The organism is Streptomyces sp. PsTaAH-124, assembly GCF_000373685.1.
Taxonomy (GTDB): domain Bacteria; phylum Actinomycetota; class Actinomycetes; order Streptomycetales; family Streptomycetaceae; genus Streptomyces; species Streptomyces andamanensis.
On the sequence record NZ_KB892207.1, the window covers coordinates 337690 to 393119 of the forward strand.

At 73.2% G+C, this 55430-nt stretch carries 57 protein-coding genes (2 of these 57 only partly in view); 24 read left to right on the top strand and 33 right to left on the bottom strand.

Features of this window, described 5'->3' with window-relative positions:
* From B086_RS0135205 to B086_RS0135215, 3 genes are all read right to left on the bottom strand, one after another.
* Positions 1–187 carry the beginning of a YigZ family protein gene (locus B086_RS0135205; protein ID WP_018571142.1) on the bottom strand. It extends 440 nt beyond the left edge of the window, so the window shows 187 of its 627 coding nt (coding positions 1–187); its start codon is at positions 185–187; the stop codon falls past the left edge of the window.
* A 90-nt stretch (positions 188–277) separates the two neighbouring features.
* Positions 278–820: a SixA phosphatase family protein gene (locus B086_RS0135210; RefSeq protein ID WP_018571143.1), complete on the bottom strand. Its 543-nt coding sequence runs from the start codon at positions 818–820 to the stop codon at positions 278–280.
* Positions 817–1548 (bottom strand): hypothetical protein, encoded by a 732-nt coding sequence (locus B086_RS0135215; RefSeq protein WP_018571144.1) that lies wholly within the window; start codon positions 1546–1548, stop codon positions 817–819. Before B086_RS0135215 ends, B086_RS0135210 begins: the two co-directional genes overlap by 4 nt.
* A 180-nt stretch (positions 1549–1728) precedes the next feature.
* Here B086_RS0135215 and B086_RS0135220 point away from each other — a divergent pair, with 180 nt between their 5' ends.
* On the top strand, positions 1729–2145 hold the full coding sequence (locus tag B086_RS0135220) for a CoA-binding protein (RefSeq protein WP_018571145.1): 417 nt from the start codon (positions 1729–1731) through the stop codon (positions 2143–2145).
* 75 nt (positions 2146–2220) lie between these two features.
* On the opposite strand, the gene B086_RS0135225 is transcribed toward B086_RS0135220, so the two are convergent.
* The 3 genes from B086_RS0135225 to B086_RS0135235 form a co-directional block, all read right to left on the bottom strand.
* Positions 2221–2775 carry a YbaK/EbsC family protein gene (locus tag B086_RS0135225; RefSeq protein WP_018571146.1) on the bottom strand — a complete coding sequence of 185 codons (555 nt, stop codon included), beginning with the start codon at positions 2773–2775 and terminating at the stop codon, positions 2221–2223.
* A gap of 42 nt (positions 2776–2817) precedes the next feature.
* Positions 2818–3393 (bottom strand): helix-turn-helix domain-containing protein, encoded by a 576-nt coding sequence (locus tag B086_RS0135230; protein ID WP_018571147.1) that lies wholly within the window; start codon positions 3391–3393, stop codon positions 2818–2820.
* 179 nt (positions 3394–3572) lie between these two features.
* The gene (locus tag B086_RS0135235; RefSeq protein WP_026253102.1) at positions 3573–4370 is read right to left on the bottom strand and encodes an acyltransferase; all 798 of its coding nucleotides are present in this window, start codon (positions 4368–4370) and stop codon (positions 3573–3575) included.
* 133 nt (positions 4371–4503) lie between these two features.
* Between B086_RS0135235 and B086_RS0135240 the strand changes: the two genes are divergently transcribed.
* Positions 4504–5061: a gamma carbonic anhydrase family protein gene (locus tag B086_RS0135240; RefSeq protein WP_018571149.1), complete on the top strand. Its 558-nt coding sequence runs from the start codon at positions 4504–4506 to the stop codon at positions 5059–5061.
* 56 nt (positions 5062–5117) lie between these two features.
* On the opposite strand, the gene B086_RS0135245 is transcribed toward B086_RS0135240, so the two are convergent.
* Positions 5118–5771: a DedA family protein gene (locus tag B086_RS0135245; protein ID WP_018571150.1), complete on the bottom strand. Its 654-nt coding sequence runs from the start codon at positions 5769–5771 to the stop codon at positions 5118–5120.
* Positions 5772–5973: 202 nt separating this feature from the next.
* The gene (locus B086_RS0135250; RefSeq protein WP_018571151.1) at positions 5974–6411 is read right to left on the bottom strand and encodes a DUF4442 domain-containing protein; all 438 of its coding nucleotides are present in this window, start codon (positions 6409–6411) and stop codon (positions 5974–5976) included.
* Between the two features lie 143 nt (positions 6412–6554).
* Here B086_RS0135250 and B086_RS0135255 point away from each other — a divergent pair, with 143 nt between their 5' ends.
* A complete protein-coding gene (locus tag B086_RS0135255) occupies positions 6555–7604 on the top strand; it encodes a hypothetical protein (RefSeq protein WP_018571152.1) in 1050 nt (349 codons plus the stop codon).
* A 50-nt stretch (positions 7605–7654) separates the two neighbouring features.
* On the opposite strand, the gene B086_RS0135260 is transcribed toward B086_RS0135255, so the two are convergent.
* A complete protein-coding gene (locus B086_RS0135260) occupies positions 7655–8500 on the bottom strand; it encodes a spermidine synthase (protein WP_026253103.1) in 846 nt (281 codons plus the stop codon).
* Positions 8501–8648: 148 nt separating this feature from the next.
* Positions 8649–9818, bottom strand: coding sequence for an elongation factor Tu (tuf, locus tag B086_RS0135265; protein ID WP_018571154.1), 1170 nt, complete (start codon positions 9816–9818; stop codon positions 8649–8651).
* Positions 9819–10160: 342 nt separating this feature from the next.
* On the opposite strand from tuf, the gene B086_RS0135270 reads away from it, so the two are divergent.
* From B086_RS0135270 to B086_RS41560, 3 genes are all read left to right on the top strand, one after another.
* Positions 10161–10940, top strand: coding sequence for a TVP38/TMEM64 family protein (locus B086_RS0135270; protein ID WP_018571155.1), 780 nt, complete (start codon positions 10161–10163; stop codon positions 10938–10940).
* A gap of 209 nt (positions 10941–11149) precedes the next feature.
* Positions 11150–12025: an undecaprenyl-diphosphate phosphatase gene (locus B086_RS0135275; RefSeq protein ID WP_018571156.1), complete on the top strand. Its 876-nt coding sequence runs from the start codon at positions 11150–11152 to the stop codon at positions 12023–12025.
* 103 nt (positions 12026–12128) lie between these two features.
* Positions 12129–12308, top strand: a complete 180-nt coding sequence (locus B086_RS41560) for a hypothetical protein (RefSeq protein WP_037874387.1) — start codon at positions 12129–12131, stop codon at positions 12306–12308.
* Positions 12309–12407: 99 nt separating this feature from the next.
* On the opposite strand, the gene B086_RS0135285 is transcribed toward B086_RS41560, so the two are convergent.
* Positions 12408–13148 carry an SDR family NAD(P)-dependent oxidoreductase gene (locus B086_RS0135285; RefSeq protein ID WP_018571158.1) on the bottom strand — a complete coding sequence of 247 codons (741 nt, stop codon included), beginning with the start codon at positions 13146–13148 and terminating at the stop codon, positions 12408–12410.
* A 68-nt stretch (positions 13149–13216) separates the two neighbouring features.
* On the bottom strand, positions 13217–13810 hold the full coding sequence (locus B086_RS41565) for a DUF4291 domain-containing protein (RefSeq protein ID WP_078531289.1): 594 nt from the start codon (positions 13808–13810) through the stop codon (positions 13217–13219).
* A 49-nt stretch (positions 13811–13859) separates the two neighbouring features.
* On the opposite strand from B086_RS41565, the gene lnt reads away from it, so the two are divergent.
* A complete protein-coding gene (lnt, locus tag B086_RS0135295; protein ID WP_018571160.1) occupies positions 13860–15440 on the top strand; it encodes an apolipoprotein N-acyltransferase in 1581 nt (526 codons plus the stop codon).
* Here lnt and B086_RS0135300 read toward each other — a convergent pair.
* Both B086_RS0135300 and B086_RS0135305 read right to left on the bottom strand, forming a co-directional pair.
* Positions 15355–16269 (bottom strand): Gfo/Idh/MocA family protein, encoded by a 915-nt coding sequence (locus B086_RS0135300; protein ID WP_018571161.1) that lies wholly within the window; start codon positions 16267–16269, stop codon positions 15355–15357. The two genes, lnt and B086_RS0135300, sit on opposite strands and share 86 nt — an antisense overlap.
* Before the next feature lie 67 nt (positions 16270–16336).
* Entirely contained in the window at positions 16337–17569 is a 1233-nt protein-coding gene (locus B086_RS0135305; protein ID WP_018571162.1) for an FAD-dependent monooxygenase, read from the bottom strand.
* Between the two features lie 113 nt (positions 17570–17682).
* On the opposite strand from B086_RS0135305, the gene B086_RS0135310 reads away from it, so the two are divergent.
* The 3 genes from B086_RS0135310 to B086_RS0135320 all read left to right on the top strand — a co-directional run bounded on the left by B086_RS0135310 (position 17683) and on the right by B086_RS0135320 (position 19629).
* The gene (locus B086_RS0135310) at positions 17683–18375 is read left to right on the top strand and encodes a TetR/AcrR family transcriptional regulator (RefSeq protein ID WP_018571163.1); all 693 of its coding nucleotides are present in this window, start codon (positions 17683–17685) and stop codon (positions 18373–18375) included.
* 19 nt (positions 18376–18394) lie between these two features.
* On the top strand, positions 18395–18910 hold the full coding sequence (locus tag B086_RS0135315; protein ID WP_018571164.1) for a DinB family protein: 516 nt from the start codon (positions 18395–18397) through the stop codon (positions 18908–18910).
* 209 nt (positions 18911–19119) lie between these two features.
* Positions 19120–19629: a hypothetical protein gene (locus B086_RS0135320; RefSeq protein WP_018571165.1), complete on the top strand. Its 510-nt coding sequence runs from the start codon at positions 19120–19122 to the stop codon at positions 19627–19629.
* Between the two features lie 76 nt (positions 19630–19705).
* Here the strand turns inward: B086_RS0135320 and B086_RS0135325 are convergent, their stop codons facing one another.
* The 7 genes from B086_RS0135325 to B086_RS0135355 form a co-directional block, all read right to left on the bottom strand.
* Entirely contained in the window at positions 19706–20233 is a 528-nt protein-coding gene (locus tag B086_RS0135325) for a tetratricopeptide repeat protein (RefSeq protein WP_018571166.1), read from the bottom strand.
* A gap of 212 nt (positions 20234–20445) precedes the next feature.
* Positions 20446–21129 (bottom strand): uracil-DNA glycosylase, encoded by a 684-nt coding sequence (gene ung, locus B086_RS0135330; protein ID WP_018571167.1) that lies wholly within the window; start codon positions 21127–21129, stop codon positions 20446–20448.
* Between the two features lie 207 nt (positions 21130–21336).
* Positions 21337–22104: an SDR family oxidoreductase gene (locus B086_RS0135335; protein WP_018571168.1), complete on the bottom strand. Its 768-nt coding sequence runs from the start codon at positions 22102–22104 to the stop codon at positions 21337–21339.
* Between the two features lie 13 nt (positions 22105–22117).
* Positions 22118–22879 (bottom strand): 3-oxoacyl-ACP reductase FabG, encoded by a 762-nt coding sequence (gene fabG / locus B086_RS0135340; RefSeq protein WP_018571169.1) that lies wholly within the window; start codon positions 22877–22879, stop codon positions 22118–22120.
* Positions 22880–23039: 160 nt separating this feature from the next.
* Complete coding sequence (locus tag B086_RS0135345) at positions 23040–23486, bottom strand: DUF3037 domain-containing protein (RefSeq protein ID WP_018571170.1); 447 nt, start codon at positions 23484–23486, stop codon at positions 23040–23042.
* On the bottom strand, positions 23483–24337 hold the full coding sequence (locus tag B086_RS0135350) for a HipA family kinase (protein WP_018571171.1): 855 nt from the start codon (positions 24335–24337) through the stop codon (positions 23483–23485). Before B086_RS0135350 ends, B086_RS0135345 begins: the two co-directional genes overlap by 4 nt.
* Before the next feature lie 118 nt (positions 24338–24455).
* The gene (locus tag B086_RS0135355; RefSeq protein WP_018571172.1) at positions 24456–25358 is read right to left on the bottom strand and encodes a LysR family transcriptional regulator; all 903 of its coding nucleotides are present in this window, start codon (positions 25356–25358) and stop codon (positions 24456–24458) included.
* Between the two features lie 73 nt (positions 25359–25431).
* On the opposite strand from B086_RS0135355, the gene B086_RS41570 reads away from it, so the two are divergent.
* On the top strand, positions 25432–26520 hold the full coding sequence (locus B086_RS41570; protein ID WP_018571173.1) for a DMT family transporter: 1089 nt from the start codon (positions 25432–25434) through the stop codon (positions 26518–26520).
* Here the strand turns inward: B086_RS41570 and B086_RS0135365 are convergent.
* Positions 26511–27842, bottom strand: coding sequence for an aminotransferase class I/II-fold pyridoxal phosphate-dependent enzyme (locus B086_RS0135365; protein WP_026253107.1), 1332 nt, complete (start codon positions 27840–27842; stop codon positions 26511–26513). The genes B086_RS41570 and B086_RS0135365 overlap by 10 nt on opposite strands.
* 35 nt (positions 27843–27877) lie before the next feature.
* Between B086_RS0135365 and B086_RS0135370 the strand changes: the two genes are divergently transcribed.
* Entirely contained in the window at positions 27878–28558 is a 681-nt protein-coding gene (locus tag B086_RS0135370) for a pyridoxamine 5'-phosphate oxidase family protein (RefSeq protein ID WP_018571175.1), read from the top strand.
* Between the two features lie 115 nt (positions 28559–28673).
* Here the strand turns inward: B086_RS0135370 and B086_RS0135375 are convergent, their stop codons facing one another.
* The 4 genes from B086_RS0135375 to B086_RS43435 form a co-directional block, all read right to left on the bottom strand.
* Entirely contained in the window at positions 28674–29624 is a 951-nt protein-coding gene (locus tag B086_RS0135375; RefSeq protein WP_018571176.1) for a DMT family transporter, read from the bottom strand.
* Positions 29625–29802: 178 nt separating this feature from the next.
* Positions 29803–30807 carry an EamA family transporter gene (locus B086_RS0135380; RefSeq protein WP_018571177.1) on the bottom strand — a complete coding sequence of 335 codons (1005 nt, stop codon included), beginning with the start codon at positions 30805–30807 and terminating at the stop codon, positions 29803–29805.
* A 118-nt stretch (positions 30808–30925) separates the two neighbouring features.
* Positions 30926–31519 carry a Clp protease N-terminal domain-containing protein gene (locus tag B086_RS0135385; protein WP_018571178.1) on the bottom strand — a complete coding sequence of 198 codons (594 nt, stop codon included), beginning with the start codon at positions 31517–31519 and terminating at the stop codon, positions 30926–30928.
* Positions 31520–31790: 271 nt separating this feature from the next.
* Positions 31791–32393 (bottom strand): PadR family transcriptional regulator, encoded by a 603-nt coding sequence (locus B086_RS43435; RefSeq protein WP_078531290.1) that lies wholly within the window; start codon positions 32391–32393, stop codon positions 31791–31793.
* A 326-nt stretch (positions 32394–32719) separates the two neighbouring features.
* Between B086_RS43435 and B086_RS0135395 the strand changes: the two genes are divergently transcribed.
* The gene (locus B086_RS0135395; protein WP_018571180.1) at positions 32720–33322 is read left to right on the top strand and encodes a DinB family protein; all 603 of its coding nucleotides are present in this window, start codon (positions 32720–32722) and stop codon (positions 33320–33322) included.
* A 1069-nt stretch (positions 33323–34391) separates the two neighbouring features.
* On the opposite strand, the gene B086_RS0135400 is transcribed toward B086_RS0135395, so the two are convergent.
* From B086_RS0135400 to B086_RS0135410, 3 genes are read right to left on the bottom strand one after another with little or no spacing between them, the layout of a single operon-like run.
* Positions 34392–35411: an ATP-binding protein gene (locus B086_RS0135400; RefSeq protein ID WP_018571181.1), complete on the bottom strand. Its 1020-nt coding sequence runs from the start codon at positions 35409–35411 to the stop codon at positions 34392–34394.
* Positions 35408–37498 carry a Mu transposase C-terminal domain-containing protein gene (locus B086_RS0135405; protein WP_018571182.1) on the bottom strand — a complete coding sequence of 697 codons (2091 nt, stop codon included), beginning with the start codon at positions 37496–37498 and terminating at the stop codon, positions 35408–35410. The genes B086_RS0135400 and B086_RS0135405 overlap by 4 nt, the downstream gene beginning before the upstream one ends.
* Positions 37486–38274 carry a TnsA-like heteromeric transposase endonuclease subunit gene (locus B086_RS0135410; protein ID WP_018571183.1) on the bottom strand — a complete coding sequence of 263 codons (789 nt, stop codon included), beginning with the start codon at positions 38272–38274 and terminating at the stop codon, positions 37486–37488. The genes B086_RS0135405 and B086_RS0135410 overlap by 13 nt, the downstream gene beginning before the upstream one ends.
* 281 nt (positions 38275–38555) lie before the next feature.
* Here B086_RS0135410 and B086_RS0135415 point away from each other — a divergent pair, with 281 nt between their 5' ends.
* The 3 genes from B086_RS0135415 to B086_RS0135425 all read left to right on the top strand — a co-directional run bounded on the left by B086_RS0135415 (position 38556) and on the right by B086_RS0135425 (position 41235).
* Positions 38556–38912: a hypothetical protein gene (locus B086_RS0135415; protein ID WP_018571184.1), complete on the top strand. Its 357-nt coding sequence runs from the start codon at positions 38556–38558 to the stop codon at positions 38910–38912.
* A gap of 360 nt (positions 38913–39272) precedes the next feature.
* Positions 39273–40202 (top strand): GNAT family N-acetyltransferase, encoded by a 930-nt coding sequence (locus B086_RS0135420; protein WP_063746847.1) that lies wholly within the window; start codon positions 39273–39275, stop codon positions 40200–40202.
* 223 nt (positions 40203–40425) lie between these two features.
* The gene (locus B086_RS0135425) at positions 40426–41235 is read left to right on the top strand and encodes a PhzF family phenazine biosynthesis protein (protein WP_018571186.1); all 810 of its coding nucleotides are present in this window, start codon (positions 40426–40428) and stop codon (positions 41233–41235) included.
* 46 nt (positions 41236–41281) lie between these two features.
* Here B086_RS0135425 and B086_RS0135430 read toward each other — a convergent pair whose 3' ends face one another.
* Both B086_RS0135430 and B086_RS0135435 read right to left on the bottom strand, forming a co-directional pair.
* Positions 41282–42082, bottom strand: coding sequence for a CPBP family intramembrane glutamic endopeptidase (locus tag B086_RS0135430; RefSeq protein ID WP_018571187.1), 801 nt, complete (start codon positions 42080–42082; stop codon positions 41282–41284).
* A gap of 212 nt (positions 42083–42294) precedes the next feature.
* The gene (locus tag B086_RS0135435) at positions 42295–43815 is read right to left on the bottom strand and encodes a glutamate-cysteine ligase family protein (protein WP_018571188.1); all 1521 of its coding nucleotides are present in this window, start codon (positions 43813–43815) and stop codon (positions 42295–42297) included.
* 565 nt (positions 43816–44380) lie between these two features.
* Here B086_RS0135435 and B086_RS0135440 point away from each other — a divergent pair.
* The 5 genes from B086_RS0135440 (at position 44381) to B086_RS0135460 (ending at position 49132) form a co-directional block, all read left to right on the top strand.
* Entirely contained in the window at positions 44381–44965 is a 585-nt protein-coding gene (locus tag B086_RS0135440) for a hypothetical protein (RefSeq protein ID WP_018571189.1), read from the top strand.
* Positions 44966–45313: 348 nt separating this feature from the next.
* The gene (locus B086_RS0135445; RefSeq protein WP_026253111.1) at positions 45314–45520 is read left to right on the top strand and encodes a DUF5999 family protein; all 207 of its coding nucleotides are present in this window, start codon (positions 45314–45316) and stop codon (positions 45518–45520) included.
* A 437-nt stretch (positions 45521–45957) separates the two neighbouring features.
* Positions 45958–46515, top strand: coding sequence for a hypothetical protein (locus B086_RS0135450; RefSeq protein WP_018571191.1), 558 nt, complete (start codon positions 45958–45960; stop codon positions 46513–46515).
* A 204-nt stretch (positions 46516–46719) separates the two neighbouring features.
* The gene (locus B086_RS0135455; protein WP_018571192.1) at positions 46720–48669 is read left to right on the top strand and encodes an APC family permease; all 1950 of its coding nucleotides are present in this window, start codon (positions 46720–46722) and stop codon (positions 48667–48669) included.
* Between the two features lie 67 nt (positions 48670–48736).
* Positions 48737–49132: a TOBE domain-containing protein gene (locus B086_RS0135460; protein WP_018571193.1), complete on the top strand. Its 396-nt coding sequence runs from the start codon at positions 48737–48739 to the stop codon at positions 49130–49132.
* Positions 49133–49163: 31 nt separating this feature from the next.
* Here B086_RS0135460 and B086_RS0135465 read toward each other — a convergent pair whose 3' ends face one another.
* Positions 49164–49628: a molybdopterin-dependent oxidoreductase gene (locus B086_RS0135465; RefSeq protein WP_018571194.1), complete on the bottom strand. Its 465-nt coding sequence runs from the start codon at positions 49626–49628 to the stop codon at positions 49164–49166.
* Between the two features lie 199 nt (positions 49629–49827).
* Here B086_RS0135465 and modA point away from each other — a divergent pair, with 199 nt between their 5' ends.
* From modA to B086_RS0135480, 3 genes are all read left to right on the top strand, one after another.
* Positions 49828–50655 carry a molybdate ABC transporter substrate-binding protein gene (modA, locus tag B086_RS0135470; RefSeq protein WP_018571195.1) on the top strand — a complete coding sequence of 276 codons (828 nt, stop codon included), beginning with the start codon at positions 49828–49830 and terminating at the stop codon, positions 50653–50655.
* Positions 50652–51497, top strand: a complete 846-nt coding sequence (modB, locus tag B086_RS0135475; protein WP_018571196.1) for a molybdate ABC transporter permease subunit — start codon at positions 50652–50654, stop codon at positions 51495–51497. The genes modA and modB overlap by 4 nt, the downstream gene beginning before the upstream one ends.
* A 91-nt stretch (positions 51498–51588) precedes the next feature.
* Positions 51589–52680, top strand: coding sequence for an ABC transporter ATP-binding protein (locus tag B086_RS0135480; RefSeq protein WP_018571197.1), 1092 nt, complete (start codon positions 51589–51591; stop codon positions 52678–52680).
* 90 nt (positions 52681–52770) lie between these two features.
* Here B086_RS0135480 and gcvP read toward each other — a convergent pair whose 3' ends face one another.
* Positions 52771–55430: the 3' portion of an aminomethyl-transferring glycine dehydrogenase gene (gene gcvP / locus B086_RS0135485; RefSeq protein ID WP_018571198.1), read on the bottom strand. It continues 226 nt past the right edge of the window; only the last 2660 of its 2886 coding nucleotides appear in the window; the start codon falls outside the window, past its right edge; it ends in the stop codon at positions 52771–52773.

Consider the following 55430-nt stretch of genomic DNA (forward strand, 5'->3'; position numbering starts at 1 on the left):
CGTCGGCCCCGATCACATAGGCCCAGCAGTTGTGCGTGGCGTCGGCGTGCTCCTTGCGGACCGCGGCGACGAACTCCTGCGCCTCCCGCTCGTCGGCGGCCGGGGCGAGCGCGCACAGGAAGCGCGAGCGGTTGATCTCGGTCTCGTGGACGCCTGCTCGGGCGACTGTGCGGTACTCGTCCTGCATCCGGCCAGCCTATGCGGACGCCGCGCGCCCCCGGCCACGGGGCGGAGCGCCGCCGGGGCCGGAGCCACCGAGGCCGGAGCGCCGCCGAGGCTAGGGCCGCGTGCCGCGAGGCACCAGCAGGGCGGTCAGCAGGGCCGCTCCGGGGGCGAGCGCGGGCCAGCCCGTGCCGTGCCAGGACAGTACGGCGATCGCGGACGTCGGGAACTTCACCCGGAGCCGGTCGAGCGTGTCGTCGAGCCCGTCCCCGGCGAGGTCGCGGACCAGGTCCTCCAAGCCCGGGTTGTGCCCGACCAGGAGCAGCGTCTCGACGTGGGGCGGCACCTCGCGCACCACCTCCAGGAGGCGGGGCGCGTCCCCCGCGTAGAGCCTCGGGTCGTAGCGGACGGGCGGCGGGGTGCCCCACTGGGCGGCGGCCAGCTCCCAGGTCCTGCGGGCGCGCAGGGCGGTGGAGCACAGGGCGAGGTCCGGCAGCGTGTCGGCCTCGGCGAGGGCGCGCCCGGCGGCCGGTGCGTCCCGGCGGCCCCGGGCGGCGAGCGGGCGCTCGTGGTCGGTGACGCCCTCGGGCCGGGCCGACTTGGCGTGCCGCAGCACCACCAGTCGGCGCAGCGGTCCGGCGGCCGGGCGGACGATCACGCGCCGCGCCCCACGTCGAGGGCGAGGTCGAGGCCGAGCAGCCGGTCGGCGTAGGCGTACGTCTCGAAGCGGGCGCCGTCGGGCAGGTCGGGGCGGGACGCGGCCCGCTCCAGCACGCCGAGCGCCGCCGGGATGTCGAGGTCGTCCTCCCAGGCGGCGCGCAGCTCGGCGCGTACGTCGTCGGGGATCGGCCGCGAGGGCCGGCGGGCCCAGTCCGCGACGGCGCCGCGCCAGCGCGCGAGGGTCGCACCGGCCTCGTCCAGCGTGTCCGCGTCCAGGCGTACGCGCCGGGCGCGGGGCTGGGCGAGGAGCGCCAGGCGCCAGGCGGCGGGGTCGCCATCGGGGGCGGGGGTGACGGGGACCGCCGCGTCCACCGGGGCGACGGCGAGCCGTACGCCGCCGGTCGCGCCGTGGTCGTCCTCGCGGGCCACATGCACCACCTGTGACTCGCCGAGGGCGGCGCCCAGGCCCCTGCTGTCCTCGAAGGGGTGGATGCCGAGGGCCGCGGCGCCCGCCCGCAGCTCCGCCTGTTCCCGGTCACCGGTCAGCAGCGCCCACACCGGTGTCCCGCCCAGCTCCAGGGCGCGGACGAGCAGGTCGGCGACGAGGAGCACGCGCAGACCGGTGGCGTCGAACCCGGACGCGTGCGCCTCGATACGGGTCAGGCCGCGGCGGGCCGGGGCGGCGTCGACGGGCTCGCCGGTTCGGGCGTCGGTGATGCGCAGCACGGGCCGAGCGTAAGGGGCCGAGGGGCCAGGTGCAGGCATGTGGCCCACATTGCGGACGGTGTGGCGGAACCCCGGCCGGGGAATCCGCGGCCCGGTCGCGGCGTTGCCGCGTCCGTGGCGTCCTCCCCGAGGCGGGAGCGGCCCCTTCCCGAGGTGTCCCGAGGTGTGAGGAGAACAGTGGTGTACGGCGATGCGGAGACGGTGCGCAGGATCCTGACCGGGCTCGGTGACACCTGGGCCGTCGTGGGCCTGTCGAACAACCGGGACCGGGCCGCGTACGGCGTCGCCGAGGTGCTGCGGCGGTTCGGCAAACGGGTGGTCCCCGTGCACCCGGCGGCGGAGACCGTGCACGGCGAGCAGGGCTACGCCCGGCTGGCGGACATTCCCTTCGACGTGGACGTCGTCGATGTGTTCGTCAACAGCCGGCTGGCCGGGCAGGTCGCCGACGAGGCGGTCGCCAAGGGCGCGCGGGCGGTGTGGTTCCAGCTCGGTGTCGTCGACGAGGACGCGTTCGCGCGCACCCGGGCCGCGGGCCTGGAGATGGTGATGGACCGCTGCCCGGCGATCGAGATCCCGCGCCTGGAGCAGGCCCGCTAGGACCGTGCGCGGGCCGGTGCCGGACTCGGCGGCCCGGCACCGGCCCGTCGCCGTCCTCGGCCTCGGCTCCGCCGGTCAGACGCCCAGGCCGTCCAGGACCACGGCCCCCGGGATCTCCGTGAACGCCTTGCCCGGCACCAGGAGCTTGCCGCGCCGCCGGCCGCTGCCGACCAGGACGTACGGCAGGTCGACGACGGCCGAGTCGACCAGCACGGGCCAGTCCTCGGGCAGGCCGAGCGGGGTGATGCCGCCGTACTCCATGCCGGTCTCGCCGGTGGCGATGTCCATCGGCGCGAAGGACGCCTTGCGCGCGTCGAGCTGACGGCGCACCACGCCGTTGACGTCGACGCGGGTGGTGGAGAGGACCACGCAGGCGGCCAGCCGCGAGGTGCCGCCGCGTTTGCCCGCGACCACGACGCAGTTCGCCGACTGTTCGAGCAGCTCGCGTCCGTAGTGCTCGACGAAGGCGGCGGTGTCGGCCCACTGCGGGTCGGTGTCGACGTGGACGATCTGGTCGGCGGGGACGCTGCCGCGCCAGTGGCGCACGGCGTCGGCGACGGGGCCGATCAGTTCGTCGAGGCAGTCGGGGGCGGGGACGGCGTGGTCGAAATCGCCGATGGGTGCGCGCATGGCGGCACGCTAGCAAGGGCGCGACACGGTCCGCCGGACGTCTCAGTGGGCGGGCGGCGGTACGGACACCACCATCACCAACTCCATGGGAACGGCACCGGTGTTGGCGTACGCGTGCGGGGCGCCCGCCTCGAACGAGGCGCTCGCGCCCGCGGGCACGCGGTACTCCGTGCCGTCCACGGTGAGCGCCAGTTCGCCCGCCGTGACATGGACCATTTCGACGGTGCCGCCGGGATGCGGATCGGAGGCGCTGGACTCCCCCGGCATCAGCCGCCACTCCCACATCTCCAGCGGGCCGGGCGCCTCGGCACCGGCGAGCAGCCGGTTGTAGCTGCCCGCCTCGGTGTGCCAGAGCCGGACCGCCTGGTCGGCGGGGACGATCCGGACCTTGGGGCCCCGCTCGTAGTCGAGCAGGGTGGTGATGCTGACCCCGATCGCGTCGGCGATCTTGACGACGGTGCCGAGGCTGGGGTTGGTGCGGGCCTGCTCGATCTGGATGAGCATGCCGCGGCTGACGCCCGCGCGGGCGGCGAGGGCGTCCAGGGTGAAGCCGCGCTCGCCGCGCCAGCGTCTGACGTTGCGCGCCAGGGACTGGGTCAGCAGTTCGAGGTCCGACACATTCCGTCCAATATGATGAATGTCAGGGTTTTCTGCACTGAACTACGGTGGAGTGCACCCGCTCGTCCGCCGAACTGTACTGCGAGGCCGCCGCGACGACACTTCCCGGCCCGTCCGGCCTCCCTCCGACGTCCGGCCGCTCCCCTCTCCTCTCCGGTGTCCGGCCTGCGCTCCGCCGGTCAGCTCTCCGCGTCCAGCCCGGCGAGCGGACCGGCCGCACCGTCCTCCGCCAGGGACGCCAGCGCCAGCAGCTGCTCCGGAGTGACGCCGTCCGGTATCGGCACGGGCGCCGGGGTGCGCAGCGGCGGCTGCCAGCCCTCGGCGGGCGTCCAGCGGCGTACGACCCGGGCGGGCGCGCCGGCCACGACCGCGTGGTCGGGCACCTCGCCGCGGACCACCGCCCCGGCGGCGACCACCACGTTCCGGCCGATCCGGGCGCCCGGCAGGACGACGGCGCCGGTGCCGATCCAGCATCCCGGGCCGATCTCCACCGGCTCCATCCGCGGCCACTGCTTGCCGATGGGCTGGTGCGGGTCGTCGTAGGAGTGGTTCGTGGAGGTGACGTAGACGTAGGGGCCGACGTAGCAGTCGCTGCCGATGGTGACCGTGGTGTCGGCGATGACATGGCTGCCGCGGCCGAGGACGACGCCGTCGCCGATGCGCAGGATCGGCTCCGGACCCAGGTCGAGGTCGGGCATCAGCCCGGCCGTCAGCGTGACCTGCTCACCGACGATGCAGTGGGCGCCGAGGTGGATCCAGGGTTCGCCGAAGACCGTGCCGAGCGGGAAGGCCAGTCTGGTACCTGTTCCCATCGCGCCGAAGCGGAGCCGGCCGGGGTGCTCCGCGGTGACGGAACCCGTGCGCTGCACCCAGGCCCAGCCCGCGTGGACGGCGCGCTGCGCGATCCGGCGCGACCAGAACGAAGACCGAGACGACCACGATGACCATGACGAGAACGTGTTCTTGCGCTGAGGCACCCGCTCACCGTACTCAGGGCGCATCGCCCGCACGCGGCCGGACACCTGTGATCTTCACCCCACCGGATGACGTACGGTGCCCGGGTACCCGGCCCCGAGGAGGCCGCGGACGGCAGCGGAAGGCGGGACGAGGATGACGCGCGAGGCGCTGGTCATGGGCATCGGCGACCGGGAGCCGCAGGTGGACGCGGAGGCGTTCGTGGCGCCTTCGGCGTCGGTGATCGGTGAGGTGGTGCTCGGCGCGGGGGCGAGTGTCTGGTACGGCGCGGTGCTGCGCGGTGACGTGGAGCGGATCGCGGTCGGCGCGGACAGCAATGTGCAGGACAACTGCACCCTGCACGCCGACCCCACCTTCCCGGTGAGCGTCGGCGCGCGCGTCTCCGTGGGGCACAACGCGGTGGTGCACGGCGCGACGGTCGAGGACGACTGCCTGATCGGGATGGGCGCGACGGTGCTGAACGGCGCGGTGATCGGCGCCGGATCGCTGGTCGCCGCGCAGGCGCTGGTGCCGCAGGGCATGCGCGTACCGCCGGGCTCGCTGGTCGCGGGCGTGCCCGCCAAGGTCAGGCGGGAGCTGACCGAGGAGGAGCGCCGGGGGATCACACTCAACGGCACGATGTACGCGGAGCTGGCGAAGGCGCACCGCGACGCCCACGCACGGCGGGAACCGGCGGGCGGCGCCGAGGGCTAGAGCCCCGGGACCCCGGAGGGGGGAGGGTGCGCGAGGAGCGGAAGGGCGGGACGGGGCTACTCGCCCGCGGCGACCGGCTCCGCCGTCTCGCTCTCCTGGTGGGCGGCCTGCGCCTTCTTGGCCTTGCGCTTGACCACCAGGAAGGAGACGAGGCCGATGAGCACGGCCGCCACCAGACCGAGCCAGGAGAACTTCTTCAGCCAGGACTCGGCGACGACACCGACGTAGTAGATGACGGCCGTCGTGCCGCCCGCCCAGCAGATGCCGCCGAGCACGTTGGCGATCAGGAACTTCCAGTACGGCATGTGCAGCACACCGGCGAGCGGCCCGGCGAAGATGCGCAGCAGGGCGACGAAGCGGCCGAAGAAAACGGCCCACATGCCCCACTTCTGGAAGGAGCGTTCGGCGGTGGCGACATGGCCCTCGCTGAAGTGTCTCGGGAACTTCCTCCCGAGCCAGGCGAGCAGCGGTCTGCCGCCCTTGCGGCCGATGGCGTAGCCGATGGAGTCGCCCACGACCGCGCCCGCGGTGGCGCACGCGCCGAGCACGATGGGGTTGATGCCCGAGTTCTGCGAGGACAGCAGCGCGGCGGAGACCAGGACGATCTCGCCGGGCAGCGGAATGCCCAGGCTCTCCAGGCCGATGACCAGCGCCACCACGGCGTAGACGGCGGCCGCAGGCACCGTGTCGAGCCAATCCTGGACGTGCACCGCCGGATCCTCCCCGTTTCGTGTCACGCGCGCAGCGCGTCACGTGCGTTCCCGAAGGGCGCCCCCCGAACGCGCGCCCCTCAAGAAGCGTACCGGGTCGGGCGGCGCTTCCGGCGTGCGCGCGAAAGCGCCCCGGCCGCCGGGCGTGACATCGCCCGCCGGGGCGGGCGCCGGCGGGCGGTGCCGCCCCGGTCGGCGGCGGTCAGCTGTTGGGGCGGAGCGTCCAGACCACGGTCATCTCGGTGGTGACGGCGCCGTCCTCGCGCTGGATCTCGACGGCCACCGGGAACTCGGGGCGCTTGCCCTCGTCGAGTTCGGCGACGACCTCGGCGATCGGGCGGCCGAGGGTCGCGGTGGCCTTGACCGGCCCGAGGGCGATCTTCTTGAAGGCGATCCGCGCGTCCACCGGCAGCGGCACCGCGCGGGAGAGCTGATCGCCGAAGGCGGCGAGGACGATGGCGCCGCTGGCCGACTCGCCGAGCGTGAACATCGCCCCGGCGTGCGGCCCGCCGACGTGGTTGCGGTACTCCTCCTGGTCCGGCAGGGCGAGGACGGCCCGCTCCGGAGTGGTCTCCAGGTACTCGAGGTTCAGGGTGCGAACCATCGGCACCGTGGCGGCGAGCAGTTCGCCGATGGACATCTGATCTGCGCTCATGCCCGAAGGTTACTCACGAGTAGCGCACTCTGGCCAGAGCGGGAGCCTCCTCGTCGTCCCCTTTCTGGTACGTCCCTGACAAGGGCCGGTGACCGAATCGTGTCCCCGGCGCCCTAGGGTTACTGCTCATGTGGCCAGGACAGCAGCCGCCCGGGGGCGAGCAGAACCCGCAGGACCCGCAGAGCAACCCGTACCAGCAGCCGGGGTACCAGCAGCCGAATCCGTATCAGCAGCCGGGCTACCAGCAGCCCAACCCCTACGCGCAGCAGCAGCCGCCTCCGCAGCAGCCGCAGTGGGGCGCCCCGGTGCCGCCGCAGCCGCCGGTCGGCGGCGGCGGGAACGGCGGCGGTGGCGGGAACCGGACGAAGGTCGTCGCCATCGTCGCGGCGGCGGCCGTCGTGGTGGCCGCCGGTGTGACCGGGTTCCTGGTCCTCGGGGGCAAGAAGGACGACAAGGCGGACGGCGGGTCCACCGACCAGAAGGCGAGCCCCTCGGTCTCCGCCCCGGCCTCCTCCGCCGCCCGGAACGACCCCTCCGTCGCCCCCTCGGAGGACAACCCCCGGGGCAACGAGACCGAGAAGCCGCAGGTCGCCGGCTGGAAGGTGGTCGTCAACCCGAAGTGGGGCGTCGCCTTCGACGTGCCCGCCGACTGGGAGGTCAAGGCCCCCGGTGTCGGCGTCGGGTTCGAGGACCACAAGACCGGCAAGCTGCTCGCGGTGATGTCGGGTGTCGCCCAGGACAAGTCCAAGTGGTGCACGTCCGACGACGACAAGGACGGGCGCACCGAGGACACCTCCCTGGCCACGGCGGGCGTCAAGGGCGCCGACGGTGCGAAGAACACCGACGAGGTCGCCGTGAACACCGTGCCCTGGTGGGTCTACGGCGGCTTCACCCAGCCCGACAAGAAGAGCCTCACCTTCGACAAGAAGGCCAAGCCCTTCAGGACCACCTCGGGCATCCAGGGCAGCATCGCCTGGGCGCGGTCGACGAAGACGCCGATGAAGGGCAAGTGCGCGACCGACGGGAAGGCGCTCACCTTCGGCTTCAAGAACTCCAACGGCGACTTCGTGTCCTGGAACTTCTACGGGGTCAAGGGTGTCAAGGACGAGGTGCCCGAGGCGACCGTCATGAAGGTCCTCGCCACGGTCCGCCTGCACGGAACGCCCACCGGCGGCTGAGCACCCACGGCACCGCCGCGGCCACCGGGCCGTCAGCCGATACCGGGCCGTCAGCCGATGCCGAAGGTCCCGCCCGGGGGCTCGGGGGACGCCACGGCGTCCTCGTCGCGCACCGGGCGGGCCACGCCCGTGAACCTCCGCAGCGCGGCGCCGTGTTCCACCCGGGCGGGGAAGGTGTCCGAGGCGGTGCGCCGGGCCAGGGCGGCCGTGTCGAGCGGGCGGTGCGCGGCGGCGAGCACCGCGTTGCCGAAGCGGCGGCCCCGCAGCACCGCGGGCTCGGCGATGAGCACCGTCTCCTCGAACACCTCGGCGAGCGTGGCGAGCTGGGAGCGCAGGAACGTGAACGGCGCGGCGTCGGCGAGGTTGACGACGTGGACGCCGCCCGGCCGCAGCACCCGCTCCGCCGCCCGCGCGCAGCCGAGGGAGGTGAGGTGCGCCGGGACCCGGGAGCCGCCGAAGACGTCCGCGACCAGCACGTCCGCCGAGTCCGCCGGGGCACTCTCCAGCCAGGCGCGGGCGTCGGCCGCGTGCAGCGTGATGCCGGATCCCGCGGGCAGCGGAAGGCATTCGGCGACCAGTTCCAGCAGCCCCCGGTCGGCCTCGACGACGTCCTGGCGCGAGCCAGGCCGGGTCGCGGCCACGTAGCGGGGCAGCGTGAACGCGCCGCCGCCCAGGTGCAGCACGTCCAGCGGCCGGCCCTCGTCGGCCACCGTGTCCAGTACGTGCCCGATCCTGCGCGTGTACTCGAACTCCAGGTGAGCGGGCGCGTCCAGGTCGACGTACGACTGCGGCGCCCCGTCCACCGTCAGCAGCCACGCGCGCTCGCGGTCGACGTCGGGCATCAGCTTGGCGGTCCCGTGGTCGACGGCACGGCTCACGGGTATGGGCTCGGTCACTCCCCCATTGTGCCGGGACGGGCGGCGGACCTGGCACCGGGCCGGGACGGCAGGCGCCGCGCGGGCAGAGGCGGCAGCCGGTGGGAGCGGGGCGGCCCGCTCCCGCTCCCACGCCGCTGCCGCCCCGCTCACAGAACCGCGCGCGGCCTCACTCCACGGAGATCACCGTCCCGGCCCCCACGGTCCGGCCGCCCTCCCGGACAGCGAAGCCGAGACCCGGCTCCAGCGGCACCTCGCGCCCCAGCTCCACGGTCATGGTGACCGTGTCCCCGGGCCGCGCGAGCGCCGTCTCGCCGAGGTCGACGTCACCGACCACGTCCGCGGTGCGGATGTAGAACTGCGGCCGGTAGCCGGTGGCCACCGGTGTCGTCCGGCCGCCCTCGCGCCCCGACAGCACGTACACCCGCGCGGTGAACCGCCGTCGCGGCGTCACGCTGCCGGGGGCGGCCACGACGTGCCCGCGGCGGACCGCGTCGCGCGGGACACCGCGCAGCAGCAGCGCCACGTTGTCCCCGGCCTGCGCCTCCTGCATGGGCTTGCCGAAGGTCTCCAGGCCGGTGACCACCGTCCCGGTCGCGGCGCCCAGCACCTCGACCCGGTCGCCGACCCGGACCGTGCCGCGCTCGACGGCACCGGTGACGACGGTCCCGCGGCCGGTGATGGTGAGCACGTTCTCCACCGGCAGCAGGAACGGCGCGTCCAGGTACCGCTCGGGCATCGGCACATAGGTGTCGACCGCGTCGAGCAGCGCCTCGACCGACGCCGTCCAGCGGGGGTCGCCCTCCAGTGCCTTGAGTCCGGAGACCCGGACGACCGGTACCGCGTCACCGGCGTAGCCCTGACGGGTGAGCAGGTCGCGGACCTCGAGCTCGACCAGGTCGGTCAGCTCGTCGTCGCCCGCGTCGGCCTTGTTGAGCGCGACGACGATGTGGTCGACGCCCACCTGCCGGGCGAGCAGCACGTGTTCGGCGGTCTGCGGCATGATCCCGTCGAGCGCGGAGACGACGAGGATCGCCCCGTCGAGCTGCGCGGCCCCGGTGACCATGTTCTTGACGTAGTCGGCGTGGCCGGGCATGTCGACGTGCGCGTAGTGCCGGGTGTCGGTCTCGTACTCGACGTGCGCGATGTTGATGGTGATGCCGCGGGCGGCCTCCTCGGGCGCCCGGTCGATGCGGTCGAAGGGCACGAACGTGCCGCCGCCGCGCTCGGCCAGGACCTTGGTGATGGCGGCCGTCAACGTGGTCTTGCCGTGGTCGACATGGCCCATCGTGCCGATGTTCAGATGCGGTTTGGTGCGGACGTACGCCGTCTTGGACATGGGTGTACCTCGAAGCCGGTGAGAAGTGTGACGGGACCCCGGGAGAGCGCCGACCCTCCCCCTGCGGGGTCCGCCGGACGATCCGGGGAGGGTCAGCTTCGGGCGCCGTCGACCGCGGCCGTGAGGATCCGGACGGCAGCCTTCGGAGCATCCGCGACCGCGGATGCTGCGAGGAGGAAGGCGTGCCGGAACATGCTCCGATCATCGCCGGACGACCGGCGCGCGTCGAATGGTTTTCGCCCTCGCGGCGGCACCCGGACGCCCGTTCGCGGACCGGCGTCTGTGACGTGGGTGAGACGAACCGTACGGCGATCAGACACACCCGTCGGTTAATGTCACCGGATGCTCGATGCCACCAACCGCTCTGGGGGCACCGCCACGGCCTCTCCCCGGGCCACCGCCGCGGAGCCGGGCGCCGCCGTGCTCACGGCCGCGCCGGTCTCCCTCACCGCGTCCGCCCGCTGCGCGCGGGTGCTGCTGTCGCCGTGGGCGCGGCTGTCCCTGCTGCTGGCGCTGCTCGCGGCGGCCGGGACCTGCGTCCTGCTCTTCCAGCCGCAGAGACTGCTGGCGCACGGCTGGCCGCCGCAGCTCGGGGGGTTCGCGGCCGTGCTCCTGTTCGCGGCGGCGTACGGCGTGTGCACGGTGGCGTTCGTGCCGCGCCCGCTGCTGAACCTCGCCGCCGGCGCGCTGTTCGGCTCGGGCGCGGGACTGGCGGCGGCGCTCGCCGGTACGGTCCTGGGCGCCCAGATCGCCTTCGGGCTCGGCCGGGTGCTCGGGCAGGACGCGCTTCGGCCGCTGCTGCGCGGCCGGTTGCTGCGGGCGGCGGACGGGCAGCTGAGCCGGCACGGGTTCCGCTCGATGCTGGCCGCCCGGCTGTTCCCCGGGGTGCCGTTCTGGGCCGCCAACTACTGCGCCGCCGTCTCCCGCATGGGCTGGCCCGCGTTCCTGCTGGCCACGGCGGTCGGCTCGGTCCCGAACACCGCTGCCTACGCGGTCGCGGGCGCCCGTGCCGCCACCCCCACCTCCCCGGCCTTCCTGGTCGCGATGGCCTGCATCGCGGTACCGGCCCTGGCGGGCGCGGTGGTCGCCTGGCGCAAGCGGCATCATCTGCGCGCGCGTTGAGGCCGGGATCCGCGCGCGCCGAGGCCGGAGCGAGGCGCCGAGTCGAACAGGTGCACACCTCTTCGTAAACGACTGGTAAAGCCCCGGTGGGTTTTCCGTCATGTCGGACCGCTACGCTGCCCCTCGGCACCCCAGGCCCTGCCCGCGGCACACGGCGGCCCGGTGCGCCCGTCGCCCCTGCCCGCCCGGCGCTTGGACTCCGTACCCCCATGTCTTGGTTCGCATCGCTCGTCCTCGGACTCGTCCAGGGGCTGACCGAGTTCCTCCCCGTCTCCTCCAGCGCCCATCTGCGGCTGACGGCGGCCTTCTCGGGCTGGGACGACCCCGGCGCCGCCTTCACGGCGATCACCCAGATCGGCACGGAGGCGGCCGTGCTGATCTACTTCCGCAAGGACATCGGGCGGATCGTCGCCGCCTGGTCCCGCTCGCTCCTCGACCGGTCGATGCGCGCGGACCCCGACGCCCGCATGGGCTGGCTGGTCATCGTCGGCTCCGTCCCGATCGGGGTGCTCGGGCTGACGCTCAAGGACCAGATCGAGGGGCCGTTCCGCGATCTGCGGGTCACGGCGACGATGCTCGTCGTGGTCGGTGTGATCATCGGCATCGCCGACCGGACGGCGGCGCGCGACGAGAAGGGCGGCCGGCACCGGGCGCCCCAGCAGCGCAAGTCCCTGCGCGACCTGGGCGTCAAGGACGGTCTGATCTACGGCTGTTGCCAGGCGATGGCGCTGATCCCGGGCGTCTCCCGCTCCGGCGCCACCATCAGCGGCGGCCTCTTCATGGGCTACCGGCGCGAGGCGGCGGCCCGTTACTCCTTCCTGCTGGCCATTCCGGCCGTACTGGCCTCCGGCGTCTTCGAGTTGAAGGACGCGATGGAGACCGGCCATGTGGCCTGGGGACCGACGCTGTTCGCGACGGTGATCGCGTTCGTGTCGGGGTACGCGGTCATCGCCTGGTTCATGAAGTACATCTCGACGAAGAGCTTCATGCCGTTCGTCTGGTACCGGGTGGTGCTGGGCCTGGTCATCATCGGCCTGGTCACGGCAGGCGTACTCAGCCCGCACGCGGCCGAGTCGGCGGAGTGAGCGGCCCGCGGACGCGGAACGGCCTCGCACAGGTGACCGACTCCCTACGGTTCCTGTAGCCGTCCGGTAGCGCTGTGTCAGTGCTTGCCCCTAGGCTTGGGGCATGTCCCCCGATTCCATGGCCCTTGGTTCCGTGCGGTCCGCCGCCGAGCTGAACGAGCAGATCCGGGCGCTCTGGCTGCGTGCGGGCGGGTCCCTGTCGGCCCAGGAGCGCGCGGAGTACGAACTGCTGGTGGTCGAGTGGGCCGCCGCCATCCGGGGCCGGGTGATCAAAGCGGCCTGACCGGCCCGGCCACCCGCCGCGCACACCGGCCGCGCCGCCCCACGGGCACAGCGGCCCCACGCCCCGCGCATCTCCCGGACCGCCCCGCCCCGGCCCGGTTCAGCGCCCGCCGGACACCCGCAGCACCGCTCCCGACGCGTAGGAGGCGTCCGGTGACATCAGCCACGCGACGGCGGCGGCGATCTCCTCGGCGCGCCCCGGGCGGCGCAGCGGGATCGCGCCGGAGGCACGGCGGGCCCGGTCCGGGTCGCCCATCGCCGCGTGCATCTCGGTGTCGATCATGCCGGGCGCGACCGCGTTGACGCGGATGCCGTCCGGGCCGAGTTCCTTGGCGAGCCCCAGGGTCAGCGCGTCGACGGCGGCCTTCGTCGCCGCGTAGTGCACGTACTCGCCGGGACTGCCGAGCGTGGCGGCGGCGGACGACACATTCACGATCACACCGCTTCCGCGCGGGGTCATCAGCTGGGCCGCGCGGCGCGAGCACAGCAGCGTGCCCGTGAGGTTGACGTCCACGACCCGGCGCAGGTCGGCCGGGTCCGCGTCGGCGAGGCGGCCCAGCGGCCCGGTCACACCGGCGTTGTTCACCAGCCCCGTCACCGGCCCGAGCCGCTCCTCCGCCACGGCGAACAGCCGCTCGACGTCGGCCTCCACGGAGGTGTCCACCCGCACGGCGACGCTGCGCGCCCCGGCCTCCAGCACCTCGTCGGCGACGGCCTCGGCGGCGCCGGTGTCACGGACGTAGCCGATCACCACGTCATGCCCGTCGCCGGCCAGCCGCCGGCAGACCGCGGCGCCGATGCCGCGGCTGCCCCCGGTGACGACCGTCACGAGTCGCTTCATGCCGACCTCCGGTTCCCTTCCGATCCGCTCACGCCGACCGTGCCGGAGCCGGCCCGCCTGTGATCATTCTAGGCCCGCAGGTGCGCGAGCACCTCGTCGTCCACCGGGTACGGCCGCTCCTCGGGCAGCAGGGCCCGCGCCCGCTCCGGCTCACCCGACCGGACCAACGCGTGAATCTCGGCCGCGAGCGGGGTGACGTCCTCGACCCCGGCGATCCACTCGTCCGCGTACCGGACCGCGGCCTCACCGACGAGCCCGAGTTGCAGGGAGCGGTACGGCAGCGGAGCGAGCCGCAGGTCACGCTCCGGGTCCCACTGCACGCGCGCGGGTGCCTGCCGCAGCCTCGCCCGCCAGGAGGCACGGTCACCGTGCAGGGACGGCACGTGGTGCGAGAGGCAGGCGTGCCGCAGGGCCCACTCGAACCCGCCGCGGTCGATCTCGACGGCCAGGACGGTCTCCTGCCCTTCCCTGGCCCCCCAGCCGCAGCGGTACATCATCCAGAGGAACGACGGCTTGATCCAGGTCATCCGGTCCCGCTTCCAGGTGGCGGGGAAGCGGCCGTCGCGGGCGGCCGCCTCGTCCGCTGTGTCCCTGGCTGTCCGGTCCGTCCTCCCGGCCGGTGGCCTGGGCGTCGGGCGGTGGGGCGCGCACACTGGATCCATCCGTGGATCACCGGGTGACCGGGGCCGTCGACGGGTAGGAGGGCGCCCTATGGAGAGATTCGGACGCTGGCTCGACTCGCCCTGGCGGCGCGGGGTGCTCGCCGTGCTCGCGGGGGCGCTGCCGATGTTCGCCTTCCCGGCGCCCGCGCTGTGGTGGTTCGCCTACGGCGCGCTGGTGCCGTGGATCCTGCTGGTGCGGTCCGCGCCGACCGCGCGGCGTGCCGTCTACGACGGCTGGTGCGGCGGGCTGGGCTACATGCTGGCCGTGCACCACTGGCTGCTGCCCAGCCTGCATGTGTTCACCGTGGTGCTCGCGGCGCTGCTGGGTGTGCTGTGGGTGCCCTGGGGGTGGCTGGTGCGGCGGTTCCTGGCCGGACGGCCCTCCGCCGGGCGGGCCGCGGCGGCGCTCGTGGTGCTGCCCTCGGGCTGGCTGGCCGCGGAGCTCGTACGGTCCTGGCAGGGCCTCGGCGGGCCCTGGGGGATGCTGGGCGCCAGCCAGTGGCAGGTGGCGCCCGCGCTGCGTCTGGCGTCGGTGGGCGGGGTGTGGCTGCTCAGCTTCCTGGTGGTGGCCGTCAATGTGGCCCTCGCCCTGCTCGTGGCGGCCCGCGGCGTGCGGGTGCCCGCGGTGGCCGGGCTCGCCGCGACCGCCGCGGTGACCTCCGCCGCGTGGGTGTGGGCGCCGCGCCCCGCCGTCGACGGCCAGGTCCGCGTCGCGGTGGTGCAGCCGGGCGTGGTCGACGGCGCCGACAGCGGGGAGCGGCGCTTCGACCGGGAGGAGCAGCTGACCCGCGGTCTCGCGGGGCACGGTGTGGACCTGGTCGTCTGGGGCGAGAGCAGCGTCGGCTTCGACCTGGCCGACCGGCCCGATCTGGCCCGGCGGATCGCGGCCCTCTCCCGGGAGGTCGGCGCCGACGTCCTGGTCAATGTGGATGCCCGGCGCTCCGACCGGCCCGGGATCTACAAGAGTTCCGTGCTCGTCGGACCGCAGGGCCCGACCGGCGAGCGGTACGACAAGATGCGGCTGGTCCCGTTCGGCGAGTACATCCCGGCCCGTTCACTGCTCGGCTGGGCGACCTCCGTCGGCAAGGCCGCGGGCGAGAACCGCAGGCGGGGCACCGAGCAGGTGGTCATGGACGTCGGGCACGGGCTGCGGATCGGCCCGCTGATCTGCTTCGAGACCGCGTTCCCGGACATGAGCCGCCATCTGGCGCGGGACGGCGCCGGGGTGCTGCTCGCCCAGTCGTCGACCGCGACCTTCCAGCACAGCTGGGCGCCCGAGCAGCACGCCTCGCTCGGCGCGCTGCGGGCCGCCGAGACCGGACGGCCCATGGTGCACGCCACCCTGACCGGCGTGTCCGCCGTCTACGGCCCGGACGGGCGGCGGATCGGCCCCTGGCTGGGCACCGGCGACAGCACCGCACGGGTGTACGAGGTACCGGTCGCGCACGGTGTCACCCCGTACGTCCGCCTCGGCGACTGGCCGGTGCACGCGGCGCTGCTGGTGCTGGCCGCGGTGGGGGCGCACGAGGGCGTGCGGGAGGTGCTCAGGCGGCGGCGCCGGAGCGCTCCAGCACCGTCCGCACCACACGCTCGCACAGGTCGTGGGTCTCCAGCGCGTCCCGGGCGCTGAGCACCCGCCCCTCGCGCACGGCGTCGAGGAAGGCCAGCACGGCCTGCTCGATGCCGCGCTGGCGGGCGACGGGCACCCAGTCGCCGCGCCGCCGCAGGGTCGGCTGGCCCTTGTGGTCGACGATCTCGGAGAGGTTGGCCACCTGCCGCTTGGTGTCCTGCCCGGAGACCTCCAGGATCTCCTCGGCGGAGCCGCTGAGCCGGTTCATCACACCGAGCGCGGTGAAGCCGTCCCCGGCCAGTTGCAGCACCACGTGCTCCAGCAGCCCGTCCCGCATCCGGCCGCGCACGGTGATGTCGTCGACCGGGCCCGGCACCAGGAACCGCAGGGTGTCCACGACGTGGATGAAGTCGTCGAGGACCATCGTGCGGGGCTCCTCGGGCAGCCCGACCCGGTTCTTCTGGAGCAGGATCAGCTCGCGCGGGTGCTCGGCGCACTGCGCGTACCCGGGGGCGTACCGCCGGTTGAAGCCGACCATGAGCCCGACGCCGCGCTCCTCGGCGAGCGCCACCAGGCGGGCGGAGTCGGCGAGTTCGTAGGCGAGCGGCTTGTCGACGTACGTGGGGACACCGGCCTCCAGGAGCCGGGTGACGATCTCGGGGTGGACGGCGGTGGGCGCGTGCACGAAGGCCGCGTCGAGATCCTGTGCGAGCAGGGAGCCGAGGTCGGCGTGGCGGCGCTCGGCGGGCAGGTGCAGGCTGTCGCCGACCCGGTGCAGGGTGGCGGGCGTCCGGGTCTGGATGTGCAGGTCGACGCCGGGCTGCGCGCCGAGGACCGGCAGGTACGCCTTCTGCGCGATGTCGCCCAGTCCGATGCAGCCGACCTTCACGTGCGCTCCTTCGTCGTCGCTCGACCGGCTGCCGGGTGCGTCGCCGTCCGGCGCCGTCCGTTCGCGTTCAGCCGTGTTCGTTCCTTCGGGCGGCGGGTGTCCGCCCCGCCCGCACCGCAGCATACGGCGGCTGCGGAGGGCGCCAGTCGGCGACGCCGTCGAAGCCGCGCAGCAGCGCTCCCGGCACGGTCCTGGAGACGGCGGTGACCAGGGCGTCGCGCAGGGCGGCACCGGCGCGGCTGCCCGTCATGTTCACGCGGGCGACCCGGACGGCCCGGCGGGTGAGGGCGGTCGCCCGGGGCAGCCGGGCCGCGGTGTAGGCGGCCAGGTCACCGAAGTGGTGGGCGAGGACCACGGCGTCCTCGACGGCCAGGTTGCCGCCCTGGCCGAGGGTGGGCGGCATGGCGTGCGCGGCGTCGCCGAGCAGAGCGGTCCGGCCGCGGTGGTAGGCGGGCGGCGGCGGTGCGAGGTGGTGCACGTCGTGGCGGAGCACGTCCTCGGGACGGGCGGCGGCGAGGACGGCGGGGACCGGGTGGTGCCAGTGGCCGAAGCGGCGCAGGAGTTCGGCGCGTTCGTCGTCGGCGTGCTGCCCGGCGGGCGTCCGCGCCGCGGCGTACGCGTACACCCGGCCGTCCTTGAGCGGGTGGGTGCCCCACAGGCAGCCGCGGCCCCAGGTCTCGTGCGAGGGGAACACGGCGCCCGGTACCGGGATCATGACGCGCCAGGTCGTGAACCCGGAGTGGACGGGCCCGGGGTGGTCCGGGAACAGGGTCCGCCGGGACGCGGAGTGGATGCCGTCGGCGGCGACCACCAGGTCGGCCTCCAGTTCGCCGTCGGGTGTGGTCACCCGGGCCGGCCGGTGCGCGTCCCCGGGGTCGGCGAGGCGGGCGTCCACGGAGGTGCGGACGGTGCCGGGCGGCAGCAGCGAGGCCAGCACCTCGACCAGCGTGGCCCGGGGCAGCAGCACGATGGGGCCGCCGAAGCGTGCGGCCGCCGCCGCGGCGTCGGTGCGGGTCAGCCAGTGGCCGCCGGGTGTGCGCAGCCCGCCGCCGCCCTGCCAGGCCGCCAGATCGCGGATCCGGTCGCCGACGCCGAGGACGTCCAGGGCGCGCAGGGCGTTCGGGGAGAGGGAGATGGCCGCGCCGACCGGCTCCAGGGAGGGGGCGCGCTCCAGCACGGTGACCCGGCGGCCGGACAGGTGCAGGGCCGCGGCGGCGGCCAGCCCTCCGATGCCGCCGCCGATGACGACGACGGCCGGGGGCCGGCCCGCGGACGGGTTCGGGGCTCCGGGCTGGGACATGGCTGCCTCCCGCACGATCGAGACTACATCTGTAGTGATACCTGGCCACCCCGACCGTACTACGGATGTAGTGAGACGCACTACGGGCGTAGTCGGCCGGTAGGTTGATCTCCATGTCCGCTCCCGACGCACCCGCCCCGCCCGCCGACAGCGCCGAGAAGCCCGAGAGGCCCGAGAGTCCCGACAACGCTGGCCCCGCCGTCCCCGCCACCCGCGCCGACCGCGTGGCCGACGCCGCCCTCGCGCTGCTCGCCGAGCGCGGGACGCGCGGGCTGACGCACCGGGCCGTCGACGAGGCGGCCGGGCTCCCCCAGGGATCGACGTCGAACATCGCGCGCACCCGGCAGGCGCTGCTGGAACTGGCCGTACGGCGGCTGGCCGACCGGGAGGCCCGGGTCCTGGCGCTGCACGAGATGCCGGATCCGCGGACCGGCGGCCTCGACTCGCTGGTGGACGGCCTGGCGCTCGCCACCCATCGCGCGCTCACCGGCAACCGCAGACTGACCCTCGCCCGCTACGAACTGGCGCTGGAGGCGACCCGCCGCCCGGAGCTGCGCGCCCCCTTCGACGCGGCGGGCGCCCGCTTCCGTGACCAGCTCACCGCGCTGGTCACGGCGATGGGCTCCACGGACCCCGAGCGGCATGTGCTGTCCCTGGTCGCCTGGGCGGACGGGCTGATGTTCTCGTGCGTGGCCGGGACCTTCCACGCGCGGCCCCCGGAACTCGACGACGTACGGACCGGCCTGCGGGAACTGCTGGGCGGCATGCTCGGAGGCGGGGGGAAAACACCTGGTGCGAGGGTCTGACCTGCGCGAGGATCGGCGCATGACGACGACCGAACGCCGCGAGCCCGCCCAGAACGCCGACGAGCGCACCATGCTGGACGGCTGGCTGGACTACCACCGGCAGACACTGGCGTGGAAGTGCGAGGGCCTGACCGACGAGCAGTTGCGCACCGCGTCCGCGGAGCCCTCCGGGCTGACCCTGCTGGGGCTGGTGCGGCACATGGCGGAGGTGGAGCGCGGCTGGTTCCGCCGGGTGATGGCGGGCGAGGACGCGCCGCCGATCCACTACGACGACCAGGACCCGGACGGCGACTTCCGCGTCACCACCGCCGACACCTGGGCCGACGCCCACGCCACCTGGCAGGCGGAGATCGACGCCGCGCGCCGCATCGCCGCCGGCCTGAGCCTCGACGACCTCTCCGAGGGCCGCCACAGGTCCAGCCCCGACCCGTTCAACCTGCGCTGGATCTACACGCACATGATCGAGGAGTACGCCCGCCACAACGGCCACGCCGACCTGCTCCGCGAGCGCATCGACGGCGCGACCGGAGACTGAGCCCGGCGCCGGGGCGCCGCGTCGCGCGGCAGCGCCGTACGGCGTGGCGGGCGCGGGGTCCCGCCCCGGCCGTCGCCCGGTGCGGCCCGCGCCACGGCGTCACCCGCGCGCACCGCGGCCACTCCCCGAGGGGTGGGACATCACCCGTGCGGGGCATCCTGCGGCCGTCCGCAGGTCATACGGGCCGCCGGGGCAGCAGAGTGGCGCGGGTGCATCGAACGACGACCGCCGCAACGCTCCTGATCACCCTGGCCGTCTCGGCCCTCACCGGCTGCGTCACGGTCCAGCGGCCACCTTCCGGTGTCCCGGCGACGGCCTCCGCGGCCGGACCGGCCCCGCGGCCGGAGGGCGGCACCGGACAGCGCGCCGTCCAGGCACCCGCCCGGGAGGCCCTGGAACGCGCCGGATCCTCCGACGGCCCCACGGCACCGGACGCCCGCCCGCGCACGCACACCCCGGCGGCGCCGCCCGCGACACCCGCCGTGGGCGGGCCCACGGCGCGGGACCAGCACCCGGCGCCGCGCTCCCCTGCCCCCGGCGCCCCCGGCCAGAAACCCGCGCCCCGGCCGCCGCATCCGCCCGCGCCCCGGCACACGACGCCCGCCGCCCGGCACGCCGCACCGGCGAACCCGGGCATCTGCGCCCTCGGCAAGGAGTACGGCCACTGGCGTCCGGGCAGTCCGGAGGCGAAGATCTGCGGCCAGACCTACGGCCGTTGAGCGGCCCGGACCCGGTCCCGCACCCCGTGTCCGTGTCCGCCCCGCCCGCGCTGCCGCGGCGCCCGGCCGCCCGCCGCTACGACCGCTGGCGGGGCGGTCCGCCCGGGTCCTCACCCGGTCCGGCCGGGCCGTCCTCGCCCAGCCGCAGCCCCAGGTGGTGGATGGCCGCGCGGACGCCGTCGCCGTAGCTGTCCTCGGCGAGGGAGGCGGCCGTGCCGCGGGCGCGGCGCAGATGGCTGCGGGCGGCCTCGCTGCGGCCGAGCTTCACATAGTCGGCGGCCAGATTCAGGTGCAGGCACGGATACAGGGCCCGGACGGCGGGGGCGCCCTCGTGCCCCGGGCGGTGCTCGCCCGTGAGTTCCTCGGCGGCGGACAGCGCCCTGAGGTCCCAGGCCAGTTCGTCCGAAGGGTCGTCCTGGGTGTCGGCCAGGTAGTGGGCCAGGGTGCAGCGGTGCAGCGGGTCGCCGTCCTCGCCCAGCTCGTGCCAGAGCGCGAGGAAGCGCACGCGGGCCTCCTCGCGGTCACCGGCGTGGTGCAGGATGACGCTCTGACCGATCCGCGTCAGCACGGCGTCGCCCGCCGTCTGCTCCTGCCGCTCCGTCACGGCGCCTCCAGCCCTGCCAGCCTTGTGCCCGACCCGGCCTTGTGCCCGACCCGACTCCCCCGACGCTAACCGCACCCACCGGCAATCCGGCTCAGGCAGCCCCGGGCGGGACACGACACAGGACGCACGGCGCCGTGACGACGGGTCGGCCGGGAAGGTGGCGCGCCCCTGACCGCCGCGCCACCCGGTCCCCCGGCTTCCGGTCTTCGGGCTCAGCCCAGGTTCGGGATCTGCCAGTCGATCGGCTGGTGTCCCTGCGCCGCGACCGCCTCGTCGATCTGGGTGAACGGACGGGAGCCGAAGAACTTCTTCGCGGACAGCGGCGAGGGGTGCGCGCCCTTGACCACCACGTGCCGGGTCTCGTCGATCAGGGGCAGCTTCTTCTGCGCGTAGTTGCCCCACAGCACGAAGACGGCCGGGTCGGGACGGTCGGCCACCGCGCGGATCACCGCGTCGGTGAACTTCTCCCAGCCGCGTCCCTTGTGAGAGTTGGCCTCACCGGAGCGGACCGTGAGCACCGCGTTCAGCAGCAGCACACCCTGCCGGGCCCACGGCATCAGATAGCCGTTGTCCGGGATCTCGGTGCCCAGCTCCTCGCGCATCTCCTTGTAGATGTTCCGCAGGGACGGCGGGACCTTGACACCCGGGCGCACCGAGAAGCACAGGCCGTGGCCCTGTCCCTCGCCGTGGTACGGGTCCTGGCCGAGGACGAGGACCTTCACCTGGTCGTAGGGCGTGGCGTCCAGCGCGGCGAAGACCTCCTCGCGCGGCGGATACACGGGACCCTTCGCCCGCTCCTCCTCGACGAACTCGGTCAGCTCCTTGAAGTAGGGCTGCTGAAGCTCGTCGCCCAGAACCCCGCGCCAGGACTCGGGCAGCATGGCGATGTCGGTCACGTCAACGTCCTCACGATCTATGGTCACTTCCTGCCCACAGAACCTACAGGCGACCACTGACAACGCCGCACGGAGAGCCCGCCGGAGACCGACACGGGACACCACCGGCACACCGGCCGCGTGCCGGTACGCCGGTGGTGCGTGTGTACCGGTGTCCCGGTGGTGCCGGTGGTCCCGGTGGTGCCGATGTGGGTGTCCCCGGCCCGATCAGCCCACGCCCGCGTTGAGGAAGAGGCCGCCGTCGACGACGAGCGTCTGGCCGGTGACCCAGTCGGACTGCTCGGAGGTGAGGAACGCCGCCGCGCCGCCGATGTCGGTGGGCACGCCCAGCCGGCCGAGCGGGTACGCCGCGGCGGCCTCGTCCTCGCGGCCCTCGAACAGGGCCTGCGCAAACCGCGTCTTCACCACGCCCGGCGCGATGGCGTTGACCCGCACCTTCGGCGCGAACTCGTGCGCGAGCTGCTGGGTGAGGTTGATCATCGCGGCCTTGCTGATGCCGTACGCGCCGATGAACGGCGAGGGCGCGAGACCGGCGATCGAGGAGATGTTGACGATGGCGCCGCCGTTGTCCTTCTGCCAGGCGTGCCAGGTGCGCTGGGCGAAGCCGAGCGCGGAGATCACGTTGGTCTCGAAGACCTTGCGCGCCACGTTCAGGTCGAGGTCGGCGATCGGGCCGAAGACCGGGTTGGTGCCGGCGTTGTTGACCAGGTGGTCGACCCGTCCGAACACCTCCATCACCCGGTCGACGGCCACGGCCTGGTGGGCCTCGTCGTGGGCCTTGCCCGCGACGCCGATGACCCGGTCGGAGCCGAGCCGTTCGACGGCCTCCTTGAGCGCGTCCTCGTTGCGGCCGGTGATGCAGACCCGGTCGCCCCGGGCCACCAGTGCCTCGGCGACGCCGTAGCCGATGCCGCGGCTGGCGCCGGTGACGAGGGCGACCTTGCCCGACAGCGGGGGAAGTTCCTCGGAAGTCATGTGCGTGTGTCCCTCAGTTGAGCGGTCCGCCGGCGACATACAGGACCTGGCCGGAGACGAAGCCGGCGGCGTCGCCCGTGAAGAAGGCGATGGCGTTGGCGATGTCCTCCGGCTCGCCGACGCGCTGCACCGGGATCTGGGTGGCGGCGGCGGCCTTGAAGTCCTCGAAGCCCATGCCGACGCGCTCGGCGGTGGCCTTGGTCATCTCGGTGGCGATGAAGCCGGGGGCCACCGAGTTGGCGGTGATGCCGAACTTGCCCAGCTCCTTGGCCAGGGTCTTGGTGAAGCCCTGGAGGCCCGCCTTGGCGGCCGCGTAGTTGGCCTGGCCGCGGTTGCCGAGCGCGGAGGACGAGGAGAGGTTGACGATCCGGCCGAAGCCCGCGTCCACCATGTGCTTCTGGACCGCGCGGGCCATCAGGAAGGAGCCGCGCAGATGCACGCTCAGGACGGTGTCCCAGTCGGCGGCGCTCATCTTGAACAGCAGGTTGTCCCGGAGCACGCCCGCGTTGTTGACGAGGATCGTCGGCGCGCCGAGCTCCTCGACGACGCGCTCGATCGCCGCCTCGACCTGCGCCTCGTCGGAGACGTCGGCGCCGATCGCGACGGCCCGGCCGCCGGCCGCGGTGATCGTCTCCACGGTGCCCTTGCAGGCGGCCTCGTCGAGGTCGATCACGGCGACCGCGCGGCCCTCGGCGGCCAGGCGTACGGCGGTGGCGGCACCGATGCCGCGTGCGGCCCCGGTGACGACGGCGACCCGCTGGTCAGTGGTGGACATTGCTGCTTCTCCTCGCCCTTGAGAGAACCTGCCCGGACCGGGCCCGGAGCCCGGCCGGTGAATCCGGTCTGCGGTGAGCGACCGCTTAGTACCTCTGGTGGACGTGACGCTAGAAGCCCTGGCACCCGGTGTCAACGGCACGCCCGCCACGTGTGATCCATTACCTCACCAGGAGGTCGAGCAACCGTTGCGCCTCCGCGGCCGGGTCGAGGGTGAGTCCGGTGTGCACGGGGCCCGGCTGGACGATCGTGGAACGCGGCGCGACCAGCCAGCGGAAGCGCCGGCCCGCGTCGTCCCCGGCCGCCTGCCCGGCCGCCGCACCGCCCGCGCACACGCCCTCGACGGCGGCGAGCGCGGCCCGCACGCCCGCCACGTCGGCCTCCGGGTCGAGCGCCCGCAGCCGCGCCTCGTCCAGATGGGTGCGGGCGCCGACGTACGCCTTGGCCCGGCAGTAGACCAGCACTCCGGCGTTGACGCACTCGCCGCGCTCGATCCGCGGGACGATCCGCAGCAGGGCGTACTCGAAGACGTCCCGGTCACTCGTCCGGCTGCCGATGATGTGGCGCTCGCCCGCCTGTCGGCCGCCGAGGATGTGGTGGTCGCTCACTTGGTCCCCCCGTTGCCTTCGGAGTCCTGGCTGCCCTGGCTACCCGTGCCGCCCCGGGTTCCCCGGCCACCCTGACCGCCCTGACCGCCCTGATCGCCCTGGATTCCCTGGATGCGTTCGTGGATCACCGCGGCCCGCGCGAGCAGCGGCCGGGCGTAGGCGCGGCGCAGTTCAGCGGGGGTGGCGAAGCCGGGCTCGTCCGCCAGCCAGGCGTCCGGGATCTCGGCGGTCACCTCGGCGAGCAGGTCCTCGGTGATCCGCGGCGCAAGGTCCGCGGCGGCGGCCGCGACATCCGGGGCGAAGCGCGCGAGGGCGTGGTCGGAGGCGTCGTACGGGCGGGCCGCGGACGCCTCGGCGCCCGGCCAGTTGTGCTGCCAGATCATGGTGGCGCCGTGGTCGATCAGCCACAGCGCGCCGCGCCATCTGAGCAGGTTCGGGTTGCGCCAGGAGCGGTCCACGTTGTTCACCAGGGCGTCGAACCAGACGATCCGCCCGGCCTCCTCGGCGTCCACCGGGAAGGCCAGCGGGTCGAAGCCGAGGGCACCGGAGAGGAAGTCCATCCCGAGGTTGCCCCCGCCGCTGGAGCGCAGCAGCTCCTGGACCCGCTCGTCGGGTTCGCCGAGGCCGAGCACCGGATCCAGGCCGACGACCGCGAGGGACGGCACGCGGAACCCCAGCCTCCGGGCCAGTTCGCCGCAGACGACCTCGGCGACGAGCGTCTTGCGGCCCTGACCCGCGCCGCTGAACTTCAGGACGTACGTGCCGAGGTCGTCGGCCTCGACGAGCCCCGGCAGCGAACCACCCTCACGGAGCGGTGTGATGAACCGGGTCGCGTTGACTTCCTTGAGCATCGCCCCAGGCTACTGGGGGCACGCACACCTCCGGCCGCCCTGTGGACAACGCGCGCGGACACCGGCGCGGCCGGGCGGGCGGACCGGTGTCCGCGCGTCGGCCGGGCGGCCCGGCCGATCAGCCGAGCCGGTCGCCCGCGGCGCGCAGGGCCTCCACCGCCGCCCGGATCGAGGGGCGGCGGTCGGCGTCGGCCCGCCACACGGCGTAGACGTGCCGCCGCACCGCCTGCCGCACCGGAACGGCCCGCACCCCGGCGGGCAGCGGCCCCCGGCCCAGGCGCGGCGCCACGCACACCCCGAGACCGGCGGCGACCAGCGCGAGCTGGGTGGCGTGCTCCTGGGCGCGGTGCGCCACACGGGGTTCCACCCCCTTGGAGCGCAGGGTGTCGAGCAGCCACTCGTGGCAGAACTCGTCGTCGCCCCAGCTGATCCAGTCGTCGTCGGCGAAGTCCTCCAGCCCGGCGTCTGCGCGGTCCGCGTGCGGATGCGCGGCGGGCAGCGCCACGTCCACGGGGTCGTCGAGGAGCGGCGCCCGGACGAGTCCCTCGGGGACGGGCAGCGGCTTGTTGTACCAGTCGAGGACCACGGCGAGGTCGGCGTCGCCGCGCAGCACGGCCCGTACGGCGGGGGCGGGTTCCACCTCGGCGGTGGTGACACCGAGTGCCGGGTGCCGGGCGCGCAGATGGCACAGCGTCGCCGGGAACAGCCCGCGCGCGCCCGTGGGGAACGCCGCCAGCCGCAGTTCGCCGACCACCTGTCCGCGCTGGGCCTCCAGATCGGACTGGGCCAGCTCCACCTGGGAGAGGATGCGCGCCGCGTGTTCGGCGAGCAGCCGCCCGGCGTCGGTGAGGCGTACGCCCCGGCCGTTCCTGGCCAGGAGCCGCTGGCCCACCTCGCGTTCCAGCTTCGCCAACTGCTGCGAGACGGCCGAGGTCGTCACGTGCAGTCCGTCGGCCGCGCCGCTGACCGAGCCGTGCCGGGCGAGGGCGTCGAGGGTCCGCAGGCGCTCCAGGTTCAACATGTAAGCGATACTACGAGGTACAGCGCGCGAATTCTCGATTGTGCTACGAGGTTGAGCGCGGCACGCTACGAGCATGACCACCGCGCCCGCCGCCCCGCCGTCCCCGCCGTCCTCTTCCCCGAGGGCCCGCCGCCCCGCCCACTGGCGGGTCCGGTTCGCCTTCCTGGCGCTGGTCTGGGGCTTCAGCTTCCTGTTCATGAAGGTGGGCACGCGCAGCTTCGCGCCGTTCCAGGTGACGCTGGGGCGGCTGGTGTTCGGCACGGCGGTGCTGGCCGTGGCGATGGCGGTGAAGCGTGAGCGGCTGCCGCGCGGTGCGCGCACCTGGGGTCATCTGGCGGTCGCCGGGTTCTTCCTCAACGCGCTGCCGTTCTCGCTCTTCGCCTACTCGGAGCTGACCATCCCGTCCACGCTGGCGGGCATCTGCAACGCCACCTCGCCGCTGTGGGGCATGGTGCTCTCGCTGGTCGCCCTCTCCGAGGACCGCCCGACCCGGGTGCGGGTGGCGGGGCTCGGGCTCGGTTTCCTCGGGGTGCTCACGGTGCTCGGCGCCTGGCAGGGCTTCCACGGTCTGGACGCGGGCGGCACGGCGATGGCGCTGCTGGCCTCGCTGAGCTACCCGGTCGGCTGGATCTACGTCCGGCGCACACTGGCCGGCGCCCCGGACTCGCACCTGTCCCTGACCGGCGGGCAGTTGCTGCTGGCGACGGTGCAACTGGCCGTCGTCACGCCCCTGTTCACGGACATACCGGCCCAGGTGGACGTGCTGCCGCTGCTGGCGGTCGCCGCGCTGGGCGCGCTCGGCACCGGGTTCGCCATGCTCGTGCAGTACGGGCTGGTCGCCGAGGTGGGGCCCACCACGGCCCAGATGGTGACCTATTTCGTGCCGGTCATCGCGGCCGCCGCCGGGGTCGCCGTCCTCGGTGAGGAGCTGACCTGGTCGACTCCGGTCGGCGCGGTGATCGTGCTGGCGGGCGCGGCCCTGACCCAGGCCAGGCCGCGCGGCAGGACGGGGCGGTCGGCCCCCGAAGCCACGGCCACGCCCGCGCCGACACTTCCAGCCACGGCCACGGCCGCCGAGAGCCGGCGGTCCGAGGAACCGTCCGGACAGCCCGAATCGTCCGGACAGCCCTCCCGCCCCGTACCGGCGCCCGCTCAGACGTAGCTGCGCGCCGCGGCCGGTTCCAGCGCCGCCGCCACCGCGTCCGCCAGCCGCTCGGTCTCCTCCCCGCGCAGCGTCGAGACGGTGATGCGGATGCCCGGAGGCTCGCTGAGCCGGTAGCGGGCGCCGGGGGCGACGGCCCAGCCCGCGTGCAGCAGCCGGGCGACGGCACCGGTCTCGTCCGGCACCGGCACCCACACGTTCATCCCGCTGCGCCCGCGCGCGGCCACCCCGCGCTCCGCCAGCGCGCCGATCAGCCGCTCGCGCCGTTCGTCGTACCGGGCCGCCACGGCGCCGGTGTCCGGCGCGCCGTCCGTCAGCAACCGCAGCACGGCCCGCTGCACCAGCAGGCTCACCCAGCCGGGCCCGAGCCGCTGCCGTCCGCGCACCCGGTCCACGGTCACCTCGTCGCCGGTGAGCACGGCCAGGCGCAGATCGGGGCCGTACGCCTTGGCGACCGAGCGGACGAAGGCCCAGTGCCGGGTGGTCCCGGCGAGCGGGTGCAGCGGGACGTCGACGATGCCGTGGCCGTGGTCGTCCTCGATCAGCAGGGTCTCCGGGTGCTCGGCCAGGACGGCACGCAGGGCACGCGCGCGCGTGGCGCTCAGCGCGGCGCCGGTCGGGTTCTGTGCCCGGTCGGTGACGATCAGGGCGCGCGCACCGCCCGCCAGCGCCCGCCGCACGGCCTCGGGGCGCGGCCCCTCGTCGTCCACGCGGACCGGCACGGTCCGCAGTCCGAGCGCCGGTACCAGGTCGAGCGTGCGGCCCCAGCCCGGGTCCTCCACGGCGACGGTGTCCCCCGGCTTGAGATGGGCGGCGAGGACCCGTTCGACGCCGTCCAGCGAACCGGTCACCACCGCGAGGGGCCCGTCCGGCACGCCCGCGGCGTCCAGTCCGGCGCGGGCGGCGCGCGCCAGGCCCGGATCCACGGCCAGGTCGCCGTAGAGCACGGGCGCGCGGTCGGCCTCGGCCGCCGCGGCGGCGAAGGCCGGTGCCAGCGGCGGCAGCAGAGCCGGGTCCGGGTTGCCCGCGGACACGTCCCGTACGCCCTCGGGCACGTCCAGGCGGATGCGGTCGCGTCCGGTGGTGGCGGGCGCGGGCCGCACCCGGCTGCCGCGGCGCCCGGCCGTCTCGATGACCCCGCGCTCGCGCAGCACGCGGTACGCGGCCGCCACGGTGTTCGGATTGACGCCGAGCTGAGCCGCCAACTCCCGCATGGGGGGCAGCGGTTGTCCCGGCTCCAGCTCTCCCGAGCCCACCGCCCGCTCGACGCTCGACGCGATGTCCGCTGCGCGACGGCCTTCGATCCGATATTCTCCTAGCACAAAGCCAATTATGCACTAGTGCAATGGAGACCGCAATGCAGGGGACCTCGCAGCCGACACCGGCCGACACCTACCCCCGGACCGACCGCACCGTCCCCACCCGGTCCGCGCAGAAGGCCGCGTACGACAAGGAACTGGTGCACGCGATACTCGACGAGGGATACGTCTGCCACCTGGGCTTCGTCCGTGACGGAGCACCCGTGGTGCTGCCGACGCTCTACGGCCGGGTCGGCGAGCGGCTGTACGTGCACGGTTCGACCGGTTCGCGCCCGCTGCGCATGGCCGGGCAGGCCGACCCGGGCCTCGCGGTCTGCCTGACGGTGACCCATGTCGACGGCCTGGTGCTGGCCCGCTCCGCCTTCCACCACTCGGTCAACTACCGCAGTGTCGTGGTGCACGGCACCGCCCACCAGGTGACCGACCCCGAGGAGAAGCGGACGGCCCTGGACGCGCTGGTGGACCACGTGGTGCCCGGCCGGTCGGCCGACTCCCGCCCCGGCAACCCGAAGGAGCTCGCCGCCACGGCCGTGCTCCGCCTGGACCTCGCGGAGGTCTCCGCCAAGCTGCGCACCGGCGGTGTGAACGAGGAGCCCGAGGACCTCGGCCTCCCGTACTGGGCCGGGGTGGTCCCGGTCCGCACGGTGTACGGCACGCCGCTCGCCGAACCGGACCTCGCCGCCGGCATCGAGGTCCCCGGCTACCTCTCGGAGCTGTGACGACGGCGCGACGAGCGACGAGCGCCGGGAGGAAGCTCGCCCGGAAGCCCCGCCCGGGACGGCGGATCCCGGGCGGGCCTCCCCCGCTCCCGTCATACCAGGGCAGGCACTCCCGTCACACCAGGGCGGGTTCCTCCTCGGCGGTCCGTGACGCGCGGGTCTCCGCGACGGCGAGGCCGCCGACCGAGCCGAGCATCAGCGCGGTGCCGACGAGGGTCGCCGCCGTCAGCCGCTCCCCCAGCAGGACGACCGCCAGCACGGCCGCGCTGACCGGCTCCAGGAGCATGATCACGGACACGGTGGCCGAGCGGACCACCGCCGCGCCCGCGAAGTACAGGGCGTAGGCGAGGGCGGTGGGCACCGTGCCGATGTAGGCCAGCAGCCACAGCAGCCGGACCGGTTCGACGGTGTGCGGCACCAGCCCCTCCGCCGCGGCGAGCGGCAGCACGCACAGCGTGGCCACCGCGAACGCGCCCACGGTCGTGGCGGAGTGGTCGGCGCCGCCGTCCCGGCCCCAGCGGCGGGTCAGCAGCGTCATCCCGCTGTACCCGGCCGCAGAGGCGAGGGCGAGCAGCACACCCCATGGCCGTACGGTGGCGCCGCCGCTGCCCAGCACCAGCACGGCGAGCCCGGCCAGCGCCCCGGCGACGGCGGCGGCGCCGGACCGGCCGAGCCGTTCGCCCAGCGTGAGCCGGGCGCCGAGCGCGATGAGCACCGGCCCGGCGCCGAGGGTGACGACGGTCGCCACCGCGAGGCCGGTCGCGGCGACGGCGGCGAAGTAGGCGGTCTGGAAGACGGCGAGCCCGAGCCCGGTGGCACCGGCCCGCAGCAGGACGACGCGGCGGCGGGCGGGCGCAGCGGGCCGCACGCGCGGGCGCAGCAGGCGGACGGCGAGCAGCAGCACGACGCCCGCAGCGCAGCGCCAGAAGGACAGGGCGGCCGGACCCATGTCACTGGCGCGGTAGACCAGGGAGGCGGCGGCACCGGCAGTGCCCCAGGCGGCACCGGCGACGATCAGATAGAGGAGGCCACGCCCGAGGGGCAGGCCGGAGGAAGCATGCGACACGAGTTCTCTCCGCAGAGGTGCAGAAGTTCCAGGAGGAGGACCCCGGTTCGGCGGGGTCGTCGGACTTCTTCTGCGGGCAGCACCGTCCGGCCCGGCGAGGCGCCGAGCCGACCGAAGGGGCCCGCCTCAGGCGGCGGGCGGCGAGACGGTGCGCGCGGACGTGTGCATGGTCCGCAGCCTAGACAGTCGTACCGCGCGCTGACAACTCCCGTTCCGCGGCACCGTCCGCGGCCGGGTCCGCCGCGCTCCCGGCGGGCGCCGAGGACTGCGCGATGAACGCGCCCAGCAGGACCACGGCGCCGCCCGCCACCTGCGGCACGGACAGGTGTTCGCCGAGCAGCACCCAGGCCAGCACGGTCGCGATGACCGCCTCCAGGCACGCCACCACGCCCGCGACCTGCGGGGAGAGCCGGCGCACCGAGAGCACGCCGGTGACGTACGCGAGGACCGTGGCGACCAGCACGATCCAGACCAGCAGGACGGCGGCCGGGACCTGGGTCCCGTTCATCCGCGCGGAGTGCGCGAGCACCGACCAGTTCATGCCCCAGGGCCGGGCCACGGCGGTCAGCACGACGGCGCCGACGAGCAGTCCGTACGCGATGACGCCGAGCGGGTCGGGTGCCTGGTCGCCCGCGTCGCCGCCCTGGTCGGAAAGGACGAAGTAGCCGACCTGGCAGCAGGCCGCGCCGAGGGCGAGCAGCAGGCCGAGCGGGTCGAAGCCCAGCCCGGACCACACCTCGACGACACAGGCGAGTCCCCCCGCCGCGAGGACCACGCCGAGCGCGGCGGCCCGGGTGACCGGCCGCCGCTGCACGAAGCGGACCCAGCCGAGGACCAGGGCCGGTGCCAGGTACTCGATGAGCAGCGCCACGCCGACAGGGATACGGGAGAGCGCGGCGAAGTAGCAGGCCTGGACGCCCGCCACGGCGAGCAGTCCGAACCCGGCGAGCAGGGCGGGGCGCCGGCGCAGCAGCGCGCGGTGGCGGACGGCGAGCGGCACCATGACCAGGGCCGCGCCGGTGACGCGCAGCCAGACGACGTGCAGCGGGTCGAGGCCCGCCTCGATCAGCGGTTTGGCCGCGACCCCCGAGCCGCCGAAGGCGACCGCGGAGACGAGCGCGAGACCGAGCCCGACGCCTCTGCCGGACTGCCGCTGACTGATCCCAGACGTAACCACCGGCACATGATGACAGGCGGCGACATGAGCGTCACCCCTGTTGGCACCTGTCTCACCGGCTGGACGGCGCACACGCTGCGCGGGACAGGGCGGCGGCTCGCGGCGGGAGGGGACGACGGACGCGTCAGCCGTCTCCGGCGTACTCCTCGGCAAGGCCCCGTTCCCCGCCCCCGCCCGCACTCTCTTCCGGGACACCGGCGATACCGGCGGCCAGTTCACCGGCGTCGATCCCCGCGCGGGCGAGCACCTCGACGGCCCGCGATCCGGGCACCTCGACGATTCCGGCGAGGAGGTCGACACCGCGGGCCATGTCGTCACCGCGGCGGGCGGCGCGCGCACGGGCGTGTTCCAGGGCGGCCGACGCCACCGGCGACCAGCCGTCGGCCTCGGCGGCGGCCGCCTCGGTCACCACGGGCAGGGCGCCCGAGTCCTCCACGCCGCTCTGCCAGCGCAGGCCGTAGCCGATGCTGCGCTGGACGAGGTAGCCGAGGAGCCGGACGATCCGCGGACCACCGCCGAACACCTCGCGCACCTCGGGGTCCGCCTCCAGGAGCGAGTGCAGCAGGTGGGCGGTGTCGATCTGCCGGTCCGCGTCCCGGAGGGCCCGCCGACGGGCACCGGCGACCACTGCCGACAGTTCGGCACTGAGCCCGGCGTCGTCGACCGGGCGGCTGCCGTCCTGCTCACGGACCGGCTGCCGGGGGATACGGGCTTGCACATCCCCCAGCCCATCAGTCCCGCGAGCCCCGGGCATCCCCGGCGGGAAGCATTTCCGCGTCCCACGCAGAGTGGACCCCGCGGGCCGGAATCTCCTCCTTACGGATGAGATCAGGTCAATTCGCACAGCGGCCGCCGGGGCGGCTCACAGGCGGCACCGGCCCACTGCGCGACCGGCGAAGGCGCTCCGCGGGAGCGTTTCACCCCACGGAGCGCCGGATGCCCGGGGCCCGGACGCCGGATGCCGGACGCCGGATGCCGGATGCCGCCTGTCAGTCCTCGTCGGCGAGGATCAGGTACAGCTTCTTGCGGGCCTCGTTGATGACCGCGAGCGCCTTGTCGCGCTGTTCCTTGCTGCCGGTCTTCCAGACCTGCCCGAAGGCCTCCATCAGTCCGGCACCGGCCTGGCGGATCTCGCCGAGGGCCTCCCAGTCGATCCCGCGCGTGGCCTCCTGCCAGGGCGCCTCCGGCGTCTCCTCGGCGGCCGCGCGGCCCTCCTCGGTGAGGGAGAACAGCTTCTTGCCGCCCTCCGACTCGCTGGCGATCAGGCCCTCGTCCTCCAGCAGCTGAAGGGTGGGGTAGACCGAGCCGGGGCTCGGCTTCCACGCGCCGCCGCTGCGCTCGGCGATCTCCTGGATCATCTCGTAGCCGTGCATGGACCGCTCCTTCAGCAGGGCCAGGATCGATGCCCGTACGTCACCGCGCCGCGCCCTCCCCCTCGGCCCGCCACGCCCTCGGCCACCCCAGGGACCGGGCCCGAAGCCCGGCCCACCCGGCCCGAAGGGGCCGAAGGCAGCCCGCCGCCCGTCGAAGTCCTCACGACCGCGCCAGGGGCCGTCGTGCCGGTGTCCACGCTCGAATCCATGGGTACGCATCGCCACCACTCCATTCCATCGTTGATCTGTCGCGATGCCTCAACGATATATCGGAACAGCTCGCCAGGCAACCGTCCGTCGGCGACCTCGATGACCTGTGCCAGTGAACGTTGATCGATTGCCAGAGAAGGGCGACCAACTGTCTTCTGTGCCAGTTAAGGCTGACCGCTTGTGGGTTTGTGACAGTGGGAGATGATCGCTGGTGGCTGTCCTGTCTCATCGAAGTTTGAGCCCGGTGCGTGTCGGCCGTCGTCAGCCTCGGGCGCATCGCCGACTCCTTGTCACAGCCGCGTGGTTGGGTGGCCACATCCTTGAAGGAGGACCACGTGACCGATCTCAAAGCGGAGCTGCACCGCAAGCTGCAGGCAGGACGGGCCGGTCTGCTCTCCAAGCTGGAGGGGCTCACCGAATACGACATGCGCCGGCCCATGACACCCACCGCCACAAACCTGCTGGGCTTGGTCAAGCATCTGGCAGGCCTTGAGTACGGATACCTCGGTGAATCGTTCGACCGGCCGGCGCCAGAGCCGCTGGCCTGGGTCGAGGACGGTTCCATCTGGGAAGGCGCAGATATGTGGGCCAGGCCCGATGAGTCCAGCAAGTACATCATCGGCCTCTATCAACGGGCCTGCGCGCATGCCGACCGGACCATCGCGGATCTCGCACTCGAAACCCCGGGCCAGGTGCCGCACTGGCCCGAAGACCGCCGGGCCACCACCTTGGGCGTGCTGCTCGTCCGCATGGTCTCCGAGACTGCCCAGCATGCTGGCCACGCCGATGTCCTGCGAGAGCTCATCGACGGCAAAGCCGGACTAGATCACGACGGCTTCGGCGACGATGCCAAGTGGCAGGACTATCACGCCCGTATCCAGGCGGCGGCCGACACCCACCGCGCTCAGGACTCGTTGAGACCGTCCAACCTTCGATAAGACGGGACAGCGGCGACGATCTTCCATCGGGGCTGCGTCGCCTTCCGCCGTCGATATGCCTTCTGGCGGCAGCGCTGGGAGCATGTCCGGCGCTGTGACCTGTGGTTTCCTTCTGGCATAGGGCCTGAACAGACCGGGCAGGGCGGTGTTTCAAGGGATTCGTTGCAGGCCGGGGCGAGGGCGTCAGCCCTCGCCCCGGCCGTCTTGGGTGAAGTCGCAGGTCCAGGCAACGGGACGGGGCTGGGGGTTGTCGCCGGAGCGACTTGCTGAGCACGTTGCTCTTCGGACGACCGGTAGGCCCGCTGACGGCATCGGGCTGAACACGTGCGGCGCCGTGACCGTCCGTGGCCAGGAGGTAGGGGCTGCTCGCAGATCTCGCATGTGCGGGCAGGCGTCGGTGCCGGTTTGCGGGGCGGGGCCGGTGGACGGGGTGGACGTGGTGGTGTTGTTCTCCAGCGGTAGGCGGACTGGCGGCAGCGTTGCGAGCACGTGCGTCGTCGGCTATTCGTGGTGCTCGGTGCCAGGGGGCCTTCACAGATCGGGCAGGCCAGCGGTGAGTCGCCCTCCGTGTTCGAAGACACCTCAGCGACCTGTTGCTTGCGTTGTTGTCGTTCGAGGTAGGCGGTCCGCCGACAGGCCGATGAGCAGAGTGGGCGGCGCTGCCCGATCTGCATCTTCATGAGTTTTCCGCAGATCCGACAGGGTTCGCGGCGCCATTCGCTGGCCGGGTAGCGCTTGCGGTATCTCTTCTGGCGGCAGGCTCTTGAGCAGGTCAGGGGTTTGGGGCCGAACATCGACTTGGCCTGGATCGGGGCTCCGCATTCCTTGCACTCGACCGTGTTCAGGATCAGCTGGAGATCCGTCAGGTCTCGGCCAGCGGCCGCTGCGATGCGGGGCCATGTCGGTTTGCCGCGGTGCAGGGGCGGTTCGGTGAGGTACTTCCGCAGGTAGGCGGGAGGAAGGTGGTTGGCCTGGGCCAGGCGTGTGATGAAGGAGGCGGCTCCTTCTCCGCGTTGCGGACGGACTTTGAACGGAAGACGGGTGACATCGGTGTCCGAGGCCAGCGATGTCACCCGTCGGTGCCGGGCTGCTTGCGGCGGGAGGCGATGTCGAGGTCGACGGCCAGCAGTCCTGCTTTGGTGATCCTTTCGCTGCCGGTGAGGATGGCGTCGACGGCGGCCCCGCGGAGCTGGTGGGACAGGGTGCCGATCATGCCGCCGGTGCGGGTGTGCAGGAACCGGTCCAGGCGGGTGAGGGTGCCGGGCTTGTGCTGGTGCAGCAGGAGGTTCGCCTCCAACTGGGCGACCAGGGCCTTCCATTCCGCGTTGTAGGGGAAGGGGTGGGTGTCCACTGCCGTGAAGCGGGCGGCGATCTGGTCTCCGCGGGTTCCGGTCAGGAGGCTGCTGTCCTCGATGTCGATGCCCGCGTAGGCGAAGGTCGCCGGGATCCGCTCGGAGAAGTACTTGAGTGTGTCGGACGCGTCGGCTCCGGTGCGGGTCTGCAGCGAGATGTTGTGGATCTCGTCGACCAGGACGAGCCCGGTGCGGGCCTTGGTGCAGACGCCGACCACAGCTTCGGTGAGGTCGGTGATGTTGGAGCTCCGCAGGACAGGGAGGCCGAGGAACCGGGCGAACTCGGCGGCGATCATGCGGGGTGTCGCGGCGGGCGGGACGGTGATGTAGATGACCGGTATGCGCTCGTCCTGCCCAGGGTGCCGGCGCCGGTCCTGGAGTTCGTGGGCCAGCCCGAGCTGGGTCAGAGCGATCGTCTTGCCGGTGTTGGCCGGACCGGTGATGATCAGGCCTCGGCGTGCGCTGATGGCACCGCGGTTGAGGACAGTCAGGCGACGTCCGCAGGTGACGGTGCGGCGGACGGTGGAGGTGGCGACCACCTGGAGACGGGCGTGGTGGTCGAGCCGGTCCTCGTCGTAGTCGTACTTCTCCTCTTTGCTCAGGGCGTCGTACTCGTTCTTCGTCAGCACGGTCATGGTGGTGCTGGTCGTGGACGCGACGAACTGCTGCCAGCCGGGCAGGACGGTCAGGTACTGGCCGAAGTCGTCGTGCGGGCCGCTGTCGGGCATCGTCGTCATGATCTCTTCCAGGGGTCCTCGAGCGGGTCGAAGAGCCCCAGCGGGATCACCTCGGCCATGGTTTCGTCGTCCTCCGCCGGCTCGTGCGGGGCGGGTTCGTTCTGCGTGCTCGGCGGTGGCGGTGTTGTCGCCGCCGTCGGCGTGGTGGCCTTGGTGCGGGCCGCGACGCGGCGGTCCTTCTTGGCCGTTGCGGCTTTCCTGTTCTTCTTCGCCGTCGGCCGGGCTGGGCCGGCGTGTGCGCGGGTGAGCAGGGCGGCGACGGCCTCGGCGAGTTCTTCCTCGGTGGCTTTGGGCAGTTGGTGGCTGACGTGATCCCAGGCCAGGTCACCGAAGGGGACCGGAGCCCGGTTCAGGTACTTCCAGGTCGCCTGGACCCATTCGCCGCCGCCGCGGTGATTGCGTACCCAGACGCGGGAGACGTCGTAGGGGTCACGGTGGACCTCCCAGAGCCCGCGTTTGGCGGTGATGCCCGAGTCGCGCCGTCGCATCGGCCCGAGTTCGGGGGCGTCATAGGTGCGGTTGTTGATCCGGATGCCGTAGGAGTTGACGGCCCGCCAGGCCGCGGGCAGGAGTTCGATGTAGTCCTGGCCGCTGAGCGCGACCGGGACGTAGCCGCAGGCCTCCACCAGGGCGGCGTACTTCTGGTTGGGGGTGAACAGGCGTCCCGGGTGGCCGGGATCACGCAGCCCGTCGTGCGGGCGGTTCTGCCACTTCGCGACGATCCACTCGTCCAGCAGGTCCTGCAGTTCAGGCAGTGACCACAGGTTCTCCTCCTCCGGGTGCCGGCCGCGGTGGTCGGTGTTGCGGCCGGTGTAGCCGGGGAGGAACTGGGCGAACATCGTCGCGACGGAGCCCAGCGTCTTCTCGATGTGGCCCTTCTCGAAGGGCGAGCCTTTGTGCGTGGGCTGGAAGTCGATCTCCAGGAACCGGCAAGAAGCCCGGAAGTTGTGCGAGACGAACACCTTGCCGTGATCGCAGACGATCACCTCCGGGACGATCACCGGCTTGGCCGCGGCGTGCTCGAGGCGTTCGTCGATGGTCAGCAGGCGGCGGTGCGGCAGCACCGAGCGCGACATCTTCAGCGCGTCGATCCAGCCCGGCCGCATCAGTTCCGGCGTGACCGTGCGGGCCAGCAGCACGCTGGCGTCGACCGACTTCGTCGTGGGCCTGAGCACCGCCGCTGTCAGCGTCCTGGACGCGACGTCGATCATGCCAGTCAGTTCGACCTTGCCGACCACCCCGTCGTCGAGGCGGACCATGACGTCCAGCGGGGTGGAGTCGATCTGCATGACCTCGCCCGGAGCCGACACCGTCAGCTCTCCGAACGGGGCAGCGGCCCCGTGGGCCGTCGACCTGCGGGTGACCGCCGACCCGGTCGCGTGCGTGCCCGCCGCCAGCCTGTCCAGCAGACGGTAAAGCGTCCGCCGCGACGGCAGTTCGGCCAGGTCCCCGCCGTTCTCCCGGATGATCTCCCCCGTCCTCCAGATCAGGTAGGACCCGTTGCGTGTCGAGGTCTCGACGCCCTCTTTGATCGCCTGCCGCATCGCCGCGACGACGGCGTCCGGTGCGTCACCGAACTCCTTGCGCTTGCGGACCGAACGGTGGTCCACGAGCCTGGCCAGTCCGACCAGGCCGTCCTCCGTGTAACGGCGTCGCCGCAGCCCCACCGCCCCGGACTTGATCTCGTGGCCGAGGGCCGCGAGTTCGGCCGCCTTGGTCTTCTGGCGCGAGGTCACCGATGTGCCCGGCCCGTAGCCCGGCCGCGGTGGTGTGCCGGGTTCGACGCTGGGCGGTAGTCCGTGCAGGACCTCAAGGATGTGCTCTTCCCACCAAAGCGCCCGCTTCATCACTTCAGGAGCGAAGGTCTCCAGCAGGCCGGCCGGGGGCAAAGGCATGCGTTCGGGCTGGAACAGGATCTCGAAGTCCGCCGTCTCGAACAGGTCGATCAGAGCGACCACTCGGTGCGGTGTCTCGGTGTCCTCCAGCACCGCCGCCTGCGCGGTGACCTCGAGAACCCCCCTGACCTGGCCCTCGAACCGGACCCGCTGGCCGACCGCCAAGGCCGGAGGCCGCTTCAGGCTGCCCATGTGCTTCCCTCCGTCCAGACCAGACTGCCGGTCTCCATCAGCCCTCCCACCAGGTCCGCCTTCAAGGCACCGGACCACAGCAGATGGAACAGCACCGGCAGAACCTGCAGACGGTCCCCGACCAGCCCGGCACCGTCCCAGAGCCCCATCGGTTCGCGGAAGACCTCCAGCAGCCGGTCCGCCACCGCCACCGGTCGGCCGCAGCGGGCCCGCCGATACCGGAACAGCCAGCGGACATTCGCCATGAACACCGGCTCGGGCCGGCCAGCCCACTCGAACTCCCAGCCCACGGCCCGGCAGGCATGCCCGGTCGCGTCGAACGCCTCCCGCGTCGCCTCATCCATCTCGTCCTCGGCCCGGACGTCAACGATGCGGGCGCGGCCGTCGGACAGCCTGACGAAGTAATCAGGAGTGTGCCGACGCTTGCGCGTGCCGTCGTGCCAGTGCAGCCAGAACGGCTGCGAGGCAACCGCGACAACCTGCGGATCACGATCCAGCAGGATCAGCCGGTCCCTCTCCAGCCACGACTCGTAACCCACGTGATCCCGCACCGTCGACGAGTAGTACCAGCCGGCGAACCCGTGACTGTCCTTGTGCCAGCTGAACTCCCGCACCGGGTCCACAGCCTCGAACGGCATATCCCAGCTGGACGCCAGCGATCGGCGCACCAGCGTGCCGTTCACGGAAAAGGCCAGGTCAAAAGCCGCAAGGGCAACCTCGCCGAACACACCGACAGGTGCCCCCACCACGTCCCCCGCGTACCTGTACACCGCCATCAGGAGCGGCGGGACGGTCCGGGCGCCGCTGTGGCACCCCGTGCCGGTGTCAACCCATGGCGGTAGACCGCAAGGCGCAGGGGTCTCGGCCCTACCGCCCCGGTCGTAGCGCGGGTTCAACCCGCTGCGGGACGACCGGATGCCGGGACCGCCCATAGGTTCTGGGCTCAGCAGCACCGCGAGGCCGAGCGCCCGCCGGCATCGCGTCCGCACGCGCCACGGGCCAACTCGGGGGATCCAACAGGGGGACCCGGCCCGTGACCGGGAAGGAAACCGACCCGATGAACATTCGCAAGAGCCTCGCCGTCTCCGTGGCCGCCGTGGCGGTGAGTTCCGGCCTGGCCTTCGCCCCGATGGCCTCGGCGGCCCCGCAGTCCGCCGCTGCCGGCTGCTCCTACCCGTACGTCTGCTTCTACAAGGGCTCGACGAAGACGGGCCAGTTCAAGGACGTCACCAGCGGCTGGCAGAACCTCGGCTCCAGCAAGGGCGCCACGAAGATGCTGAACACCCGCCACGACGACGTCGTGTACACGCACTTCACCAACGGCAAGACGCACTGCACCCCGCCCGGCAACGTCACCACGTTCAACTCCTGGGTGGTCGACAAGGTCCGCATCAGCTCCGCTGCCAGTTGCTGACCCACGCCGCGACAGCGGCGGCCCGCACTCACCCCGGGGGAGGGAGAGTGCGGGCCGTCCACCGCGCCCGGGAGAAGCCGGGCGGAACGTCAGCAGTCGGGGTTCCATGGCACCGAGCAGCCGTCCCCACAGCGACCGGCCCCATAAAGGCATTGCGCCCCAGGTCCGCCCTCGGATAGACATGGCGGCCGAACCCCTGCCGCTGCGGCAGGGGTCATGACAGTGAGAGGAGGGATAAGCCGATGATTCCCGAGATCACTGCGCTTGTGTCCTCCCGGGGCGCGCACCGCGTCTGACCCCGGAGCGGACGGGCGCCTTCACCGGAGCGTGCCTGACACCGTGGAACAGAACGACCTGACCATGCGTCCCCTCCGCGGACGCGAAGAACTCGACCTCTTCACCCGACTCCCCTACGGCCTCAACGCCGAGCTGGCGGACGACCTCGCCACAGGCCGCCGACGGCCGGAATGGATGTGGGTCGCCCTGCGCGGTGACCGCCTGGTGGCCAGGGCCGCCTGGTGGAGCCGGCCGGGCGGCGGCGCACCCCTCGTCCTGGACGTCCTCGACATCGAGGACGACGTACCGGAACCGGGTCCCGACCGCCTCGACATCGCAGAACGCCTGCTGCGCACCGCGCTGGCGGCGATGGTGGGCGACGGGGCGCAACCCCCTGACTACAGCCGCTTCGTCCCGCCGGACTGGCGCGAGGACGCCCTGCCCAGACGGATCGTCGAGGACCGCATGACCGTCCTGGAGCGGACCGGCGCCCGGCTCTTCGTCGAACGGCTGCGCCTGGAGTGGCGTCCGGGGACACCGGTCCCCGGGCCCGGCGGGCGCCTCGCGTTCCGGCCGCCGCACGACAGCGGGGAACTCGTGTCCCTGATGACGTCGGCGATGGACGGCACCCTCGACGCGCACGGCCGCGCCGATCTGACCCGGATGTCCCCCCGGGAGGCGGCCCTCAAGCACTACGAGGAGGAACTGGCTCTCTACAGCAGCCCGCGCGACTGGTGGCGGGTCGCGACCCTGCCCCAGGGGGAACCGGTGGGATTCGTCCTGCCGGCCCACAACGGCTACAACCCGATCATCGCCTACATCGCGGTCCTTCCCGGGCACCGCGGGAACGGCTACATCGACGGCCTCCTCGCCGAGGGCACCCGTGTCCTGGCCGAGCAGGACGTCCCGCGCATCCGCGCCTCCACGGACCTCGGCAACGTCCCGATGGCGAACGCGTTCCGGCGCGCCGGATACGTCAACTTCGAGCGCGAGATCAACATGACCTGGAACTGAGCCGGACCGGACTGAACCGGACCGAACCGAACCGGACCGGGCGCGGACCGCGTACGCGCGGCCCCGCCCGAGTCCGGGCTCGTGGCTCCGTGCTCCGGGCTCCGTGCTCCGGGCTCCGTGCTCCGGGCTCCGGGCCCCAGCCCCCGTGCCACGGGCCTCGACCAGGCCGCCGGACCCGGATTGGCCTTGGCCCGGGGCCCGCCGGGGCCTCTACCGTCGGCGCATGCGGATTCGTATCGTCGACGCCTTCACCGACCGTCCCTTCGCGGGCAACCCCGCCGGGGTCCTGCTCCTCGACGCCTTTCCCGAGGACCCGTGGCTCCAGCGGGTCGCCCTGGAGGTCAACCACGCCGAGACGGCGTTCGCCCACCCGCTGCCCGCAGGCGGCGAGGCCGACTGGGCGCTGCGCTGGTTCACCCCGGCCACCGAGGTCGCGATGTGCGGGCACGCCACGCTCGCCACCGCGCACGTCCTGCACACCACCGGCGCGCACACCGGGCCCGTGCGCTTCGCCACCCGCAGCGGCGTACTCGCCGCAGCCCCCGCCGACGACGGCGCGATCACCCTGGACCTGCCGACCGCCCCGCTCACCGCGGTCGCGGTCCCCGACGGGGTCGCCGAAGCCCTGGGCGCCACGCCCCGCACCGCCTTCGACACCGGTCCCAGCGTCGGTGACCTGGTGCTGGAGCTGGCCGACGAGAAGACCGTCCGGGGCCTCGACCCCGATCTCAGGGCGCTGGCCGCGCACTCGGCGCGCGGTGTCATCGCCACCGCGCGGGCCGAGGACCCCGCCCGCGGCTACGACTTCGTCTCGCGGTGCTTCTTCCCCAACATCGGCATCGACGAGGACCCGGTGACCGGCAGCGCCCACACCGCCCTCGCCCCCTACTGGTCCGAGCGCCTGGGCCGCCCCGTCCTCACCGGGCTCCAGGCCTCGCCGCGCTCCGGTCTGGTCCGCACCGAGCTGCGCGGCGGCCGCACCTTCCTCACCGGGCACGCCGTGACGGTCGTCGACGGCGAACTGCGCGTCTGAGACCCACACCCGCGCGGCACCCCGGCCGGGTCAGGCCGGTGCCGGGTCAGGCCGTCGGCAGCCAGTCCACCTTCCCCGCGAGCAGGGCGTAACCGACGAACGCGCCGATGTCCAGCAGCGAGTGGGCCACCACCAGCGGTCCGACCCGGCCCCACCGCCGGTACAGCCAGACGAACACCACGCCCATGGCCATGTTGCCGAGGAAGCCGCCGATGCCCTGGTAGAGGTGGTACGAGCCGCGCAGCACGGCACTTCCCGCCAGCGCGGCTCCCGGGGTCCAGCCCAGCCGCCCCAGCCTGCGCAGCAGATAGCCGACGACGATCACCTCTTCGAGGACCGCGTTCTGCACCGCGGACAGCACCAGCACCGGGTACTTCCACCACACGGAGGGCAGCGCCTCGGGCACCACGGTGAGGTTGAAGCCGAGGCCGCGGGCGGCGAGGTAGAAGGCGATGCCGGTGCTGCCGATGACCGCCGCGACGGCGGCCCCGCGGCCCAGGTCGGGCCAGGGGCGGGTGCGGTCGAACCCGAGGGCGCGCAGGCTCTGCCCCTCGCGCAGCAGCAGATGCGCGACGAGCGCGACGGGCACCAGGGCGCCGGCGATCCCGAACAGCTGCCAGGCCAGGTCGAGCCAGGGGCGGCCCGGGGCGGCCGAGGCGTTGAGGGTGGCCGCCTGGTCCTTGAGGCCGCCGGGTTTCGTGACCGAGCCGACAAAGCTGATCAGGGCGGAGACCCCGCTCGCCCCGAGCGAGAGCGCCAGGACGAGCAGCGTCTCGTCCCGGAGCGTCCGCCGTGACAGCCGTTCGTCCGGATAGGAATCGGCCCCCGGTCCCGCCTCCGCCTGCACCCGCGCCTCCCGTTCACGTCCTGAGAGGTCACAGCTTGCCCGATCCGCTCCCTCCCGGCACGGCCGCCCCCCGCCGGGTGCCCGCGCGGCGCGGTGCCCCCGGCCGGGGGCACACCCTCCGGCGGGGGCCGGGAACCCACCCCTCCGGCGCGGGGCACACCCTCCGGCCGGGGCACCCGACGGTCCCCGCGGACGCGGTCCGCCCCGGCGGTTCAGCCCAGGGGCACCGGCTCCGGAAGGCCCACCGGCCAGGTGTGCACCGGCTCACCCAGCCGCATCAGCTCGCAGTAGCGCCGGGTCGTGGCCGCCAGCGCCGCCTCCCGGTCCAGTCCCTGCTCCTTGCGGGCCCGGTGGTAGGTGTCGGCCTGCCAGCGGGCACCGTTGGTCCGGCGCCGGCAGCGCTCCTCGATCACACCGAGGTAGCGGTCCCGGTCCGCCGGCTCCACGCCCCAGGAGTCCAGCCCGGCCGCGGCGAGCGGCAGCAGCTCGTCGCGTACGAGAGTGACGGCGTCGGTCTCGGCCGTCCCCGCGGCGCGGCCGCGCCGCGGCCAGGTGAACCGGGCGTCGATGCCGTGCCTGCACGCCGCGTCGAAGTTGGCCGCCGCCGCCTCGAAGGGCAGCCGGGTCCACACCGGCCGCGACTCCTCGGCGAGGGCCCGCACCAGCCCGTAGTAGAAGACGGCGTTGGCGACCACGTCCGTGACGGTCGGTCCGGCGGGCAGGACGCGGTTCTCCACGCGCAGGTGCGGCACCCCGTCCGCGACGTCGTAGACGGGGCGGTTCCAGCGGTAGACGGTGCCGTTGTGCAGGACCAGCTCGGCGAGTTTCGGGACACCCCCGGCGTCGAGCACGTCGAGGGGGTCCTCGTCGTCGCAGATCGGCAGCAGCGCCGGGTAGTAGCGCAGGTTCTCCTCGAACAGGTCGTACGCCGAGGTGACCCAGCGCTCGCCGAACCAGGTGCGCGGGCGGACCCCCTGCGCCTGGAGCTCGGGCGGGCGGGTGTCGGTGGACTGCTGGAACAGGGGCGGGCGCGACTCGCGCCACAGCTCGCGCCCGAACAGGAACGGGGAGTTGGCGCCCACGGCGATCTGCGCGGCGCTGGCCGCCTGCGCGGCGTTCCACACGTCCGCGAACCGTCCGGGGGTGACCTGGAGGTGGAGCTGCACGGACGTGCAGGCGGCCTCCGGGACGATGGACTTCGAGGTGCAGACGAGGTGTTCCACCCCGTCGATGTCCAGGGTGAAGTCCTCGCCGCGGGCGGCGACGATCTGGTCGTTGAGCAGGGCGTAGCGGTCGACGTCGGAGAGGTTGGAGGAGACCAGGTCGTCCCGGTCGAGGGTCGGCAGGATGCCGATCATCGCAATCGAGGCGTCCACCTCCCCGGCTTTCCGGTCGGCATATGCCAACGATGTCGTCAGTTCCTCCGCGAGGCGGTCGAATACCCGGCCGCCCAGCCGGTGCGGAGCGATGTTGACTTCCAGGTTGAACATCGCGAGTTCCGTCTGGAAGTCCCGGCTCGCGATGCGCTCCAGTACTTGCGCATTCAGCATTTTCGGCATCCCGTCGGAGCCGACGAGATTCAATTCGATCTCCAGCCCCACGAGGTTCTTGGCGCGGTCGAACCGCTTCTCCTCCAGCAACCGCTCCAGCCCCTTCAGGCATCGCCTGAGCTTGTCGCGGTAGCGGTTGCGATCGGACAGGTCGAACTGGCCTGCCACGACCTTCTCCCCCATCGCAGCGTCCTTCCTCGCTCGGGCGGGCCCACCGATCCGGCCGCCTTGGTCCTGGTCAGGTGGGATGATGCCCCGCCAACGCGATCGATAACGTCCCATCGCGGCCCGGTACCGACTACGCTTGTCCCCTGTGTCCGGAGGCACATTCACGCGGCATGCAACGCCTGGCACACCCGGCTGTCCCGGGTGCCCCCGAGAAGTCGTGAAAAACGCCGACGACAACGAGCCGTCCACCGTATCGGCATCACCCGAGGTCATCGCGGCCCGGTCCGCACAGAATCGGGATGATTCCCGCATATCACCGGCCGAATGAACCCTTGTCGCCCCTGCCGGAAACAGGTAGACGAAACAACACCAGAACATGTGTCGTATAAACTCGGCACCACGGCAGAAGGTCGGCGTCCATGACCCTGGACCCGTCGTCAGGGTCAAGCGGCAGGCCGCGCTCCGTCACCCCGTTCACCGGAAACCCCGGCTACGCCACCCTGCCCCGAGAGCTGACAGCGCCGTCCGCCCCCGCCCCGCCCTCGCGCCACCGTGCCTGTCGAATGAGAGGCGACCCACCATGCCGCTGCACGTCCCCCCGGCTCCCGCGCCCGCACTCCGTTCCGTCCTCACCGCCCTCGGTTCCCCCACCGCGGTCCGCGAGGCACGGATCCCCGCCCTCCATGCCGCGCAGGCCCCCGCGACCCCGGAACTCCCGCTGCCCGTGCACGTCCTCGACCGGATCACCCCGGCGGGGATCTCCGCGACCCGGCTGGCCGGGTGGCGCTTCCTGGTCCGCTGCGGCGATCACGCGGTGGCCGCCGCGGAGACCCGGCTGACCCCGGACGGCTGGGCCTTCTCGCACTTCTTCGAGGGCCCCTACGTCGCCTCGACCGAGCGCGCCCTGCGCCAGGCGGAGACCCTGCCGCAGCCCTACCAGCCGCGCCTGTTGTCGATGCCCAGCCTGTACATGCTCACGCTGTGGCTGCACGGCGACCTGTCCGACGACGGCTCCGCCGGCCACCCGGCCGCCACCGATCTCCTCGTCCCGCTGACGCCCGCCCCGCCCGGGGTCCCGGCCCATGTGCCGCACCGGGTGGCCGACCTGCTGCCGGTCCTCGCCCATCGGGTGACTCCGGTACGGCTCCTGGGCTCCCCCGCCTGAGGGGCCGCCGCCGGTGTCGTCGTAGATCCGTCGCGGGGCCCGCACAGGGCCCTCGAAGGTCCGCCGCCCCCTTCCCTCCTTTCCCGCCTGGTCCGACCGGACTAGCCCCATCCGGCCCCCTCGAACCATCCGAAGGGACCCCGCGGTGGAGGTGAACCGCTCGCGCGGGTGATGCGTCTTGAATCTGTGAGAGACGGTGCCGCGAAATTCCTGCGGAATCACGTCCGCGGGGCAACACTGGTTTCAGTCCGACTCATCAAACGGGGGGCGGCCATGGCCGATGCCGACAGCCGCAGGACGCAGACGACAGCCATCCCGGACCACACGACACAGCGAGAGATCCCACCCATGTGCCAGCACCAGACACCGTGTCCGTCAGCCGACTCCGCCGACCGGGAGTCCGCCCGTCTCGTGGCGCACCACCCGGAGCAGGGCTGGAGCCTGCTGTGCAACGGCGTGCTCCTCTTCGAGGACACCGGTGAGCTGCTGCCGGACGGGCAGATCATCGCCCCGCACCGCCCGCTGGGCACCGACCGGGTGATGACCGCGGCCTGAGCACGCCGGGCGGCTGCGTCGAACAGAGCGCCCACACACCACGAGGGCCGGGCCGCACAGGCGTGTGCGGCCCGGCCCTCGCGCGCGCCTCACCACGGGCGGCCCCCCGAACCAGTCGAACCCCGCGCTGCCCGGCCCGCGCCGCTGTCGCCCCCGGCCGCCGTACGGCACTCCGGGTACCGCTGCCGGCGCCCGCAACCAGGTCACCGTGGCCGGTGCACCGGAGGGGACGGGTCCGTACCCCCGTAGGAGACCGTAGGAGAGGACCTGATTGCGCGGCGCCGGCTCCCAGGGGGCCGCGGCTGGCGCACCCGGGCGGCGCACCCGGGCCCCCGCCGCGACCGGTCCGCCTGCGCGGCGTCAAGAACGGCCGGGCGCACGTCAGGGCCGCGTCAAGGGGTGCGGCCCGGCGCGTGCGGGGTCCTAGCGTGGAGGTCATGAGGTACGGCCACGAGACCCAGCGGGGCGTCGGCGCACCCGCGCGGCGGTCAGCGCCACCGGCGGGCGACCGCCACTGGGCGCGGGAACTGCACACCGCGCTGCGCTGCGCGGCGGCGCTGCTCGGTCTGCTGCTGCTGATCGACGCGGGCACGGGTGCGCTGACCTGGTGGCGCGGACTGCTCTGGCTCACGCTCGCGCTGCTGCTCCTCGGCGTGCTCTGTCCGCCCCGGGTGAGCGCGGGCGAGGGCTGGCTCGCCTCCCGGACGCCGCTGCGCCACCGCCGGGTGCGCACCGATCTGCTGGTGTCGGTGCGGCTCGTGGACGGTGTCTCCCGGCGGCTGGTCCTGCGGGACGCCCTCGGCGGCCGTATCGAGATCGATCCGCGGATCCTGGTGGACAACCCCGGCCTCTGGTATCACCTGGCGGAGGACGCGCGGACATCGGCGGCGCGCGGCCTGCTGCGCTGCGGGACGGACGCGCTGCGTGATCTTGAGGAGCGGGTGGACCGCGAGACGACACGCACCGTGTTCCGGATCTCGGGCCTCGAACCCTGACCAGGGACGCCCCGCCGACCCTCGCCCGGGGGCATTCGCGCAGGTGGGACGGGGCCGTTCTTAACGGAAGATTGACGCCCGCCTGGCCCATCACGCATGGGCCCCCACATCACGCTCCGCATACGCTGGTGCCCCGTCCGCAGGCCGGCCGGACTCACACGCCGAGCCGTCGTCCGGCTCGGCCGCACCTTTGGAGCAGGGCCGATGGCCACCACCGAGCACCCTCCCAGCCGGCTGCGCGCCTGGATGCTGGAGGGCCTGTCCGACATGGGCAAGGGCGTGCAGCAGGGCCCGCACGCCGCGCCCGAGCCCCCGCACGAGGGGCAGCGCTGGTGGCGGGTCATGTGCCTGACCGGGGTCGACTACTTCTCCACCCTCGGCTACCAGCCGGGCATCGCGGCACTGGCCGCCGGGCTGCTCTCGCCGGTCGCCACGCTGGTCCTGGTGCTCGTCACCCTCGCGGGCGCCCTGCCGGTGTACCGCAGGGTCGCCGAGGAGAGCCCGCACGGCCAGGGTTCCATCGCGATGCTGGAGCGCCTGCTGTCGTTCTGGCAGGGCAAGCTGTTCGTGCTGACCCTGCTCGGGTTCGCCGCCACCGACTTCCTCATCACCATCACCCTGTCGGCCGCCGACGCCTCGACGCACCTGGTGGAGAACCCCCATCTGACGCATGCGCTGCACAGCCACCAGATGCTGATCACACTGATCCTGCTGGCGCTGCTCGGCGCGGTCTTCCTCAAGGGCTTCCTGGAGGCGATCGGGGTCGCGGTCGTCCTGGTCGGCATCTATCTGGCGCTGAACGTCGTGGTGGTCGTCTCCGGCATCTGGCACGTCGTCACCGCCGGGCACCTGGTCACCGACTGGACGGGCGCCCTGACCGCCCAGCACGGCAGCGTCTTCGCCATGGTCGGGGTGGCCCTGCTGGTCTTCCCCAAGCTCGCGCTCGGCCTGTCCGGCTTCGAGACGGGGGTGGCCGTGATGCCGCATGTGCGCGGCGACGCCGGTGACACCGAGGAGCGGCCGACCGGCCGGATCCGGGACACCAGGAAGCTGCTCACCACGGCCGCCCTGATCATGAGCTGCTTCCTCATCGCGACCAGCTTCATCACCACGCTGCTGATCCCCGCGGCGGAGTTCAAGCCCGGCGGCGCGGCCAACGGGCGTGCGCTGGCCTATCTGGCGCACCGCTACCTCGGGAACGCCTTCGGCACGGTCTACGACGTCTCGACCATCGCCATCCTGTGGTTCGCGGGTGCCTCCGCGATGGCCGGGCTGCTGAACCTGATGCCGCGCTATCTCCCCCGCTACGGCATGGCCCCGCACTGGGCCCGCGCGGTGCGCCCGATGGTCCTCGTGTTCACGCTGATCGCCTTCCTGGTCACCTGGATCTTCGACGCGAACGTCGACAAGCAGGGCGGCGCGTACGCGACCGGTGTGCTGGTGCTGATCAGCTCGGCGGCCATCGCGGTGACCATCGCCGCGCACAAGGCCGGCCAGCGCGGGTGGACGGTCGCCTTCGCGGTGATCTCGGCGGTGTTCCTGTACACGACCGTGGCCAACGTCATCGAGCGCCCGGACGGCGTGAAGATCGGTGCCTGCTTCATCGCCGGGATCATCCTCGTCTCGCTGCTGTCGCGGCTGGCCCGTGCCTTCGAGCTGCGGGTGACCAGTGTGACGCTGGACCCGATGGCGGAACGTTTCATCAGAGATATCGCCAGCCGCAAGATCCGGATCATCGCCAACGAGCCCGACCGCCGCGACAAGGCCGAGTACCGCGACAAGATCGAGCAGATCCGCTCCGACAACGACATCGCCGACACGGAGGACTTCGTCTTCGCGGAGGTCACGGTGACCGACCCGTCCGAGTTCGAGTCGGGCCTGAAGGTGCGCGGCGAGGTCCTGCACGGCCGCTACCGCGTCCTGGCCCTGGAGTCCGCCTCCGTCCCCAACGCGCTGGCCGCGCTGCTCCTGCGCATCCGCGACATGACCGGCCGCACCCCGCACATCTACTTCGAGTGGACCGAGGGCAACCCCTTCCACAACTTCCTGCGCTTCTTCCTCTTCGGGCAGGGCGAGGTCGCCCCGGTCACCCGCGAGGTGCTGCGCGAGGCCGAACCGGACCCGGCCCGGCGCCCCCGCGTCCACACCGGATGAGCACACCCCGGCACTCGCCGCCGCCCCTGCGTCCGCCGCACCCGGCCGGGGCCCTATCGTGACCGGCATGCAGTCCTACACCATCGGCCAGGCCGCCCGTCTGCTCGGCGTCAGCCCGGACACCGCCCGCCGCTGGGCGGACGCGGGCCGGGTCACCACCCACCGCGACGAGGGCGGACGGCGGCTCATCGACGGGCGGGACCTCGCCGCCTTCTCGGTGGAACTGGCCAAGTCCGGCGGCGGCGAGGAGGACCCCTCCTACACCTCGGTCCGCAACGCCTTCCCCGGCATCGTCACCGCCATCAAGCTCGGCGACGTCGCCGCGCAGGTCGAGATCCAGGCCGGCCCGCACCGCCTGGTCTCGCTGCTGACCCGGGAGGCCGTGGAGGAACTCGGCCTGGAGGTCGGCATGGAGGCCACCGCCCGGGTGAAGTCGACGAACGTGCACATCGACCGGACCTGACCGCAGGCGGGACCGGCCCCCCGGCCGCCGCTCAGGCCGCCGCGGCGCCCGCACCGTATCCGCCGTCCACCCGGATCGCCCGGATGCCGCTGACATAGCGCGCCCCGCAACGGTCCTGCGGAAGCACCAGCTGCGGTCCGTCGCCGTCCAGCGGTACGTCGTCCAGGGCCACCGCGAGCAGCACCGGCGCCGCCCCGAAGTCCGGATCGATCTCCGCCCAGGACAGCAGCGTGCGGTGCCCGTCCGCGCCCGCGACGTCGATCAGGAACCGCAGCCGGTCCTTGCGCCGCGCCGGGTCGAAACCGGGCCCGGCGTCCGCCAGCACGTCGTACAGCCGGGGCCCGGCGAAGCGGTGGCGCCGCACCCCGCTGGTTGCGCAGTCGAAGCTGACCCGGGCCCGGTGCTGGGGCCAGCCCAGCAGGTCCGGCACGGTCAGACGCACCGGTCGGGTGAGGTCACCGGTCAGGACGAGTTCGGCGAGCGGCACGGCCACCACCTCCGGCAGGTCCGTACCCGCGGGGCGACACCGTACAAACGCACATGCAACCCTGGGATACGGAAGCACCAGCTCATGCGAAGCAACAGGAGACTTATGCCTCGCACTTGCGGCAGTATCATCGCGGCACGGCCCCGCACGGCCGTGCCAGGGCGCGACAACCTTCTTTTTCGTGCACGACCAGAGGAGTAGATCCGTGATGACCCGTTCCGTGCGCCGGACCCGGACCCTACAGGTGGCCGGTGCGGGAGCCGTGGCCCTGCTGGCCCTCAGCGCCTGCTCCTCCTCCGACTCGTCCTCGTCCTCCGACGCGCCCTCCGGCGGCTCCTCGGCGTCCTCCGCGCCGAAGCTGTCCGGCACCGTGACGGTCTTCGCCGCCGCGTCCCTGAAGGAGAGCTTCACGACGCTCGGCAAGGAGTTCGAGCAGCAGCACCCGGGCACCAAGGTGGCCTTCAACTTCGGCGGCAGCGACACCCTGGCCGCGAGCATCACCAGCGGCGCCCCGGCCGACGTGTTCGCCGCCGCCAGCGCCAAGACGATGAAGATCGTGACGGACAAGAAGGACGAGGGCGCCGCGCCCGTCACCTTCGTCCGCAACCAGCTGGAGATCGCCACCCTGCCCGGCAACCCGGACAAGATCGCCTCCCTGAAGGACCTCACCAAGTCCGGTCTGAAGGTGGTCCTGTGCGACAAGACGGTGCCGTGCGGCGCCGCCGCCCAGAAGGCGCTCACCGCCAGCGACCTCAAGCTCACCCCGGTCTCCTACGAGCAGGACGTCAAGAGCGCCCTGACCAAGGTGGAGCTGAAGGAGGCCGACGCGGCCGTCGTCTACAAGACCGATGTGCACGCGGCCGGTGACAAGGTGGAGGGCGTGGAGTTCCCCGAGTCGGCCAAGGCCGTCAACGACTACCCGATCGCCCCGCTGAAGAACGCCCCCAACGCCGCGGGCGCCAAGGCGTTCATCGAGCTGGTCACCTCGGCCGAGGGCCAGAAGGTGCTGTCCGAGGCCGGCTTCCTCAAGCCGTGACCGTGACCGACAAGGCCGGCGCCGTGACCCGCAGAGGCGGGGCACGGCGCCGGCGTGCCGTCCGGGGCGTGCCGCTGCCGCTGCTGCTGCCCGCCCTGGTGGGCCTCGCCTTCCTGCTGCTGCCGCTGCTCGCCCTGCTGATCCGCGCGCCCTGGCGCAGTCTGCCGGACCAGCTGACCAGCACCGAGGTCTGGCAGGCGCTCCAGCTCTCGCTGGTCAGCGCCACCGCCGCGACCGCCGTGAGCCTGGTGCTGGGCGTCCCGCTGGCCTGGCTGCTGGCCCGCACCGACTTCCCCGGCCGCGGCCTCGTCCGGGCCCTGGTGACGCTGCCGCTGGTGCTGCCGCCGGTGGTGGGCGGTGTGGCGCTGCTGCTGGCGCTCGGGCGCAACGGCGTGGTCGGGCAGTGGCTCGACTCCTGGTTCGGGATCACGCTGCCCTTCACCACGGCCGGTGTGGTGGTCGCGGAGGCGTTCGTGGCCATGCCGTTCCTCGTCATCAGCGTCGAGGGCACGCTGCGCGCCGCCGACCCGCGCTACGAGGAGGCGGCCACCACCCTCGGCGCCTCCCGCTTCACCGCGTTCCGCCGGGTCACCCTGCCGCTGATCGCGCCCGGCATCGCGGCGGGCGCGGTGCTGGCGTGGGCGCGGGCGCTCGGCGAGTTCGGCGCCACGATCACCTTCGCCGGGAACTTCCCGGGCCGTACGCAGACCATGCCGCTGGCCGTCTACCTGGCGCTCCAGGACGACCCGGCCGCCGCCATCGCGCTGAGCCTGGTGCTGCTGGCCGTGTCGATCGCGGTCCTCGCGGGTCTGCGGGACCGTTGGATGACGGCGTCCTCATGAACCGAGCCGCGCCGCGCCTCCCGCTCCCCTCCCCCTCCTCCCCCTCGCCCTCCCCTCCCCCGGACGGCCCCGCATCCTGGACGATCGCCTCATGACCGACATCGACGAGACCGCGCACCGGGTCCGCGCAGCCGACGGGCCCGACACCGGACTCGACGCCCACCTCGTCGTCGACCGGGGCGGCTTCCGGCTCGACGTGCCCCTGACCGCCGCGCCCGGCGAGGTCGTCGCGCTGCTCGGCCCGAACGGCGCCGGGAAGACCACCGCCCTGCGCGCCCTGGCCGGACTGGTCCCGCTCACCGGCGGGCGGCTGCGCCTGGACGGCGCCGAGCTGGAGCGCACACCGCCGGAGAAGCGCCCGGTCGGGGTCGTCTTCCAGGACTATCTGCTCTTCCCGCATCTGTCCGCCCTGGACAACGTGGCCTTCGGCCCGCGCTGCCAGGGCGCGACCAGGGCCGAGGCCCGCGCGCAGGCCGCCGAGTGGCTGGCGCGCATGGGCCTGGCCGATCACGCCGGGGCCAAGCCGCGCCGGCTCTCCGGGGGCCAGGCCCAGCGGGTGGCCGTGGCCCGCGCACTGGCCACCCGGCCCCGGCTGCTGCTCCTGGACGAGCCGCTCGCCGCCCTGGACGCCCGCACCCGGCTGGAGGTGCGCGCCCAGCTCCGCCGGCACCTCGCCGAGTTCGAGGCGGTGGCCGTGCTGGTCACGCACGACCCGCTGGACGCGATGGTGCTGGCCGACCGGCTCGTGGTCGTCGAGCACGGCCGGGTGGTGCAGGAGGGCACCCCCTCGGAGATCGCCCGCCGGCCGCGCACCGACTACATCGCGCAGCTCGTCGGTCTGAACCTGTACCGCGGGCGCGCCGAGGGGCACCTGGTGCGGCTGGAGTCCGGTACCGCCCTCACCACCACCGAGAAGCTCACCGGACCGGCCTTCGTCGCCTTCCCGCCGGGCGCGGTCACCCTCCACCGGGAGCGTCCCGCCGACACCAGCGCGCGCAATCTGTGGCGCTGCGAGGTCGCTGGTCTGGAGACGCACGGCGACCGGATCCGCGCCGACCTCACCGGCGACCTCGCCCTCGCCGCCGATCTGACGACGGTCGCCGCCGCCGAACTCGGGCTGGAGCCGGGCGCCGGAGTCTGGGCGGCCGTCAAGGCGGCCCAGACCCACGGCTACCCGGCCTGACCCGAGCGCGGCCCGCACACACGAGGGGCCCCGCCCCCCCCCGGCCACTGCGGACCGGGGGGCGGGGCCCCTCGTGGACGTACCGTCCGCTCAGTCCTCGTACGCGTCCAGCGGCGGGCAGGAGCAGACCAGGTTGCGGTCGCCGAACGCCTGGTCGATCCGGCGCACCGGCGGCCAGTACTTGTCGGCCGTGGAGACACCGGCCGGGAAGACGGCCTCCTCGCGGCTGTAGGCGTGCTCCCACTCCCCGCCGAGCGCGGCGGCGGTGTGCGGGGCGTTGCCCAGCGGGTTGTCGTCGGCGGGCCAGGCACCCGAGCCGACCTTGTCGATCTCGGCCCGGATCGCGATCATCGTGTCGCAGAACCGGTCCAGCTCGGCCAGGTCCTCGGACTCGGTCGGCTCGATCATCAGCGTCCCGGCCACCGGGAACGACATCGTCGGCGCGTGGAAGCCGTAGTCGATCAGCCGCTTGGCGACGTCGTCCACGCTGACACCGGTCGCCTTGGTCAGCGGACGCAGGTCGATGATGCACTCGTGGGCGACCAGACCGCCGGGGCCCGTGTAGAGCACCGGGAAGTGCGGCTCCAGGCGCTTGGCGATGTAGTTGGCGGACAGCACGGCCACCTGCGTGGCGCGCTTGAGTCCCTCGCCGCCCATCAGCCGGACGTACGCCCAGGAGATGGGCAGGATGCCCGCCGAGCCCCAGGGCGCGGCGGAGACCGGTCCCACGCCCGTCTCCGGGCCCGCGGCGGGCTGGAGCGGGTGGTTGGGCAGGTACGGCGCGAGGTGCGCGCGTACGGCGACCGGGCCGACGCCGGGGCCGCCGCCGCCGTGCGGGATGCAGAACGTCTTGTGCAGGTTCAGGTGCGAGACGTCGCCGCCGAAGTGGCCCGGCTTGGCGAGGCCGACCAGGGCGTTGAGGTTGGCGCCGTCGACGTAGACCTGGCCGCCGGCCTCGTGGACCTGGGCGCAGATGTCGGCGACGTGCTCCTCGAACACACCGTGCGTGGACGGGTAGGTGATCATCAGTACGGCGAGCTGCTCACGGTGCTGCTCGATCTTGGCCCGCAGGTCGTCGACGTCGACCTCGCCGTCCTCGGCGGTCTTCACCACGACGACCTTCATCCCGGCCATCACCGCGCTGGCGGCGTTGGTGCCGTGCGCGGAGGACGGGATGAGGCAGACGGTGCGCTGCTCGTCGCCGTTGGCCCGGTGGTAGCCGCGCACGGCGAGCAGACCGGCCAGCTCGCCCTGCGATCCGGCGTTCGGCTGGAGGGAGACCTTGTCGTAGCCGGTGACCTCGGCGAGCCGGTCCTCCAGCTCGCGGATGAGGGTGAGGTAGCCCTGCGCCTGCTCGGCGGGGACGAAGGGGTGCAGCTGGCCGAACTCGGGCCAGGTGACCGGCTCCATCTCGGTGGTCGCGTTGAGCTTCATGGTGCAGGAGCCCAGCGGGATCATGCCCCGGTCCAGCGCGTAGTCGCGGTCGGCGAGCTTGCGCAGATAGCGCAGCATCGCCGTCTCGGAGCGGTGCTGGCTGAAGACGGGGTGGGTGAGGTAGGCGTCGGTGCGCAGCAGGTCCTGGGACAGGATCTGGCCGGCGGCGGCGTCCAGCGCGTCGATGTCGCCGGTGGCGCCGAAGGCGGACCACACGGTCCGCAGCTGGGCGCGCGTGGTGGTCTCGTCGCAGGCGATCGAGACGTGGTCGGCGTCGACGAGGCGGAGGTTCACGCCGCCCTCGCGCGCGGCGGCGACGATCTCGGCGGCGCGGCCCTCGGCGCGGACCGTCAGCGTGTCGAAGTACGACCCATGGACGACGGTGGCGCCGCCCGCCTTCAGGCCCTCGGCGAGGACGGCGGCGTAGCGGTGGGTGCGCAGCGCTATGTCCTTCAGGCCCTCGGGCCCGTGGTAGACGGCGTACATGCCGGCCATGACGGCGAGCAGCACCTGCGCGGTGCAGATGTTGCTGGTGGCCTTCTCGCGGCGGATGTGCTGCTCGCGGGTCTGGAGGGCGAGGCGGTACGCCTTGTTGCCGTCGGCGTCCACGGAGACGCCGACCAGACGGCCGGGCAGGCTGCGGGCGAACTGCTCGCGCACCGCCATGTAACCGGCGTGCGGTCCGCCGAAGCCCATCGGCACGCCGAAGCGCTGCGTGGTGCCCACGGCGATGTCCGCGCCCAGCTCGCCGGGCGACTTCAGCAGGGTGAGGGCGAGCAGGTCGGCGGCGACGGTGACCAGCGCGCCCAGCGCGTGCGCCTGGTCGATGACGGGCTTGAGGTCGCGGACGGCACCGGAGGCGCCGGGGTACTGGAGGAGGACGCCGTTGATGTCGCGCTCGGCGAGCGCGGCGGGGATGCCGTCGCTCAGGTCGGCGACGACGACCTCGACACCGGCTGGCTCGGCGCGGGTCTCGATGACGGCGATGGTTTGCGGCAGCGTGTCCGCGTCGACCAGGAAGAGGCCCTTCTTGTTCTTGCCCATGCGCCGGGACAGCGCCAGCGCCTCGGCGGCGGCGGTGCCCTCGTCGAGCAGGGAGGCGCCGGAGGTCGGCAGGCCGGTGAGGTCGGCGACCACGGTCTGGAAGTTCAGCAGCGCCTCCAGGCGGCCCTGCGAGATCTCCGGCTGGTACGGGGTGTACGCCGTGTACCAGGACGGGTTCTCCATGACGTTGCGCAGGATGACCGGCGGGGTGAACGTCCCGTAGTAGCCGAGTCCGATCATCGAGCCGAGGACCTGGTTGCGGTCGGCGAGGG

Excerpts from the sequence above, each read along its gene's own strand:
- B086_RS0135335 (WP_018571168.1), bottom strand. The coding sequence starts at position 22,104 with ATGACTTCCGAGGAACTTCCCCCGCTGTCGGGCAAGGTCGCCCTCGTC.
- B086_RS0135415 (WP_018571184.1), top strand. The coding sequence starts at position 38,556 with ATGAACATTCGCAAGAGCCTCGCCGTCTCCGTGGCCGCCGTGGCGGTG.
- modA (WP_018571195.1), top strand. The coding sequence starts at position 49,828 with ATGACCCGTTCCGTGCGCCGGACCCGGACCCTACAGGTGGCCGGTGCG.
- B086_RS0135315 (WP_018571164.1), top strand. The coding sequence starts at position 18,395 with ATGACGACGACCGAACGCCGCGAGCCCGCCCAGAACGCCGACGAGCGC.
- B086_RS0135480 (WP_018571197.1), top strand. The coding sequence starts at position 51,589 with ATGACCGACATCGACGAGACCGCGCACCGGGTCCGCGCAGCCGACGGG.
- B086_RS0135250 (WP_018571151.1), bottom strand. The coding sequence starts at position 6,411 with ATGTCCATCGGCGAACTGCTCGCCGCCACGGTGCCGATGGTTCGCACC.
- B086_RS41565 (WP_078531289.1), bottom strand. The coding sequence starts at position 13,810 with ATGGATCCAGTGTGCGCGCCCCACCGCCCGACGCCCAGGCCACCGGCC.
- B086_RS41560 (WP_037874387.1), top strand. The coding sequence starts at position 12,129 with ATGTCCCCCGATTCCATGGCCCTTGGTTCCGTGCGGTCCGCCGCCGAG.
- B086_RS0135455 (WP_018571192.1), top strand. The coding sequence starts at position 46,720 with ATGGCCACCACCGAGCACCCTCCCAGCCGGCTGCGCGCCTGGATGCTG.
- B086_RS0135255 (WP_018571152.1), top strand. The coding sequence starts at position 6,555 with ATGTGGCCAGGACAGCAGCCGCCCGGGGGCGAGCAGAACCCGCAGGAC.
- B086_RS0135445 (WP_026253111.1), top strand. The coding sequence starts at position 45,314 with ATGTGCCAGCACCAGACACCGTGTCCGTCAGCCGACTCCGCCGACCGG.
- B086_RS41570 (WP_018571173.1), top strand. The coding sequence starts at position 25,432 with ATGACCACCGCGCCCGCCGCCCCGCCGTCCCCGCCGTCCTCTTCCCCG.
- B086_RS0135270 (WP_018571155.1), top strand. The coding sequence starts at position 10,161 with ATGCTCGATGCCACCAACCGCTCTGGGGGCACCGCCACGGCCTCTCCC.
- B086_RS0135410 (WP_018571183.1), bottom strand. The coding sequence starts at position 38,274 with ATGGCGGTGTACAGGTACGCGGGGGACGTGGTGGGGGCACCTGTCGGT.
- lnt (WP_018571160.1), top strand. The coding sequence starts at position 13,860 with ATGGAGAGATTCGGACGCTGGCTCGACTCGCCCTGGCGGCGCGGGGTG.
- fabG (WP_018571169.1), bottom strand. The coding sequence starts at position 22,879 with ATGTCCACCACTGACCAGCGGGTCGCCGTCGTCACCGGGGCCGCACGC.
- B086_RS43435 (WP_078531290.1), bottom strand. The coding sequence starts at position 32,393 with ATGCGTACCCATGGATTCGAGCGTGGACACCGGCACGACGGCCCCTGG.
- B086_RS0135460 (WP_018571193.1), top strand. The coding sequence starts at position 48,737 with ATGCAGTCCTACACCATCGGCCAGGCCGCCCGTCTGCTCGGCGTCAGC.
- B086_RS0135450 (WP_018571191.1), top strand. The coding sequence starts at position 45,958 with ATGAGGTACGGCCACGAGACCCAGCGGGGCGTCGGCGCACCCGCGCGG.
- tuf (WP_018571154.1), bottom strand. The coding sequence starts at position 9,818 with ATGTCCAAGACGGCGTACGTCCGCACCAAACCGCATCTGAACATCGGC.
- B086_RS0135350 (WP_018571171.1), bottom strand. The coding sequence starts at position 24,337 with ATGCTCAAGGAAGTCAACGCGACCCGGTTCATCACACCGCTCCGTGAG.
- B086_RS0135355 (WP_018571172.1), bottom strand. The coding sequence starts at position 25,358 with ATGTTGAACCTGGAGCGCCTGCGGACCCTCGACGCCCTCGCCCGGCAC.
- B086_RS0135275 (WP_018571156.1), top strand. The coding sequence starts at position 11,150 with ATGTCTTGGTTCGCATCGCTCGTCCTCGGACTCGTCCAGGGGCTGACC.
- B086_RS0135225 (WP_018571146.1), bottom strand. The coding sequence starts at position 2,775 with ATGCGCGCACCCATCGGCGATTTCGACCACGCCGTCCCCGCCCCCGAC.
- B086_RS0135305 (WP_018571162.1), bottom strand. The coding sequence starts at position 17,569 with ATGTCCCAGCCCGGAGCCCCGAACCCGTCCGCGGGCCGGCCCCCGGCC.
- B086_RS0135440 (WP_018571189.1), top strand. The coding sequence starts at position 44,381 with ATGCCGCTGCACGTCCCCCCGGCTCCCGCGCCCGCACTCCGTTCCGTC.
- B086_RS0135400 (WP_018571181.1), bottom strand. The coding sequence starts at position 35,411 with ATGACGACGATGCCCGACAGCGGCCCGCACGACGACTTCGGCCAGTAC.
- B086_RS0135285 (WP_018571158.1), bottom strand. The coding sequence starts at position 13,148 with ATGAAGCGACTCGTGACGGTCGTCACCGGGGGCAGCCGCGGCATCGGC.
- B086_RS0135310 (WP_018571163.1), top strand. The coding sequence starts at position 17,683 with ATGTCCGCTCCCGACGCACCCGCCCCGCCCGCCGACAGCGCCGAGAAG.
- B086_RS0135425 (WP_018571186.1), top strand. The coding sequence starts at position 40,426 with ATGCGGATTCGTATCGTCGACGCCTTCACCGACCGTCCCTTCGCGGGC.
- B086_RS0135405 (WP_018571182.1), bottom strand. The coding sequence starts at position 37,498 with ATGGGCAGCCTGAAGCGGCCTCCGGCCTTGGCGGTCGGCCAGCGGGTC.
- B086_RS0135370 (WP_018571175.1), top strand. The coding sequence starts at position 27,878 with ATGCAGGGGACCTCGCAGCCGACACCGGCCGACACCTACCCCCGGACC.
- B086_RS0135435 (WP_018571188.1), bottom strand. The coding sequence starts at position 43,815 with ATGGGGGAGAAGGTCGTGGCAGGCCAGTTCGACCTGTCCGATCGCAAC.
- B086_RS0135240 (WP_018571149.1), top strand. The coding sequence starts at position 4,504 with ATGACGCGCGAGGCGCTGGTCATGGGCATCGGCGACCGGGAGCCGCAG.
- B086_RS0135420 (WP_063746847.1), top strand. The coding sequence starts at position 39,273 with ATGCGTCCCCTCCGCGGACGCGAAGAACTCGACCTCTTCACCCGACTC.